This is a genomic window from Delftia sp. DT-2 (assembly GCF_028401915.1).
GTDB classification, from domain to species: Bacteria; Pseudomonadota; Gammaproteobacteria; order Burkholderiales; family Burkholderiaceae_C; genus Comamonas; species Comamonas tsuruhatensis.
Window position 1 is genome coordinate 168060 of the sequence record NZ_JAQOTI010000009.1, and the last position, 54471, is coordinate 222530.

The 54471-nt window shown below is 70.1% G+C and carries 55 protein-coding genes (2 of these 55 running past the window's edge); 20 read left to right on the forward strand and 35 right to left on the reverse strand.

Annotated features, from left to right (window positions below; translation table 11 throughout):
* The 3 genes from PO605_RS17820 to PO605_RS17830 form a co-directional block, all read right to left on the reverse strand.
* Positions 1 to 399 carry the 5' portion of a carboxymuconolactone decarboxylase family protein gene (locus PO605_RS17820; protein WP_047471701.1) on the reverse strand. Its footprint begins 186 nt before the window's first position, so the window shows 399 of its 585 coding nt (coding positions 1-399); it begins with the start codon at positions 397 to 399; its stop codon lies beyond the left edge, outside the window.
* Between the two features lie 130 nt (positions 400 to 529).
* The gene (locus PO605_RS17825; RefSeq protein ID WP_016448374.1) at positions 530 to 1471 is read right to left on the reverse strand and encodes an AraC family transcriptional regulator; all 942 of its coding nucleotides are present in this window, start codon (positions 1469 to 1471) and stop codon (positions 530 to 532) included.
* 142 nt (positions 1472 to 1613) lie between these two features.
* Positions 1614 to 2642 carry a Bug family tripartite tricarboxylate transporter substrate binding protein gene (locus PO605_RS17830; RefSeq protein ID WP_047474471.1) on the reverse strand — a complete coding sequence of 343 codons (1029 nt, stop codon included), beginning with the start codon at positions 2640 to 2642 and terminating at the stop codon, positions 1614 to 1616.
* 203 nt (positions 2643 to 2845) lie between these two features.
* Between PO605_RS17830 and PO605_RS17835 the strand changes: the two genes are divergently transcribed.
* Positions 2846 to 4624: an IlvD/Edd family dehydratase gene (locus tag PO605_RS17835; protein WP_047474473.1), complete on the forward strand. Its 1779-nt coding sequence runs from the start codon at positions 2846 to 2848 to the stop codon at positions 4622 to 4624.
* A gap of 90 nt (positions 4625 to 4714) precedes the next feature.
* Positions 4715 to 5407, forward strand: a complete 693-nt coding sequence (locus tag PO605_RS17840) for a GntR family transcriptional regulator (RefSeq protein WP_017406573.1) — start codon at positions 4715 to 4717, stop codon at positions 5405 to 5407.
* Between the two features lie 31 nt (positions 5408 to 5438).
* Here the strand turns inward: PO605_RS17840 and PO605_RS17845 are convergent, their stop codons facing one another.
* Together PO605_RS17845 and PO605_RS17850 are read right to left on the reverse strand one after the other, a co-directional pair.
* Positions 5439 to 5714, reverse strand: a complete 276-nt coding sequence (locus PO605_RS17845; protein ID WP_016448378.1) for a ribbon-helix-helix domain-containing protein — start codon at positions 5712 to 5714, stop codon at positions 5439 to 5441.
* Positions 5715 to 5780: 66 nt separating this feature from the next.
* Positions 5781 to 6614, reverse strand: coding sequence for an AraC family transcriptional regulator (locus PO605_RS17850; protein ID WP_047474474.1), 834 nt, complete (start codon positions 6612 to 6614; stop codon positions 5781 to 5783).
* 70 nt (positions 6615 to 6684) lie between these two features.
* Here PO605_RS17850 and PO605_RS17855 point away from each other — a divergent pair, with 70 nt between their 5' ends.
* Both PO605_RS17855 and PO605_RS17860 read left to right on the forward strand, forming a co-directional pair.
* Positions 6685 to 7347 carry an MSMEG_1061 family FMN-dependent PPOX-type flavoprotein gene (locus PO605_RS17855; RefSeq protein WP_047474475.1) on the forward strand — a complete coding sequence of 221 codons (663 nt, stop codon included), beginning with the start codon at positions 6685 to 6687 and terminating at the stop codon, positions 7345 to 7347.
* 28 nt (positions 7348 to 7375) lie between these two features.
* The gene (locus PO605_RS17860; RefSeq protein WP_047474476.1) at positions 7376 to 7780 is read left to right on the forward strand and encodes a hypothetical protein; all 405 of its coding nucleotides are present in this window, start codon (positions 7376 to 7378) and stop codon (positions 7778 to 7780) included.
* Positions 7781 to 7832: 52 nt separating this feature from the next.
* Here PO605_RS17860 and PO605_RS17865 read toward each other — a convergent pair whose 3' ends face one another.
* From PO605_RS17865 to cbiE, 8 genes are all read right to left on the reverse strand, one after another.
* Entirely contained in the window at positions 7833 to 8186 is a 354-nt protein-coding gene (locus tag PO605_RS17865; RefSeq protein ID WP_052195878.1) for a hypothetical protein, read from the reverse strand.
* 616 nt (positions 8187 to 8802) lie between these two features.
* Complete coding sequence (locus tag PO605_RS17870) at positions 8803 to 9315, reverse strand: MgtC/SapB family protein (RefSeq protein ID WP_016448386.1); 513 nt, start codon at positions 9313 to 9315, stop codon at positions 8803 to 8805.
* 114 nt (positions 9316 to 9429) lie between these two features.
* Positions 9430 to 10827 carry a chloride channel protein gene (locus PO605_RS17875; protein WP_017406579.1) on the reverse strand — a complete coding sequence of 466 codons (1398 nt, stop codon included), beginning with the start codon at positions 10825 to 10827 and terminating at the stop codon, positions 9430 to 9432.
* A 275-nt stretch (positions 10828 to 11102) separates the two neighbouring features.
* Positions 11103 to 11432 (reverse strand): DHCW motif cupin fold protein, encoded by a 330-nt coding sequence (locus PO605_RS17880; RefSeq protein ID WP_013800515.1) that lies wholly within the window; start codon positions 11430 to 11432, stop codon positions 11103 to 11105.
* A 63-nt stretch (positions 11433 to 11495) separates the two neighbouring features.
* On the reverse strand, positions 11496 to 12293 hold the full coding sequence (gene cobF / locus PO605_RS17885) for a precorrin-6A synthase (deacetylating) (RefSeq protein WP_047474477.1): 798 nt from the start codon (positions 12291 to 12293) through the stop codon (positions 11496 to 11498).
* The gene (gene cobM, locus PO605_RS17890) at positions 12290 to 13168 is read right to left on the reverse strand and encodes a precorrin-4 C(11)-methyltransferase (RefSeq protein WP_047474478.1); all 879 of its coding nucleotides are present in this window, start codon (positions 13166 to 13168) and stop codon (positions 12290 to 12292) included. Before cobM ends, cobF begins: the two co-directional genes overlap by 4 nt.
* The gene (locus PO605_RS17895; protein WP_272206703.1) at positions 13165 to 13662 is read right to left on the reverse strand and encodes a cobalamin biosynthesis protein; all 498 of its coding nucleotides are present in this window, start codon (positions 13660 to 13662) and stop codon (positions 13165 to 13167) included. The genes cobM and PO605_RS17895 overlap by 4 nt, the downstream gene beginning before the upstream one ends.
* Positions 13659 to 14861 carry a precorrin-6y C5,15-methyltransferase (decarboxylating) subunit CbiE gene (cbiE, locus tag PO605_RS17900; protein WP_272206704.1) on the reverse strand — a complete coding sequence of 401 codons (1203 nt, stop codon included), beginning with the start codon at positions 14859 to 14861 and terminating at the stop codon, positions 13659 to 13661. Before cbiE ends, PO605_RS17895 begins: the two co-directional genes overlap by 4 nt.
* Between cbiE and PO605_RS17905 the strand changes: the two genes are divergently transcribed.
* The gene (locus tag PO605_RS17905; RefSeq protein WP_047473763.1) at positions 14860 to 15654 is read left to right on the forward strand and encodes a cobalt-precorrin-6A reductase; all 795 of its coding nucleotides are present in this window, start codon (positions 14860 to 14862) and stop codon (positions 15652 to 15654) included. The two genes, cbiE and PO605_RS17905, sit on opposite strands and share 2 nt — an antisense overlap.
* Here the strand turns inward: PO605_RS17905 and cobJ are convergent.
* The 4 genes from cobJ to cobG are packed head-to-tail and all read right to left on the reverse strand — an operon-like array spanning position 15588 to position 19054.
* Entirely contained in the window at positions 15588 to 16421 is an 834-nt protein-coding gene (gene cobJ / locus PO605_RS17910) for a precorrin-3B C(17)-methyltransferase (protein ID WP_052195858.1), read from the reverse strand. The genes PO605_RS17905 and cobJ overlap by 67 nt on opposite strands.
* Complete coding sequence (gene cobI, locus PO605_RS17915; protein WP_016452704.1) at positions 16415 to 17185, reverse strand: precorrin-2 C(20)-methyltransferase; 771 nt, start codon at positions 17183 to 17185, stop codon at positions 16415 to 16417. The genes cobJ and cobI overlap by 7 nt, the downstream gene beginning before the upstream one ends.
* Positions 17175 to 17804 carry a precorrin-8X methylmutase gene (locus PO605_RS17920; RefSeq protein WP_047473762.1) on the reverse strand — a complete coding sequence of 210 codons (630 nt, stop codon included), beginning with the start codon at positions 17802 to 17804 and terminating at the stop codon, positions 17175 to 17177. Before PO605_RS17920 ends, cobI begins: the two co-directional genes overlap by 11 nt.
* Positions 17804 to 19054 carry a precorrin-3B synthase gene (gene cobG, locus PO605_RS17925; RefSeq protein ID WP_272206705.1) on the reverse strand — a complete coding sequence of 417 codons (1251 nt, stop codon included), beginning with the start codon at positions 19052 to 19054 and terminating at the stop codon, positions 17804 to 17806. Before cobG ends, PO605_RS17920 begins: the two co-directional genes overlap by 1 nt.
* 245 nt (positions 19055 to 19299) lie before the next feature.
* Between cobG and PO605_RS17930 the strand changes: the two genes are divergently transcribed.
* The 3 genes from PO605_RS17930 (at position 19300) to dsbG (ending at position 23291) form a co-directional block, all read left to right on the forward strand.
* On the forward strand, positions 19300 to 21063 hold the full coding sequence (locus PO605_RS17930; protein WP_272206706.1) for a methyl-accepting chemotaxis protein: 1764 nt from the start codon (positions 19300 to 19302) through the stop codon (positions 21061 to 21063).
* Between the two features lie 18 nt (positions 21064 to 21081).
* Positions 21082 to 22215 (forward strand): FecR family protein, encoded by a 1134-nt coding sequence (locus tag PO605_RS17935; protein WP_047472030.1) that lies wholly within the window; start codon positions 21082 to 21084, stop codon positions 22213 to 22215.
* A gap of 473 nt (positions 22216 to 22688) precedes the next feature.
* The gene (dsbG, locus tag PO605_RS17940; RefSeq protein ID WP_047472029.1) at positions 22689 to 23291 is read left to right on the forward strand and encodes a thiol:disulfide interchange protein DsbG; all 603 of its coding nucleotides are present in this window, start codon (positions 22689 to 22691) and stop codon (positions 23289 to 23291) included.
* On the opposite strand, the gene PO605_RS17945 is transcribed toward dsbG, so the two are convergent.
* Genes PO605_RS17945 through PO605_RS17955 form a run of 3 tightly spaced genes read right to left on the reverse strand, consistent with a single transcriptional unit; the run spans position 23237 to position 29147 of the window.
* The gene (locus tag PO605_RS17945; RefSeq protein ID WP_272206707.1) at positions 23237 to 24736 is read right to left on the reverse strand and encodes an efflux transporter outer membrane subunit; all 1500 of its coding nucleotides are present in this window, start codon (positions 24734 to 24736) and stop codon (positions 23237 to 23239) included. The genes dsbG and PO605_RS17945 overlap by 55 nt on opposite strands.
* A gap of 5 nt (positions 24737 to 24741) precedes the next feature.
* A complete protein-coding gene (locus tag PO605_RS17950) occupies positions 24742 to 27891 on the reverse strand; it encodes a multidrug efflux RND transporter permease subunit (protein WP_272206708.1) in 3150 nt (1049 codons plus the stop codon).
* A gap of 26 nt (positions 27892 to 27917) precedes the next feature.
* Positions 27918 to 29147, reverse strand: coding sequence for an efflux RND transporter periplasmic adaptor subunit (locus tag PO605_RS17955; RefSeq protein ID WP_272206709.1), 1230 nt, complete (start codon positions 29145 to 29147; stop codon positions 27918 to 27920).
* 137 nt (positions 29148 to 29284) lie between these two features.
* Here PO605_RS17955 and PO605_RS17960 point away from each other — a divergent pair, with 137 nt between their 5' ends.
* Positions 29285 to 29851 (forward strand): TetR/AcrR family transcriptional regulator, encoded by a 567-nt coding sequence (locus tag PO605_RS17960; protein WP_017407101.1) that lies wholly within the window; start codon positions 29285 to 29287, stop codon positions 29849 to 29851.
* A 144-nt stretch (positions 29852 to 29995) separates the two neighbouring features.
* Positions 29996 to 30910 carry a LysR family transcriptional regulator gene (locus PO605_RS17965; protein ID WP_047475050.1) on the forward strand — a complete coding sequence of 305 codons (915 nt, stop codon included), beginning with the start codon at positions 29996 to 29998 and terminating at the stop codon, positions 30908 to 30910.
* Here PO605_RS17965 and acnD read toward each other — a convergent pair.
* The 3 genes from acnD to PO605_RS17980 are packed head-to-tail and all read right to left on the reverse strand — an operon-like array spanning position 30898 to position 35168.
* Positions 30898 to 33525 (reverse strand): Fe/S-dependent 2-methylisocitrate dehydratase AcnD, encoded by a 2628-nt coding sequence (acnD, locus tag PO605_RS17970; protein WP_272206710.1) that lies wholly within the window; start codon positions 33523 to 33525, stop codon positions 30898 to 30900. The two genes, PO605_RS17965 and acnD, sit on opposite strands and share 13 nt — an antisense overlap.
* Before the next feature lie 60 nt (positions 33526 to 33585).
* Positions 33586 to 34773 carry a bifunctional 2-methylcitrate synthase/citrate synthase gene (gene prpC, locus PO605_RS17975; RefSeq protein ID WP_016448407.1) on the reverse strand — a complete coding sequence of 396 codons (1188 nt, stop codon included), beginning with the start codon at positions 34771 to 34773 and terminating at the stop codon, positions 33586 to 33588.
* A complete protein-coding gene (locus PO605_RS17980) occupies positions 34770 to 35168 on the reverse strand; it encodes an acyl-CoA thioesterase (protein ID WP_047475048.1) in 399 nt (132 codons plus the stop codon). Before PO605_RS17980 ends, prpC begins: the two co-directional genes overlap by 4 nt.
* A 117-nt stretch (positions 35169 to 35285) precedes the next feature.
* Here PO605_RS17980 and PO605_RS17985 point away from each other — a divergent pair, with 117 nt between their 5' ends.
* Positions 35286 to 36698, forward strand: a complete 1413-nt coding sequence (locus tag PO605_RS17985; RefSeq protein WP_016448409.1) for a short-chain fatty acyl-CoA regulator family protein — start codon at positions 35286 to 35288, stop codon at positions 36696 to 36698.
* A 25-nt stretch (positions 36699 to 36723) separates the two neighbouring features.
* Here PO605_RS17985 and PO605_RS17990 read toward each other — a convergent pair whose 3' ends face one another.
* Positions 36724 to 37689 (reverse strand): ferritin-like domain-containing protein, encoded by a 966-nt coding sequence (locus tag PO605_RS17990; protein ID WP_016448410.1) that lies wholly within the window; start codon positions 37687 to 37689, stop codon positions 36724 to 36726.
* Positions 37690 to 38007: 318 nt separating this feature from the next.
* Here PO605_RS17990 and PO605_RS17995 point away from each other — a divergent pair, with 318 nt between their 5' ends.
* From PO605_RS17995 to PO605_RS18030, 8 genes are all read left to right on the forward strand, one after another.
* Positions 38008 to 38331: a hypothetical protein gene (locus tag PO605_RS17995; RefSeq protein WP_016448411.1), complete on the forward strand. Its 324-nt coding sequence runs from the start codon at positions 38008 to 38010 to the stop codon at positions 38329 to 38331.
* A gap of 251 nt (positions 38332 to 38582) precedes the next feature.
* Complete coding sequence (locus PO605_RS18000; protein WP_016452716.1) at positions 38583 to 38816, forward strand: hypothetical protein; 234 nt, start codon at positions 38583 to 38585, stop codon at positions 38814 to 38816.
* A 7-nt stretch (positions 38817 to 38823) separates the two neighbouring features.
* The gene (gene otsB, locus PO605_RS18005; protein WP_047475047.1) at positions 38824 to 39642 is read left to right on the forward strand and encodes a trehalose-phosphatase; all 819 of its coding nucleotides are present in this window, start codon (positions 38824 to 38826) and stop codon (positions 39640 to 39642) included.
* On the forward strand, positions 39639 to 41165 hold the full coding sequence (locus PO605_RS18010; protein ID WP_047475052.1) for an alpha,alpha-trehalose-phosphate synthase (UDP-forming): 1527 nt from the start codon (positions 39639 to 39641) through the stop codon (positions 41163 to 41165). Before otsB ends, PO605_RS18010 begins: the two co-directional genes overlap by 4 nt.
* A 111-nt stretch (positions 41166 to 41276) precedes the next feature.
* On the forward strand, positions 41277 to 42353 hold the full coding sequence (locus PO605_RS18015; RefSeq protein WP_126311054.1) for an acyl-CoA dehydrogenase family protein: 1077 nt from the start codon (positions 41277 to 41279) through the stop codon (positions 42351 to 42353).
* A complete protein-coding gene (locus PO605_RS18020; protein WP_074922447.1) occupies positions 42341 to 43099 on the forward strand; it encodes a PIG-L deacetylase family protein in 759 nt (252 codons plus the stop codon). Before PO605_RS18015 ends, PO605_RS18020 begins: the two co-directional genes overlap by 13 nt.
* The gene (locus tag PO605_RS18025) at positions 43096 to 43704 is read left to right on the forward strand and encodes a class I SAM-dependent methyltransferase (protein ID WP_017407111.1); all 609 of its coding nucleotides are present in this window, start codon (positions 43096 to 43098) and stop codon (positions 43702 to 43704) included. The genes PO605_RS18020 and PO605_RS18025 overlap by 4 nt, the downstream gene beginning before the upstream one ends.
* Complete coding sequence (locus PO605_RS18030) at positions 43701 to 44459, forward strand: glycosyltransferase (RefSeq protein ID WP_272206711.1); 759 nt, start codon at positions 43701 to 43703, stop codon at positions 44457 to 44459. The genes PO605_RS18025 and PO605_RS18030 overlap by 4 nt, the downstream gene beginning before the upstream one ends.
* Here PO605_RS18030 and PO605_RS18035 read toward each other — a convergent pair.
* The 3 genes from PO605_RS18035 to PO605_RS18045 form a co-directional block, all read right to left on the reverse strand.
* Positions 44429 to 44989, reverse strand: coding sequence for a DinB family protein (locus PO605_RS18035; RefSeq protein ID WP_016448419.1), 561 nt, complete (start codon positions 44987 to 44989; stop codon positions 44429 to 44431). The two genes, PO605_RS18030 and PO605_RS18035, sit on opposite strands and share 31 nt — an antisense overlap.
* A gap of 22 nt (positions 44990 to 45011) precedes the next feature.
* A complete protein-coding gene (locus tag PO605_RS18040; protein WP_047468196.1) occupies positions 45012 to 45869 on the reverse strand; it encodes a PhzF family phenazine biosynthesis protein in 858 nt (285 codons plus the stop codon).
* Positions 45870 to 45932: 63 nt separating this feature from the next.
* Positions 45933 to 46337 carry a VOC family protein gene (locus PO605_RS18045; RefSeq protein WP_047468194.1) on the reverse strand — a complete coding sequence of 135 codons (405 nt, stop codon included), beginning with the start codon at positions 46335 to 46337 and terminating at the stop codon, positions 45933 to 45935.
* 69 nt (positions 46338 to 46406) lie between these two features.
* On the opposite strand from PO605_RS18045, the gene PO605_RS18050 reads away from it, so the two are divergent.
* Positions 46407 to 47774 (forward strand): aminotransferase-like domain-containing protein, encoded by a 1368-nt coding sequence (locus PO605_RS18050; protein ID WP_016452725.1) that lies wholly within the window; start codon positions 46407 to 46409, stop codon positions 47772 to 47774.
* On the opposite strand, the gene PO605_RS18055 is transcribed toward PO605_RS18050, so the two are convergent.
* The 8 genes in view from PO605_RS18055 to PO605_RS18090 are tightly spaced (at most 17 nt apart) and all read right to left on the reverse strand, a layout consistent with a single transcriptional unit that may run on beyond the window.
* Positions 47758 to 48198: a nuclear transport factor 2 family protein gene (locus PO605_RS18055; RefSeq protein ID WP_016448423.1), complete on the reverse strand. Its 441-nt coding sequence runs from the start codon at positions 48196 to 48198 to the stop codon at positions 47758 to 47760. The two genes, PO605_RS18050 and PO605_RS18055, sit on opposite strands and share 17 nt — an antisense overlap.
* Before the next feature lie 5 nt (positions 48199 to 48203).
* The gene (locus PO605_RS18060) at positions 48204 to 48995 is read right to left on the reverse strand and encodes an SDR family NAD(P)-dependent oxidoreductase (RefSeq protein WP_016448424.1); all 792 of its coding nucleotides are present in this window, start codon (positions 48993 to 48995) and stop codon (positions 48204 to 48206) included.
* 5 nt (positions 48996 to 49000) lie between these two features.
* A complete protein-coding gene (locus PO605_RS18065) occupies positions 49001 to 49561 on the reverse strand; it encodes a DUF3833 domain-containing protein (RefSeq protein WP_016448425.1) in 561 nt (186 codons plus the stop codon).
* Entirely contained in the window at positions 49558 to 50838 is a 1281-nt protein-coding gene (locus PO605_RS18070; protein ID WP_047468189.1) for an MFS transporter, read from the reverse strand. The genes PO605_RS18065 and PO605_RS18070 overlap by 4 nt, the downstream gene beginning before the upstream one ends.
* 17 nt (positions 50839 to 50855) lie before the next feature.
* Complete coding sequence (locus PO605_RS18075; protein ID WP_016448427.1) at positions 50856 to 51425, reverse strand: chalcone isomerase family protein; 570 nt, start codon at positions 51423 to 51425, stop codon at positions 50856 to 50858.
* Between the two features lie 17 nt (positions 51426 to 51442).
* The gene (locus tag PO605_RS18080) at positions 51443 to 52711 is read right to left on the reverse strand and encodes an SAM-dependent methyltransferase (protein WP_016448428.1); all 1269 of its coding nucleotides are present in this window, start codon (positions 52709 to 52711) and stop codon (positions 51443 to 51445) included.
* Positions 52708 to 53460, reverse strand: a complete 753-nt coding sequence (locus PO605_RS18085) for a DUF1365 domain-containing protein (protein WP_047468187.1) — start codon at positions 53458 to 53460, stop codon at positions 52708 to 52710. The genes PO605_RS18080 and PO605_RS18085 overlap by 4 nt, the downstream gene beginning before the upstream one ends.
* Positions 53457 to 54471, reverse strand: partial view of an NAD(P)/FAD-dependent oxidoreductase gene (locus tag PO605_RS18090; protein WP_272206712.1) — the 3' portion only. It continues 332 nt past the right edge of the window; the window shows 1015 of its 1347 coding nt (coding positions 333-1347); the start codon falls outside the window, past its right edge — the gene reads right to left on this strand; it ends in the stop codon at positions 53457 to 53459. The genes PO605_RS18085 and PO605_RS18090 overlap by 4 nt, the downstream gene beginning before the upstream one ends.

Below are 54471 nucleotides of genomic sequence, written 5' to 3' on the forward strand. Positions count from 1 at the left end.
CTCGTCGGCGACGGCGCCGCGCGTGGCGATCACGGCTTCGGCAAAGCGGCGCACGGCGTCCAGGCGGGGCTGGCCCGTGTCCCGGCCGTCCTGCAGCGCCACCACCTCGGCCTGGGTCAGGCCGGCCTGCTTGAAGGCCAGCTTGGTGTGGCCGGCCACGCAGAAGTCGCAGCCATGGATGCGCGCCGCCGTGATCTGCACCACCTCGCGCTCGGCCAGCGTGAGCTGGGCGCGCGCGTTGATCTGGCCCACGGTCACATAGGTCTCCAGCGCCTGGGGCGAGTTGGCCAGGATGGCGATCAGGTTGGGCAGGAATCCGTTGCCGGCCAGGGCGCGCTCCACGAAGGGGCGGCTGGCTTCAGGGGCGGTTTGCGGGGTGTGCAGGGTCAGGCGTGCCATGGTGCTTTGCAGGAATGAAGGAATGCCTTCATGATCGGCCGCGCCCCCCTTGCCATCAATGCCGCCGCGTCGCGGATTTATGCCCGAACGTGTCAACCCGCAGGCAGATGCCCCGGGCCCGGATGGCGGCTCAGCAGCAGCGTGCCTGCGCGCGCTGCCAGGCGCCGGGCTGCTCGCCCATCACGCGCTTGAAGGCGCGCGAGAAAGCCGCGTAGGACTCGTAGCCCACGGCCTCGGCCACCTGGCCTATCGCCTCGCCCTGGGCCAGCCGGCGCGCGGCCAGCTGCATGCGCAGCAGCAGCAGGAATTGCTGGGGCGGCTGGCCGCAGGCCTCGGCGAACTGCCGAAAGAACGTGGCGCGCGACAGGCACACGCGCGCGGCCATGTCGGCCACGCTCCAGTTGCGGGCCGGCTCGCGCAGCAGCTCGGCCACCAGCGGCGCAAAGCCCGGCCGGCGCAGCAGGCTCCAGATGCCGCGCGCCCGCGCATCGCCATGCGCGAGCTGGCGCAGGCCGTAGAAAAACAGCAGGCCCACCAGCCGGTCCATCACGGCCGAGGGCTCGGTGCCCGTGCGCAGCGCCTCGGCGCGCATCAGGTCGAACAGCATGGAGGCGCCGCTCATCGCATGGTCGTCGCCGCGCAGCACCAGGTGGTCGGGGAAGGCATCGACCAGCAGGCCGCGCATGGGCCCCTCGAAGGTGAAGAAGCCGCAGGCCAGCGCCGTCTCTCCGATGCCGGCATCGCCCGTGGCGGGGCGCATGGCCTGCGGGGCGCAGGCCATGTCCGGGTCGGCATAGGGCGAGATGAAATGCGGCACGTCGCGCGAGAGGAACACGCCATCGCGCGGCTGCAGCTCCACCGAGGGCTGGCCCGGCAGGTGCAGCCAGCAGCGCCCGTCAAGGATCAGGTGAAAGCTGGCCCGCGCGCGCCCCGCCGTGGAGGCCCGCCAGCGCCCGCAGTACTGCCCCACGTGGAACACGCTGGCGCGCCATTGCAGGCCGTTGAGCAGGCCGTCGATGACGCGATCGACCTGCGCTTCGGCCGCGCTGTCGGGGACTGGGTCGGGTAGCACGGTAGTACAGGCAAGGCAGTGAAGGGAATGCGGCCGGCCAGTATCGCCACGATGCAGGCGCGGGGGAACGAATCTTTGGGCATATGCTTGTGCCCTTACCGATATCAGCGCGGCCCCACCCGGCCCCGCCCCGCACCCGGCCTCAGTCCGGCTTGATATCCGACTCCTTGATCACGGCCGACCAGCGGCCCACCTCCTTGGCGATCTGCATGCGCGCCTCGGCAGGCGTGGTGAAGGTGGGCATGGCGCCCTGGGCGACCAGGGCGTCCTTCACTTCCTGCTGCCCCATCACCTCCTTGAGCGCGCCGCTGAGCCGGGCGACGATGGGCGCGGGCGTGCCCGCAGGCGCCAGCAGGCCGAACATCGACGTCACCTCGAAGCCTGACAGCCCGGCCTCGGCCGTGGTGGGAATGTCGGCAATGGAGGGCACGCGCTGCGCCGTGGTCACGGCCAGGCCGCGCAGCCGCCCGCCCTTGATGAAGCCCTGCGTGGCGGGCAGGGTGTCGAACACCACATCCACCTGGCCGCCCATGAGGTCGTTGAGCGCGGGCGTGCTGCCCTTGTAGGGCACGTGCGTCAGCGGCACGCCGGCCTGCCGCTTGAACAGCTCGGCCGCCAGATGCTGGGGCGAGCCATTGCCCGAGGAGCCGTAGTTCAGCCCGCCCGGCTTCGCTTTGGCCAGCGCGATGAACTCCGCCAGATTGGCCGACGTCACCGACGGCCCCACGGTGATCACCAGCGGCACGCGGCCCACCACGGCTATGGGCGCGAAGCTCTTGTCCATGGTGAAGCCCGCCGTGGCAGGCATGAGCACGCTGTTGATGGAATGGCTGGTCAGCGCGCCCAGCAGCAGCGTATAGCCATCGGGCCTTTCCTTGGCCACTGCTGCGGCGCCCAGGTTGCCGGCCGCGCCGGCCCGGTTCTCCACCACCACGGGCTGGCCCAGCGCCAGCGAGAGCCTTTGCCCCACCACGCGGCCGATCACGTCGGTGGCGCCCCCGGGCGTGTACGGAACGACCAGCTTGATGGGCCGGGCCGGATAGGCGCCGTCGGCCAGCGCGGGCGTGGCCAGGCCTGGGCCCAGCGCCAGCAAAGCCAGCAGCGCCGCAGCCAGGGCGGCGCGCCGGTTGGGCGCATGAATGCGACGGATGCGGGATGCAGCAACAACCATGGGTGTCTCCTCCTTTTGTCTTGTGTCGGAAAAACATGCCCGGCACGCACGCCGGACACGGCTGCATGGTTGGCCAGATAGATTATTAATAATATAGGTGATAACGACGATAATAATCCACGGCATCCGCCGCTATCCTGCCCCACGACAAGGCAGCGCCTGCCTTCCGACCCCGCCAAGACCCTCTGCAAAGCACCCCACCCATGACCGACCCCAAGACTCCCGATGGCGCTCCAGGCCATGACATCGCCCCCGCCGATGCGGCCACGGGCATCTCCAAGGGCCTGACCAACTACGGCGACCGCGGCTTTTCGCTGTTCCTGCGCAAGGCCTTCATCAAGGGCGCGGGCTACACGGACTCGGCGCTGCAGCGGCCCGTCATAGGCATCACCAACACGGGCAGCAGCTACAACCCCTGCCACGGCAATGCGCCCCAGCTCATCGAGGCAGTCAAGCGCGGCATCCTCATGGCGGGCGGCCTGCCCATGGACTTCCCCACCATCTCGGTGCACGAAAGCTTCTCGGCGCCGACCAGCATGTACCTGCGCAACCTCATGTCCATGGACACCGAGGAGATGATCCGCGCCCAGCCCATGGACGCCATCGTGCTCATCGGCGGCTGCGACAAGACGGTGCCGGCCCAGTTGATGGGAGCGGCCTCGGCAGGCATTCCGGCCATCCAGCTGATCACCGGGTCGATGCTCACCGGCTCGCACCGCAGCGAGCGCGTGGGCGCCTGCACGGACTGCCGCCGCTACTGGGGCAAATTCCGCGCCGAAGAGATCGACGCCGAAGAGATCGCCGATGTGAACAACCAGCTGGTGGCCAGCGTGGGTACCTGCTCGGTCATGGGCACGGCCAGCACCATGGCCTGCATTGCCGAGGCGCTGGGCATGACCGTGCCCGGCGGCGCCTCGCCCCCCGCCGTCACGGCCGACCGCATCCGCATTGCCGAGCAGACCGGCACCGAGGCCGTGCGCATGGCGCGCGGGGGCCTGACCATCGACAAAATCCTCACGCCCGCCGCCTTCGAGAACGCCATGCGCGTGCTGCTGGCCATCGGCGGCTCCACCAACGGGCTGGTGCACCTGGCCGCCATCGCGGGGCGCATGGGCTATGACATCGACCTCAAGGCCCTGGACCGCATGGGCCGCGACACGCCCGTGCTGCTGGACCTCAAGCCCTCGGGCGACCACTACATGGAGGACTTCCACCACGCGGGCGGCATGGCCACGCTGCTGCGCGAGCTCAAGCCCCTGCTGAACCTGGACGCCCTCACCGTCACCGGCCGCACGCTGGGCGAAGAGATCGACCGCGCGGGCCCCGGCTTTGCGCAGGACGTGGTGCGCCCGCGCTCCAACCCCATCTACCCGCAGGGCGGCATCGCCGTGCTGCAGGGCAACCTGGCGCCGGGCGGCGCCATCATCAAGCAGTCGGCCGCCCATCCCCGGCTCATGGAGCACGAAGGCCGCGCCGTGGTCTTCGAGAACGCGGCCGACCTGGCCCACCGCATCGACAGCGACGACCTGGACGTGACGGCCGACGACATCCTCGTGCTCAAGAACATCGGCCCCAAGGGCGCGCCCGGCATGCCCGAGGCCGGCTACATCCCCATCCCGCGCAAGCTGGCGCGGGCCGGCGTCAAGGACATCGTGCGCATCTCCGACGGGCGCATGAGCGGCACGGCCTTCGGCACCATCGTGCTGCACGTCACGCCCGAGTCGGCCGTGGGCGGCCCGCTGGCCCATGTGCACAACGGCGACCGCATCACGCTGTCGGTGGCGCGGCGCGAGCTCACGCTGCAGGTCAGCGACGAGGAACTGGCCCGCCGCGCCCGGCTCCACCCCGTGACCGAGCCCACGGCCGAACGCGGCTACCGCAAGCTCTTTCTCACCACAGTGAACCAGGCCGACCAGGGCGTGGACTTCGACTTCCTGCGCTGCGCCACCGAACGCGGCACCATTCCCGGCCCGCGCGAATAGTCCATGCCAGGCAGCGCGGCACGCCCGCCATGCCCAGTGAGGGCCATCAGTTCGGACAAAATGGCGTTTTTGTCCCAACCGCCTGTCTTGATGGTCGCTGCCGCCTCACTGCCGATTTCCCTGGATGCCGAACCCGCCCCCGCAGCCGACGCCCTGGGCGCCATGGTGGCCGCACTGGAAGAGGACGTGGTCTTCGGCCGGCTGCACCCGCGCGAGCGCCTGGTCGAAGACGACCTCATGGCCCGCTTCGACGTCAAGCGCCACATCGCCCGCGAGGCCCTGGCCGCGCTGGACCGCATGGGCCTCATCGAGCGCCGCAAGAACGTGGGCGCCCTGGTGCGCTCCTTCTCCACCCAGGAAGTGCAGGAACTGTACGAGCTGCGCGGCATGCTGGAAGTCGAGGCCGCGCGCAAGATCCCCCTGCCCGTTCCCCCAGAAAGCCTGGACCGCCTGACCGCCATCCAGCAGCAGCACGACGCCGCCGTGGCCGAAGGCAACGCGCGCCTGGTGTTCCGCATCAACCTGGCCTTTCACCAGGAACTGTTTGCGCTGGCGGGCAACGACACGCTGCACAAGGCCATCACCGAATACGCGCGCCAGACGCACCCCATCCGCTTCGCCTCCCTGGTCTCGGCCGACTACCGCGAGCGCGCACGCCAGGAACACTGGCAGATGATCGAAGCCCTGCGCGCCCAGGACCGCGACGCCCTGGTCCGCCTGTGCGCCGAGCACCTGCTGCCCTCGCGCGATGCGTATCTGAATGCGCAGTTGCAGCGGTTGTAGGCGAAGTCACCCAGGAGCGACGCGGGCAGCGTCACGCGCCGTTGCCGCCGCTGCGCTCGGCAGCCAGACGCTCCCGCAACTGGCCGAGGGTGACGGCGCTGGAGGGATCAGCCCTCAAGGCGTCATAAGCAGGGCCTACCTCCAGGTGCAGCCAGCTATCCAGGCCGCGATCCTTGTCCATCAGCGCTTTCAACCCCGCGCAGATCACCTCGCTTTCGCTGGCGTACTCACCGGCCCTCACTTTGGCCCTGACCGCATCGGCGATGTCATTGGGCAAGGTGATGCTCATTTGCTGAGTGGTCTGCATGGGAGGCTCCCTGTAGGCAAGTGAGTGATCCTACTTTCATGTGGCAATCCAGTCGCCGACCCCGCCTCAGCTTGCACTCGCCCCCAACCTCCCCCGGTACGCCGCAGGCGTCTCCCCGAACGTGCGCCGGAACAAGCCGATGAAGGCGCTGGCCGTGGCGTAGCCCAGGTCCAGCGCGATGTTCGTCACCGGCGCGCCGGCGGCCAGCATCTCCAGCGAGCGCATCAGCCGCGCGCGCTGGCGCCAGGCGGTGAAGCTGAAGCCCGTCTCCGACACAAAGCGCCGGCTCAGCGTGCGCGAGCTGACCGCGGCCCAGCGCGCCCAGGCCTCCAGGTCGCGGGCATCGGCCGGGTCGGCGATCAGTGCGCGGGCGATGCGCTGCAGGCGCGGGTCTGCGGGCAGGGGCAGGCCCAGGGGCTCCACGGGCAGGGTGCGGATCTCGTCCAGGATCACCGCCATCACATGGGCGCGGGCCTGGTCCGCCGAAGGGCCTGGTTGCACGGGCTGCGTTGTGGGCACGCCTTGCTGCCATCCCCAGCCGGCGGCGCGCAGCACGGCCTCGCGCAGCAGGCCCGAGGTGCGGATGGCGCAGGGCCGCTGCGGCAGGTCGGCGCAGGCCGGCTCCGCCACGTAGACGCTCCAGCCGTGGAAGGGACCATGGGAGCGGCCCGAATGCAGCTGGTGCGGCGGCAGCCACACGGCATGGATGGCGGGCACCACCCAGACCGCGTCTTCCACGCCCACCGACAGCAGCCCGCGCAGCGAGCCGAACAGCTGGCCGCGCGCGTGCCGGTGCGGCTCGGAGGCCAGCTCCTCGTCCTGACTGCCCACGGCTGCGATCAGCACGGGGCCATCGGCACGGTTCACATGGCTGACGAGTTCAAGAATGGCATCGGGCATGGCGTCTTTGAGCTATTTGTTGGCTGATCCAGTCTACAGCCGCCAATGCCTTTGTTCTTACGCTTGTGCCATGCACACAGACAACACCGCCCTTGCAGAGCCGCCAGGCCCGGCCATCGACCTGGACTCGCTCTACGCCGCCCCGGCAGAAAGAATCCAGAAGGCCGTGCGCGACCGCCTGTCCGACTTCCACGAGGCCTATCTGCGCCAGGCCAGCTTCTTTTGCCTGGCCACGGCCGGCGAACGCGGCCTGGACGCCTCGCCGCGCGGCGGGCCGCCCGGCTTTGTGCAGGTGCTGGACGAGCGCACCGTGGCCTTTGCCGACTGGCCCGGCAACAACCGCATCGAATCCCTGCGCAACCTGCAGGCCGATGACCGCCTGGCCATGCTCTTCCTGTTCCCGGGGCTGGACATCTTCCTGCGCATGAACGGGCGCGGCCGCATCTCCACCGACCCTCATCTGCTGCAGGAGCTGAGCGAAGGCCGGGGCACGCCCAAGACCGCCACCGTGGTGCTGGTCGACGAGGTGCTGCTGCACTGCGGCAAGGCCATCCACCGCTCCGGCCTGTGGAACCCGTCAAGCCAGCTGGACCGCACCGCCCTGCCCACCGTGGGCCAGATGATGGCCGCCCTCACGCAGCTGGCCGATGCCACGGCGCCCGCCATGGATGCCGCCCAACAGGAACAGGCCGACGCCCACTACGCCCATGCGGTCAGGCACGACCTGTACTGATGCCCTGCTTTTTCCCAGGAACCATGACATGCTGATCGATACCTCCCGCTTTCCCCTGGTCTACCTGCGCGAACCCGAAGCGCAGGCACCTGCAGACGCAGGCAGCGGCAATGACGCATCGGCCGAAGCCCAGATCGAATCCCTGCTCGACCAGGGCCGGCACTTCGTGCTGCTCACCGACCACCTGCCCGGCGACCACCCCGAGGAAAGCCACGAAGAACGCAAGCAGCGCGCCCTGTTCTTCAAGCGCAACCGCGAACGCATGCGCCAGCTGTGCCGGGGCATGGTCGTTATCACGGGCGACCGCGCCGTGCCAGCCGCCCTGCGCCTGGCCGTGCAAGGCATGGGCAAGGCGCTGGGCATGCGGGTTGCGTTCGTGCAGGGGGAGGATGAGGCGCAGGTCTGCTCGTGGGAGCTGCTGGCCAGCGCCTGAGCAGGCGCCGATGCCCTCGGCGCGCGCACCTGGCCCGGTGCACGCTGCGGCGCTAAGCCGCCGAATCCCGCAGGGCCTGCGCCACGCGCGCCTCATCGGCTGCCTTCTCGGCCTCGCGCAGCCGCCGTTGGGCCAGATTGCGGTACGTGCTGCCTGCCGAGATCGCCTTGCTTCTGGAGCAGTCGCCCGTGAACAGGGCGTTGTGGCGAATCATCTTCAAGGCCTCGGCCACCACGTCCAGCCGCTGGCAGCCCTCCGGCGTCTCCAGCCACTTCAAGGCCATCTGCGCCGTGGCCGAGATCTCGGCGCAGCCCTCATCCACCAGCTTGTGGATCTCGGAGATATCTCGCGTCAGCCGCTCGATCCTGGCGGCCGAGGTCTTGGCCTGTTCCTTGGTCTGCTTCATGGCTGCGCCCTCCGTGCGAAGTGGCGCAAGGAGTGCCCCAGTTGAAGGGGTGACAAGGTATGGAAAAGACCGGCCGAAGTGACTGCGGTCATGAAAAAGCCTGCGATACCAGTGAACTGGGCGCAGACCAAGGGGTGAGAAACGGTGATCATCGTTCCGTGCTCCGGTAAGGGACAGAACTCGCTTTCGGGGAGGCTCAACCGCTGTGTATTGGTGTTCTTACGCACCAGCCCCGGGACAAGGGGCCGACGCAGATGATAGAGGCTTCCGAGGCCAAACTACGCGATCACACCACTCAACTACCTGGGCAACGACCTGTCCAACCCCGCCTGCAACCGGGAAACGCGCCTGAACAGCTTTGCGCTGGGCGACACGGTGTCGCTCATGGGTAGCCGCACGCTGGTGGTGGCCGGCGTACGCCGACAGAGTGGATTTCCAAAGGCATGCGTGCATGGCCAGGCAAAGCCATGCTCGAACGCGACTGCCCATCGGGAATTGGCCAACGCTTCGCAAGCTTCACTGCCTGGGTTCGTGATGTTTGCCATGTTCGCGCAGCACGAACATCGGGAAAAAGCGAACAAAGCCTCAATACCAGCCTGCAGGCCGCAGCCCGCCCTCAGGTCTCGCGCGGCTTGGTGTCCGGCTCCGCGTCATCGTGCGGGGGCGGCGCACTGACCACATGCGGCAGCATCACGAGGATGACGATGGCCAGCAGCGTGGCCAGCAGCGCGATGGCTTCGCGCCCCAGGCCGCAGGCCACGCCGATGGCGGCCGTCATCCAGATGCCGGCGGCCGTGGTCAGGCCCTGTACCTGTTCCTCGGAGTGGCGCTTGATGATGGCGCCCGCGCCCAGGAAGCCCACGCCGGCCACCACGCCCTGGATCACGCGGCTCATGTCGGCAATGTCCATGCCGCCGCGCTCGGGCACCAGCACGAACAGCGCCGCGCCCATGGCCACCAGCATGTGGGTGCGCAGGCCGGCGGCCTTGCCCTTGTGTTCTCGCTCGTAGCCGACGATGCCGCCCAGCAGGGCCGCCAGCAGCAGGCGCACCATGACGCGCGTGACCTCGGCCGCATCGGGCAGGCTGGAAAATTCCTCGACCAGGGTGTTGGCCACTTCCTCCCACATGGCGCGTTCCTTTCCTTGGGTTTGCGTCCGGACTCAGGAAGGGAGCATGGCGTGGCGTGCAGCACACCCAGGCCATCGGCATTCGCCATTGGCTGTCAGCCAAGCGCGCCCGCTTCAGGCGCCTGCGGGCTTGTCCTGGTCCTTCGGGGGAGAGGCCTGCTCGGGCACCGGTGCGGGTGCCGACGCAGGAGCAGGAGCAGGTGCGACCACCATGCTCAGCATGTGCTGGGCCAGCGTCTCGTACAGCGGCCGGGCCAGCATGCGCGAGACCAGGCTGGCCAGCATGGCCGCCGCCATGAGGCTGAGCACCATGGAGTGGCCGTCCACCATCTCCATGACGATGATGAAGGCCGTCAGCGGCGCCTGTGTCACGGCGGCCAGGAAGGCGGCCATGCCCATGGCGATGAGGGCGGGCGCGATGTCTGCGCCCATGAGGCCGGCCACGTTGTGGCCCACGCCCGCGCCAATCGACAGCGACGGCGCGAAGATGCCGCCTGGCACGCCCACCCAGGCCGACAGCCAGGTGGCGATGAACTTCAGGGTGACGTAGAACGAAGGCACGTCGGCCTGGCCCGCCAGCATGTGCTTGACGGCTTCTGAGCCCGCGCCGAAGGTGGCGCCGCCCGTGACCATGCCGATGACGGCGATCACCAGCGCGACCGCCGCCGCGAAGCGGATGGGAAAGCGCGCGCGCAGCTGGTTGAGCCGCTCGGGCGCGCGGGTCAGCGAGGCGGCCAGCAGCTTGGCGAAGAGGCCTCCCAGCACGCCGCAGGCCAGGGTCACGCACAGGCCGGGCAGCAGCGCGTCCCAGGTCAGGTGGGGCACCTGGATGCGGCCGAAATAGCTGAGGTTGCCGAAGGCCGACACGCCCATCAGGCCGGCCAGCACGATGGCCGCGATGATCAGGCCGCTGGAGCGCGACTCCAGCTTGCGCGACAGCTCCTCGATGGCGAAGACCACGCCGGCCAGCGGCGCGTTGAAGGCCGCCGCAATGCCGGCCGCGCCGCCGGCCACCAGCAGCGCATGGTGGCTGATGCCCGAATGCGGGCCGAACCAGCGCCGCGCATGGTGCATGACACCGGCGGCCACCTGCACCGACGGCCCCTCGCGCCCGATGGACAGCCCCGCCGCAAAGCCTGCGCTGGCCAGCGCCATCTTGGCGAAGGACAGCCACAGCGACACGAAGCGCCCGCGCTGCGTGGAGTCCAGCGCCGGGTCCAGCGTGGCGATCACCTGCGGAATGCCCGATCCCGCCGCACCCGGCGCCCAGCGCCGCGTGAGCCACACGGCGCCCGCCGTGACGGCAGGCATCCACAGCAGAACCGCCCAGCCGCCCTGCCAGTGGTAGATGCTCTCGAAGAATTCGAAGCCCGCGTCCGCCATCAGCGTGAAGGCCACCACGCACAGCCCGGCGGCGGCGGCATAGGCCAGCACGATGGTGCGGTCCAGCCAGCGCCTGCCGTCCCGGAATTCCTGGTTCAGGTTGTGGAGGAAGTCGGGTTCTTGCTGCATCGCGTGAAGAGGCTGGGCGAAAGCTCTTCATTGTGCACAAGCCCGGCCACAGGGGCTGTCGCCATCGGCAATGCCTACTTCGCCGCTGAGTTGATGGCCGATGACTGTGTACCTGGAGAGCCGTCCGTCAGGCATTCCACCCCCCGGGCATGGGCACCCTGGCAACCCGTGCCGTACGCCACTCAATGACGGCACGTTTGCGCAGCTCTCGCCCGCGCCGGCGCGAACCTGTCGCAGACCTGCAGCGCGCTGCCGTGCCGATCGTGCCTGCAGGTTCAGTCCACCACGAAGAGCCTGGCGCCCTTGGGCGAGCGCGAGCGGTGCGGCTCGGCGTTGTCCGCCACCTGGTAGCTCATGCCGGGCGTCAGCGTGAAGCGGCGGCCGTCCGCCAGTTCGGTCTCCAGCTCCCCTTCCAGGCACAGCAGCACATGGCCCTTGGTGCACCAGTGGTCGGAGACATAGCCGGGCGTGTACTCCACCGTGCGCACGCGGATGTTGCCGAAGTTCTGCGTGCGCCAGAACGCCTGGCCGGCCTCGGCCGAATGCTCGGTGGGCGCCACGGCGGCCCAGTCGGTGGTGTTGAAGGGGATGTTGTCCATCTGCATGGCGGGATTCCTTGATGAAGGGGGTGTGCAGTGTGGGGGCCGGCGTCGGCAGCAGCCTCGGCCTCAGTCCCCGCGCCGCAGCAGGTAGATATCCATGATCCAGCCATGCCGCTCGCGCGCTGCGGCGCGGGCCTGCACGATGCGCGGTGCCGCCTCGGCCAGCGGGCCGCTGTCCAGCATCTGGCGGTCCATGCCCAGGTAGGCAGCCCACCAGATGTGCAGGCCGTGGGAGGGCAGCTCGGTGAAGCTGCACTGCCCGTCCAGCATCACCACGGCCGTGTCCACGCCGGGCGGCCAGCCCTGCTCGCGCAGCTGGCGGCCCGTGGTCACCACGAAGGGCTGGCCTATGCCGTTGAGCGCAATCGCATGCGCGGCGCACAGCACCTGCATGGAGCTGATGCCCGCCACCACGCGCACGCTGTGCGGCGCCGGCTGCATGCGCGCGGCAATGCGCAGGGTGCTGTCGTACAGCGCCGGGTCGCCCCAGACCAGCAGGGCGACCTGCAAGGGCTGGCCGGGGCTGCGCGGCTGCAGCCCCTCGTCCAGGGACCGGGTGATGGCCGCCTGCCAGCAGCGCGTGATGGCCGCATGCCATTCATCGACCTGGGCCAGGTAGTCGTCGCCCACGCTGCGGCGCACGGGCATGTCGAAGCCTTCGATGCGCGGGCCGGGCGCAGTGAGCACGGCATCGCACAGGTCGCGGCGCAGGGCGGCGAGTTCGGCCTTGTCCTCGCCCTTGTGCGGCAGCAGGATCAGGTCGGCGGCCTGCATGGCGGCCTGGGCTTCGCGCGTGAGGTGGTCGGGGTTGCCCGTGCCGATGCCGATCAGGCTCAGCGCCACGGGCGGCAGGGCTGCGCTCATGGGGCGGGGTTCCCGAGGGGCACGTCGATCACGGTGTCGCTCACGGTGTCCCTCAAGGTATCCCTCGCAGTATCCAGCGTGGCATTCGCATGCACATCGGTGGCGGGAAAGCGCGGCTCGGTGCCCAGCGGGCGGTAGCGGCGGTCGTAGTCGGCCGCGTAGAGGCGGCTTTCGCCGAAGTCCTCGGCCTGCAGGCTGCGGCCCACCAGGATCAGGGCCGTGCGCTCCATGTGGGTGGCCACGGCATCGGTCAGGCCGCCCACCGTGGTGCGCACCACGGTTTCGTCAGGCCAGCTGGCGCGCCAGACGATGGCCACGGGGCAGTCGGCGCCGTAGTGCGGCAGCAGCTCGGACTGCACCTTGGCGGCCACATGGATGGACAGATGGATGGCCAGCACGGCGCCCGTGGCCGCAAAGGCGGCCAGGTTCTCGCCCTCGGGCATGGCCGTGGCGCGGCCAGAGGTGCGCGTCAGCACCACGGACTGGCACAGGCCGGGCAGGGTCAGCTCCGCGCCCAGCGTGGCAGCGGCGGCCGCGAACGAGGGCACGCCGGGCGTGACGGTGTAGGCAATGCCGGCCTCGCGCAGGCGGCGCAGCTGCTCGCCCATGGCCGACCACACGGACAGGTCGCCCGAGTGCAGGCGCGCCACGTCTTCGCCACGCGCCTCGGCGGCCTGGATCTCGGCCACGATGTCGTCCAGGCTCATGGATGCGGTGTTGACGATGCGCGCGCCCGGCGGGCAGTGCGCCAGCAGCTCGCGCGGTATCAGCGAGCCTGCGTACAGGCAGACCGGGCAGGCCGCCATGAGGTCGCGCCCGCGCACGGTGATCAGGTCGGCGGCGCCGGGGCCGGCGCCGATGAAATGCACGGTCATGCCGTTGCTCCTTGGTTCTTGGCCTGGCTGGCGTGGGCCAGGCAACAGTTCAGAGGTCCGCCCTGGCCCACGGCCAGGGCCAGGGTGGCGCTGCCATCGTCCGCCACCAGGCGGGTCACGCTCAGGGCGGAGTGCGGGCCTGCTGCGGCCAGCGCCGCCGCCTCGGCCACGCTGCCCGTGCCATAGCGCGCCAGCATGCGCGGCGACTGCGTGACCACGGGCTGCCCAGGCAGTTGCCCTGGCGGCACGCGCACCAGAACGGCCATGGGCACGACAGCCGCCATCCAGGCGGCCAGCGCCGGGTGGCCGGCCTTGGTGTCCAGCACGGCCACGGCGCAGATGGGCTGGGGCGCGCAGGCGCCTGCGTCTGCGCTTTCCGGCAGCTGCGCCTGCGCCCGCTGCCACAGCGCCTGCAGCGCATGGGGCAGTGCGTCGGTGTGCAGGCCCAGGCCCAGCACGCCGCAGCGGTGGGGGATGGCTTCGTCCGGGTTCACCGCTGCCAGCTCCACTGCACCAGCGGCCGCGCAGCCTTCCAGCTGCGCATGCGGCCCAACGGCTCGGCGCTGGAAATCTCCAGCCGCAGCAGCTGGCCGCCGTGCTCGGCCTGCAGTTGCACCAGCAAGGCCTCGGTCTCCAGCGTCACGGCATTGACCACCAGGCGGCAGCCCGCGGGCATGAGGGCCTGCAGGCATTCGAACAGGGCCGCGTCAAAGCCCCCGCCCACGAACACGGCCTGGGGCCGGGCCAGCGCCTGCAGCCCGGCCAGCGCCTCTGGCGCCACGCCCTGCACCACGCGCAGCCGCGCCTGCAGTCCGAAGCGCCGGGCGTTGAGGCGGATGTTGTCCGCACGCGCCGCATGCTGCTCCAGGCTGATGGCCGAGCCACCGGCCAGGCACCACTCCACGGCCACCGAGCCCGAGCCGCCGCCCACATCCCACAGGCATTCGCCGTGGCGCGGCGCAAGAGCCGCCAGGGTCAGCGCGCGGGCCGGGGCCTTGGTGATCTGGCCGTCGTTGGCGTACCAGTGATTGGGCCGGCCCGGCACCAGCGGCAGGGCCGCACCGCCCTGGGCGAGCACGGCCACGGCCACGGGCGCGCAGGCAGGGTCGGCGGCCAGGGCCTGGGCGGCTTCGGCGGCGCGCCATGCGCGGCGGCGCTCGCGCGGGCCGCCCACGGATTCCATGACCTCCAGGCGGCTGTCGCCCCAGCCTTCCTGCACCAGCCAGTCCGCCAGTGCGGCCACGGCGGCGCCATCGCGCAGCAGCACCAGCGACTGGCGGCCTGGCGACAGGTGCGGCAGCAGCTGCTCCACGTGGCCGGCGTGCAGGCCCAGGCAGACCGTGTCTTCCAGCTTCCAGCCCAGACGGGACGCCAGCAGCGAAAATGTCGAGGGTTGGGCGTGGCAGCGCCACTCCTGCGGCGCCAGATGCGCCGCCAGGCTGCCGCCCGCCCCGAACCAGAACGGATCGCCCGACGCCAGCACCACCGTGGGCCGGCCACGGCAGGCCAGCACGGGCGCCACGTCAAAGGGCACGGGCCAGGGACGGCCCCGCTCGCCGGCATCGGCCAGCGCCAGGTGGCGCGGCCCGCCAAAAACGGTCTCGGCCGCGTCCAGCGCGCGCAGTGCGGCGGGTGCGAGGCCGTCCAGGCCGTCTTCGTTCAGGCCCACCAATGTCAACCAGGGATCAGTCATGCCCCATGTTCTCCTGCTGGGCGGCACCAGCGGCGCCAGCCAGCTGGCCCAGGCCCTGCACCGCGCCGGCATTGCCGCCGTGTTCTCGTATGCGGGCGTCACGCAGTCGCCCGTGGCCCAGCCCCTGCCCACGCGCGTGGGCGGGTTTGGCGGCGCCCAGGGCCTGGCGCAATTCCTGCGCGGGCAGGCCATCAGCCATGTGGTCGATGCCACCCATCCGTTTGCCGCACAGATGAGCCGCAATGCCTGCGAGGCCTGCGCCGCCACCGGCACGCCGCTGCTGGCGCTGGAGCGCGAGCCCTGGCAGGCCAGTGCCGGCGACGCCTGGATCGACGTGCCCGACATGCAAGCCGCCGCTGCCGCCCTGCCCCAGGCAGCCGCCCGGGTGTTTCTGGCCGTGGGCCGCAAGCAGCTTGCGGCCTTTGCGGGCCAGCCGCAGCACCACTACCTGCTGCGCCTGGTCGATGCGCCCGAGCCCGGCAGCCTGCCCCTGCCCCACACCACGGTGGTGCTGGGGCGCGGTCCTTTCAGCGCGGAAGACGATGAAGCCTTGCTGCGCACGCACGGCATCGAATGGCTGGTGGCCAAGAACGCAGGCGGCGAGGCCACGCGCGGCAAGCTCGATGCCGCGCGTGCCCTGGGCCTGCCCGTGGTGATGGTGCAGCGCCCGGCGCTGCCGCAGCGCCAGCGCACCGGGTCGGTGGCTGCGGTGCTGCACTGGATTGCTCATGGCGTGCTGCCGACAGCACCGCCCGCGCCGCCAGCACCGTCCGCGCCGCCATCCATGCCGTAGTGGCGTGGCGTATAGACCCAGCGGCCCACGCGGCGCGTGGCGCTGTTGCCCACCAGGACCACGGTGCGCATGTCGGCCATCTCGGGCGTGGCCTCGGCCAGCGTGCATACGTGCAAGTGTTCCTCGGGCGTGGACACGGCGCGCGCGAACACCAGCAGGCGCTGCGGCTCGCAGCGGGTGCGCAGCAGCTGCAGCAGGCGCACAAAGCCTTCGGGCCGGCTCTTGGAGCGCGGGTTGTAGAAGGCCATGGCGAAGTCGGCCTCGGCCGCCAGTTCCACGCGCCGCGCGATCACCGGCCAGGGCTTGAGGTTGTCCGAGAGATTGATGCAGCAAAAGTCATGGCCCAGCGGCGCGCCGGCCCGCGCGGCGGCGGCCAGCATGGCGGTGATGCCGGGCAGCACCTGGATATCGAGCGCCTGCCAGGCGGCGGCCTGCACCGCATCGGCGGATTCCATGGCCTCGAACACGGCCGACGCCATGGCGAACACGCCCGGGTCGCCCGAGGACACCACGACCACCTGCCGCCCCTGCGCGGCCAGCGCCAGCGCCTGACGCGCGCGCTCCAGCTCCACGCGGTTGTCCGAGGCATGCCAGGCCACGGCCTGGCCCTGACCCGCCTGCGCCAGCAGGGCCTGCGCGCGGGACACATAGGGCAGGTAGCCGACCACATCGTCGGCCGCGTGCAAGGCGGCTGCGGCTTCGGGCGTGATCTGGTCCAGGGCGCCCGGACCCAGCCCCACCACCGTCAGGCGGCCGGCGCTCACCATGCGGCCTCCGGCCGGCGGCCCTGGCCGTGCACGAGCACGATGGCGAAATAGGGGCAGGCGTCGTCGGACACATCGCCCAGGCGCGCGACCTGCTCGCTGTCCGTGGTGCCGTTCTGCACCAGCCAGGCGGCCTCCAGCCGGCCCGTGCGCTGCAGGGCGCGGCGGATGCGCGGCAGGTTGCGGCCGACCTTCATGACCACCAGGGCCTCGGCCGTCTGCATGCGGCGCACCAGCTCGTCTTCCGACAGGGTGCCGGTCATCACGCTGAGCACGTCGTCGCCCCAGGTGATGGGCTCGCCCGTGGCGTGCCAGCAGCCCACCATGCCGGGGATGCCGGGCACCACGTCCAGCGGCACCTGGCCGCGTTCGCGCAGCCGGGTATACAGATGCATGAAGGAGCCGTAGAGGAAGGGGTCGCCCTCGCACAGCACCACCACCTGCCCGGTCTGCGCCAGCGCTTCCAGGCGCAGGCACCAGTCGTCGTAGAAGCGCGCCAGCAGGTCCACATAGGCGGGGCTGTCCACGGGCAGCTCGGTGGTCACGGGGTATTCCATGGCGTGCTCGGCAGCCCCTTGGGCCAGCAGGCCGTCCACCAGCTGGCGGGCCTTGCCGGGCCGGCCCTTCTTGCGGAAGAACGCCACCTGGCGGGCGCCGCGCACCAGGCGGTCGGCCTTGACGCTCATGAGTTCGGGGTCGCCCGGGCCCAGGCCCACGCAGACAATGCCGGGCCCACCCTGGCTGGGACGCGGCTGCCTACTCGACATGGCTGGCCAGTGCGTTGATGGCGGCCACGGTGATGGCCGAGCCGCCCAGCCGGCCATGCACGGCCATGCAGGGCACGGGCAGGTCCTGCATCAGCGCCTGCTTGGATTCCATGGCGCCCACAAAGCCCACGGGGCAGCCGATGATGGCGGCCGGCCGGGGGCAGGCCGGGTCCTGCAGCATGTTGAGCAGGTGGAACAAGGCCGTGGGCGCGTTGCCGATGGCCACCACGGCCCCGGCCAGGTGCGGGCGCCACAGCTCCAGCGCGGCGGCGCTGCGCGTGTTGCCCATGTCACGGGCCAGTGCGGGCACGCGCTCGTCCTGCAGCGTGCAGATGATGGGGTTGGCGGCGGGCAGGCGCGAGCGCGTGATGCCCTCGCTGACCATGCGCACGTCGCACAGCACGGGCGCGCCGTGTTGCAGGGCCTGCGCGGCGGCCTCGGCCATGCCGGGCGAGAAGGCCACGTGCGGGGCCAGCTCCACCAGGCCGGCGGCGTGGATCATGCGCACCACCACGCGTTCCTCGACAGGCGTGAAGCGTTCCAGCGCCGCCTCGCGGCGGATGGTGGCAAAGGACTGCCGGTAGATCTCGGCGCCATCGGTTTCGTAGCGGTGCAGCATTATTCTTTTGAAAACAGCAATCCCGGATTGTCTCGCACCGAGGCCAGGGTCCGCTGCTCCTGCGCCCTATCCCCGGCACGGCCGTGGCGCACTACGGAATAGACAGGGCCTTCGCCCTCGTCTTCACCTTCGGCCCGCAGCACCACCGTGGCCGGCGCCTGCCGCGCGCAGCCCTTGGCGCATCCGGTCACATGCAGGTGCGCGCCGTGGGGCACCTGCGGCGCCAGCTCCAGCGCCAATGTCTGCGTGGGACCCAGGGCCTGGGTGCAGCCCGGCGCGCCGGTACAGGCGGATACGCGCAGGCGCGGGTCATGGGCGTGGGTGATCCAGTCAGCGGCGTTGTTCAGCCCTGCAGCCGCCCACCAGCGGGGCATGGCGGCACCAGATTCCGCGTTTTCGTCTTCCACCAGCAGCATGCGCCAGGGCGTCACACGCAAAAAGGCCTGCTCAGGCAAGGCGCGCACCAGCCGCGCCAGCGCCACGGCCGGCAAGCGGCCCAGCGGCGCGCCCAGCAGCCAGCCCACGCCGGGCACGGCACCGGGCGCCGGTCCTTCGTCGTGGGCCGGGGTTTCTGTCTCCACCCAGTCCAGTCCGGGGGGCGGCTGCAGTTGCGCCGCCACCGCGGCCATGCGCCCGGGCCGCAAGCCCTGGGCGCGGCGAAGGACGGCCTGACCGGCAAACCAGCGCGCCAACGCCAAGCCTGCGGCCACGGCCTGGCCTGCATCGGCCACGGCCAGCACGTGGTTGCGTCCGTCAGGCTGCACCAGCCAGCCGGTGGAGGTGCGCTGCAGGCGGATATCGGCGGACACGCCGGCCAGCCGGCCCGGCGCGCCTTCCACCGACCAGCCGAACTTGGCGGGCAGGCCGGCCAGGTCGTCGGCCGCATCCAGCGCCTGCTGCAGGGCCTGGCCCAGCGCATGGACAGCCTCCTGCGGCCGGCACAGCGGGTCGATCACCAGGTTGCGGCGGCGCTCGCGGCCCGCGTCGGCGTCCAGCAGGCCCACGGCCGCCAGGGCGCGCAGCACGGCGGCGTGCCGACCGGGTGCAATGCCGCGCAGCTGCACATTGGCGCGGCTGGACAGCTCCAGCACGCCAGTGCCATGCACCCAGGCCAGGCGCGCCAGGCGCCGCGCCTGGGCCACCGTCAACCGCCCCAGCGGCGGACGCACGCGCACCACCAGCCCATCGCCGGAGGCCATGGGCTGCCAGGCACCGGGGCACCAGCCTTGTATGTGGGGAGGGGTATGCATGGGATGGGGACCGACTGTAGCGCCGACGCAGCCTGTCCCGCAGGGGCAGCACCCGCAGGCGGTCAAGAAATGCGGGCTTTGTTGATCCAGCCTGCATGGGAAGCGCAGCGGTGACGCTGAACCGATGCCTCGTCTGAATTTGTCACTTCTCATGGAAATTTAACAATTTTCAAAGGGCCTTTATCAAATTAATCACTTATTCTTTGATAAAAACTGATACTTGCACCATCTACCTGGAAAGCGCCATGAATCTCCGCACCTGGACCGTCAAGACCAAGCTCTACGCCGCCTTCACCGCCCTGGCTCTGCTGGTCGCGCTGGTTTCCGTATCCGCTCTGCAGGCGCTGGACGATGCCAACCGCAACCTGACCCGGTTCGTCGATGGCGTGAACGCCCGTGCCCAACTGGCCGAACAGGTGCGCGCAGCCGTGGACAGCCGTGCCATCGCGGCGCGCAACCTGGTGCTGGTGAACACGCCAGCCGACCTGGAGCTGGAAAAAGCGGCCGTGTACGCCGCCCATGCCGAGGTCAAGACCCGGCTGGACCAGCTCAAGGCCCTGGTGGCCACGCCCGGGGTGGGCGAGGAGGCACGCGCCCTGGTCGCCCGCATCGACCAGATAGAGCAGCGCTACGGCCCGGTGGCGCTGGACATCGTCGCGCTGGCGCTGCGCCAGCAACGGGACGAGGCCATTGCCAAGATGAACAGCGAGTGCCGGCCGCTGCTGGCCCAGCTGATCGCGGCCACCGACGAGTACAGCCGGCTCACGCGCCAGCACGCCCAGGACATGGTGGCGCAGGCCACGCAGTCCCATGTGCAGCAACGCAACATGCAGATCGGCATGAGCGCGGTCGCCTTCGTGCTGGCCCTGCTCATGGGCCGGCTGATCGCACGCGGCCTGACACGCGCGCTGGGCGCCGAGCCTGCCCAGCTCGGTGAAGTCGCCCGCCAGATCGCCGACGGCAACCTCGACCCCGGACTGCTGCGCAGCGAAGCGCCCGCCGGCAGCGTGCAGGCCTCGCTCAACGCCATGCACCAGAGCCTGGCCAGCGTGGTCAGCGATGTGCGCGACAACGCCGACAGCGTGGCCATGGCCAGCGAGGAAATCGCCAAGGGCAACGCCGACCTGAGCCGGCGCACCGAGCAACAGGCCAGCGCGCTGCAGGAAACCGCAGCCTCCATGGACGAGCTGTCCTCCACCGTGCAGCAGAACGCGGACAACGCACGCCAGGTCAACCAGCTCGCGCGCGGCGCCAGCCAGGTGGCGGTCAAGGGCGGCGCCGTGGTGCAGGAGGTCGTGGGCGCCATGCAGGACATCCATGCCAGCTCGCGCCAGATCGGCGACATCGTGGGCGTGATCGACTCCATCGCCTTCCAGACCAACATCCTGGCCCTGAACGCCGCCGTCGAGGCCGCACGCGCCGGTGAACAGGGCAAAGGCTTTGCCGTGGTGGCCGCCGAAGTGCGCACCCTGGCCCAGCGCAGCGCGCAGGCCGCCCGCGAGATCAAGCAGCTCATCACTGACAGCGCCACGCGCGTCAGCCAGGGCGCGGAGCTGGCCGACCAGGCCGGCGCCACCATGGCCGAGGTGCTGCAATCCATACAGCGCGTGACCGACCTCATGGGCGAGATCAGCAATGCCAGCGACGAGCAAAGCGCCGGTGTGGCCCAGGTCGGGCAGGCCATGAGCCAGATGGACCAGGTCACGCAGCAAAACGCCGCCCTGGTGGAGGAAAGCGCGGCGGCGGCCTCCAGCCTCAAGTCCCAGGCCCAGCGCCTGGTGCAGGCCGTGGCCATCTTCCGCCTGGGCGACCAGGGTGGCGCGGCGCAGCAGCCGCGTTTGCAGGCGCCGCTGCCGGCGTCCGTGCCCACGCGCGCGGCTACGGCATCCGCGCTGGCGCCGGCCAGGCCGGCACCGGCACGACCCGCAGCTGGCGCGCGCCCTGCAAGCCCTGCACGCCTGGCTGCGGCCAAGCCGTCCGCCGAATCGCAGGACTGGACCAGCTTCTGAAACCGGCAAGCCGCACGCATGCGCCGCCACCGCTCCTGCACCGCGCCCCTGGACAAGGCTGCGCAGGTGCGCGAACTGGAAGAGTTCTTCCGCGGGCAAAACCCCATCGACCTCGCTGCGGCCGACTGGCACACGCGCATGGAGCAAGGCCTGACCGCCGAGGAAGAAGCCGAATTCACCGAATGGCTGGCGGCCAGCACGGCGCACGAGGCCGCCTTGCGCCACCTGGGCCAGAGCCTGGCGGCCGCGCGGTCCATTCCCCCCGAACAGGTGGCGCGCCTGCGCGCGGAGCAGGCACGCCGGCGCTCGCAGTCAGCGCCTCACGCACGCCCGGAACCGGCCACGCAGCGCCCGTCCTCCGAAGAGCGCCAAGGCTGGAACTGGTCCCGCCTGCTGCCGCGACCTGCCCTGGCGGCCCTGTGCTGCACGGTGGCCCTTGCCCTGGTCCTGGCCGTGGGCGTGGGCTGGCACCAGTGGCAGCAGCAGCCCACCTTCACCAGCAGCCACCTGACCCCACGCGGCCAGGCCAGGACCATCACCTTGCCGGATGGCACCGCACTGTCCCTGGATGCCGATACCCAGGCGCAGGTAACTCTGTACCGCGACCGGCGCGAGGTGCGCATCACGCAAGGGCAGATCCTGTTCGCCGTGGCACCCGACAGCGCCAGGCCCTTTCATGTGCTGGCCGGCCCGGCGCGCGTCACCGTGGGCGGCACGCGGTTTTCCGTGCGCTATCGCGCCACGGGCATGGAGGCGGGCAGCGCCCAGGTGGCCGTGCAGGAAGGCCATGTGCGCGTGGCCGGTGCGCAAGGCGCGGCAACGCCTGCCGACCTGGTCGCTGGCCAGGCCCTGAGCGTGTCGCCCGCAGGCGTGCTCGGTCCGGTGTCGGCTGTGGCGCCCGGCAGCATTGCGCTGTGGCGCAAGGGACTGATCCGCTTCGAGAACACGCCCCTGGCCGACGCCCTGGCCGAGCTGGAGCGCTACGGACAGACCGGCCTGGTGGTGCACGACCCGGCCGTGGCGGCTCTGCGCATTGGCGGCACCTACCAGGCCAGCCGCCCCGCCGAGTTCGCACGCATGCTGGCCCAGATCCTGCCCGTCACTCTGGTGGCCGGGCCCGATGGCCAGACCGAGATTGCCGCTGCGCCCTGAGCACGGAGGCGGGACCGGCCCCCGCTTTCAAAAAAATTCGGCCGCAGGGGTGCAGTTCTGAAAAGCTGGAGCGTCTTCATAGGTAGTGGGTTTCATTTCCATCCATGACTGCCATGCAAGACCGCTACCGCTTCCAAGACTGCCTGCCGCGCCGGGCGCAAGCCCTCCCCCACCCTGCCCCGCTCGCCCTGGCTGTCTGCAATGACGACTGCCCAGCACCGATGCGCAGCATCTGCAAGGGTGTCAATGACAATCGGCGGCGTGCGAAGCCCATGGGCTGCAACGCAGCGACAGCGGCGCGTGGTCGGTCGGCCGTCGTGTGCGAGATTGCCGCAAGCGATTTCCTGGACCGATGGAACGCGTCGGATGCACTCCGACTCACACCGTCCGCCGCTGTTGCCGCAGCACCAGGCGTTGCACGCTTGCCGCGCAGCGCCGCACCCTCATTCATCCAACCGTTCCAAGGAGTTCCCATGCATCTTCAACGCACCGTCCTTTTTGCAGGCATGGCTGCCAGCCTCTTTCTGGCAGCAGGACGGGCAAGCGCCGCAGAAGGTCCTGCCACGGCCCAGGCGCCCCAGGCCAAGGCCCAGGCCGCCAAGCCGGCGGGCGACACCGTGCAGGCGCAGCTGGAGGCCTCCAACTGGGTGCCCGACGGCAAGGCCGATGCGCCGCGCGTGATCTATACCTTCACCGACCCCAACTGCAAGTACTGCCACAAGTTCTGGGAGGCCGCACGCCCCTGGGTGGACGCAGGCAAGGTGCAGCTGCGTCACATCCTGGTGGGCGTGATCCGGGACGACAGCCCGGCCAAGGCCGCCGCCATCCTGCAGGCCCCGGACCGCGCGGCCGCACTGATGGAGCACGAGAAGAAGTCCGCCCAGGGCGGCATAGCGCCCGCCTTCAGCGTCAGCCCCGACGTGCGCAAGGCGCTGGAGGCCCACCGCAAGCTGATGATGTCCCTGGGCTTCCGTGGCACGCCGGGCATCGTGGTGATCGACAGCCAGGGCGGCACCAAGAGCTATGGCGGCATGCCGCGCGATGCGGCCTTGCCGGAGGTGTTCGGGGCGCTGTGAGGCGGCGGCGCCGTCCAGCTGCCGCCCAGCACGCGGAACAGCTGGGCCAGCGCCAACTGCCGCTGGGTCACGGTATCGATGTAGGCACTTTCATTGGCGAAGGCGTTGCGCTGTGCGTCCAGGTAGCGCAGATGGTCGTCCACCCCCGCCTGGTAACGGGCCTGCGCCAGCCGCAGGCTTTCGCGGCTGCTGTCGCGCAGCGCCAGGCGCGCGGCTTCCTCGCGGCGCAGCGTGTCGGTGGCGGCCAGGGCGTCGGCCACTTCGCGGAAGGCGGTCTGGATGGCCTGCTCGTAGGCTGCCACGGCCATGTCCTTGCGCAGCACGGCCAGGTCGAGGTTGGCGCGGTTGCGCCCCCCGTCGAAGAGGGGCAGCGTGACCTGGGGAGTGAACGACCAGGCGCGCTGGCCCGAGCGGAACAGGTCGGACAGATCGGCGCTGGACGATCCCAGGAAGCCGGTGAGCGAGATGCGCGGGAAGAAGGCCGCGCGCGCCGCACCAATGTCCGCGCTGCGGGCGCGCAGCCGGTGCTCGGCCGCCTGGATGTCGGGCCGGTGGATGAGCAGTTCGGAAGGCGTGCCGGCCGACAGGTCCTGCAGCAGCAGGGGTACGTCGGACGACTTTGCCGGCTGTGCAGACCCTGCGGACTGTGCGGACAGGTACGGCCCCAGATCCTCCACGCCCGTCAGCAGCAGCAGGGCGTTGCCGGCCTGGCGCAGCTCGCGTTCGCTGCGCTCCACGTCGGCGCGGGCCTGGGCGGCCAGGCCCAGGGCGTCCTGGTGGTCCAGGGCCGTGGCCGTGCCCGCCTGGCGCCGCTGCGCGGTCAGGCGCAGCGAGGATTCACGGCTTTGCAGCGTGCGCTGCGCCAGTTGCAGCCGGCGCAGGGCCCCGTCGCGGGACAGGTAGGCCTGCACCACTTCGGCACCCAGGCTGATGCGGGCGGCGCGCGCGGCCTCTTCGGTGGCCAGGTACTCGCCCAGGGCGGCTTCGGACAGGTTGCGCACACGGCCGAACAGGTCCAGTTCGAAGGCGGCCAGCCCCAGGCCGGCCTGCCAGCTGCCCTGCACCTGCGGCTGGCCCGTGGCATTCATGTCGCCCGGCAGGCGCTGGCGCGTGCCGCCGCCCTGCAGGCCCACGCCCGGCAGGCGGTCGGCGCGCTGCACCTGGTACAGGGCGCGTGCCGCCTCCACGTTGAGCAGGGTCTGGCGCAGGTCGCGGTTGTGGGCCTGGGCCAGGTCCACCAGCTGGCGCAGCTGGCGGTCGGCGATGAAGCTGTTCCAGTCCAGCGTGGCCGCCGACGAGGACAGCACGGGCGCGGCATCCTGCTGCGGCCATTGCGTGGGAATGGGCGCCTGCGGACGCTGGTGGACCGGGGCGAGGGAGCAGCCCGCCAGCACCAGGCTGGCGGCCAGCGCACACAGGGCGCGTGGGAAGAAGTGCATGGACATGGCGCTTACTCGATGGGGGTTGCCGGGGCCTGCAGGGCAGGCGGGGTGCCGGCCGGCGCCTTGCGCCGGAACAGGGACAGCACCCAGACGAAGAAGACGGGAACGAAGACCACCCCCAGCAGCGTGGCCGACAGCATGCCGCCGATCACGCCAAAGCCGATGGCGGCCTGGCTGGAGGCGCCCGCGCCCGAGGCCAGCGCCAGCGGCACCACGCCCAGGATGAAGGCCAGCGAGGTCATGACGATGGGCCGAAAGCGCAGCCGCGCCGCCTGCAGCGCGGCCTGCGCCAGGCTGTGCCCCTGGGCATGCAGGTCCCTGGCGAACTCCACGATCAGGATGGCGTTCTTGGCCGCCAGGCCGATGATGGTGATCAGGCCCACCTTGAAGTACACGTCGTTGGACAGGCCCACGGCCGAGGTGGCCAGCACCGATCCCAGCGCGCCGATGGGCACGATCAGCATCACGGCGGCGGGAATGCTCCAGCTCTCGTACAGGGCCACCAGCAGCAGGAACACCACCACGATGGCCAGCGCGAACAGCTTGGGCGCCTGGGCACCGGCGGCTTTCTCCTGGAAGGACAGGGCCGTCCACTCGTAGCCTATGCCGCGCGGCATCTCGGCCATGATGCGTTCCAGCTCGGCCATGGCCTCGCCCGTGGTGTGGCCAGGCCTGGCGTCGCCCGAGATGCGGAAGGCCGGATAGCCGTTGTAGCGCGAGATCTGCACCGGCCCGCTTTCCCAGCGCACCGTGGCAAAGGCCGACAGCGGCACCTGCTGCCCGCCGGCGTTGGGCACGTGCAGGCGCAGGATGTCCTCGGGCCGCGCGCGGGCCTGGGCATCGGCCTGCACCACCACGCGCTGCAGGCGGCCCGCGTTGGGGAACTCGTTGATCACGGCCGAGCCGTAGGCGGTGGACAGGGCCGTGTTGATGGCGCTGAAATCCACGCCCTGGGCCTGCGCCTTGCGCCGGTCGATGTCCAGCCGCAGCTGGGGCGCATCCTCCAGGTTTTCCATCATGGCGTAGGCAATGATGGGCGAGGCATTGGCCTTGGCCAGCAGTTGGTCGCGCGCGGCGATCAGCGCCTCGCGGCCCAGGCTGGCGCGGTCCTGCAGGCGCAGCGCAAAGCCGCCGGAGTTGCCCAGGCCGTCGATGGGCGGCGGGTCCACGGCCATGACGGTGCCGTCGGACAGGCTGGCAAAGCGCTGGTTGAAGGCCTGCACCTCGTCCCACGATGCCTGCCCGGCGCCGCGCACCGACCAGTCCTTGAGCGTGACGAAGGCCAGGGCCGCGTTCTGCCCCATGCCCGAGAAGCTGTAGCCCATCAGGAACTCGGCCTGGGCCGTGGCGGGGCGGCTCTGAACATAGTCCTCCATGTCCTTGACCATGGCCTTGGTGCGCTCCGTGGTGGCGCCCGGCGGCAGCTGCACGCCGACGATGTAGTAGCCCATGTCCTCGTAGGGCACGAAGGATTCGGGCATGCGCGTGTACGCCACGCCCAGCCCGGCCACGATGGCGGCATACACCAGCATGCAGCGCCCGGCGCGGCGCACCAGCCGCTGGTTGAGCAGGTCGAAGCGCTCGGTCAGCGCCGCGAAGCGGCGGTTGAACCAGCCGAAGAAGCCCTTGCGCTCGGCGTGATGGCCCTTGGCAACGGGCCTGAGCAGCGTGGCGCACAGCGCGGGCGTGAAGGTCAGCGCCAGCAGGCCCGAGAACAGGATGGACACGGCCAGCGACAGCGAGAACTGCCGGTAGATCACACCCACCGATCCGCTCATGAAGGCCAGCGGCAGGAACACGGCCACCAGCACCAGGGTGATGCCGACGATGGCGCCCGAGACCTGGTGCATGGCCTTGACCGTGGCCGCCAGCGGCGACAGACCCTCCTCGGCCATGAGGCGCTCCACGTTCTCCACCACCACGATGGCGTCGTCCACCAGGATGCCGATGGCCAGCACCATGCCGAACATGGTCATCATGTTCACCGAGAAGCCCAGCGCATACATCACGCCCAGGGTGCCGGCCAGGCATACCGGCACGACGATGGTGGGGATCAGCGTGTAGCGCAGGTTCTGCAGGAACAGCCACATCACCAGGAACACCAGCGCCACGGCCTCCACCAGGGTCTGGATGACCTTGCCGATGGCCACTTCCACGAAGCGCGAGGTGTCATAGGGCACGGCGTACTGGATGCCGGCGGGGAAGTTCTGCGACAGCTCGGCCAGGCGCGCCTTGACGGCCTTGGCGGTCTGCATGGCGTTGGCCCCGGGCGCCAGCTGCACGGCGGCGGCCACGCCCTGGCGGCCGTCCTCGCGCGAGGAAAAGCTGTAGTCCAGCTGGCCGACCTCCAGCCGCGCCACATCGGCCAGGCGCACGGCCGAGCCATCGGCCCTGGCACGCAGCACGATCTGGCCGAACTCCTCGGGCGAGGCCAGCGTGCCCTTGACGGCAATGGTGGCGCTCAGCTCCTGGCCGGGCCCTGCGGGCGAGGCGCCAAAGCTGCCGGCCGGCACCTGCGCGTTCTGGGCGGCGATGGCCGCGTTCACGTCCGCCACCGACAGGCCGTAGCCCAGCAGCTTGTTCGGATCGACCCAGACGCGCATGGCCACATCGGCCGCGAAGAACTGCACCTTGCCCACGCCGGGCACGCGGCGGATCTCGTTGCTGATGTTGCGCACGGCGTAGTCGGACAGGGCCACCTCGCTGTTGCTGCCGCTGCCGTCCTTGTAGGTCAGCGAGTAGATCATCAGGAAGTTGGCGCTGGCCTGCTCGACCTGCAGGCCCATCTGCATCACGGACGCGGGCAGGCGCGCCTCGGCCTTCTTGATGCGGTTTTGCACCTCCACCTGCGCCAGCGCGGGCTCGGTGCCCGGGGCGAAGGTGGCCGTGATCTCGGCCATGCCCGTGGAGCCGCTGGAGGAGTCGAAGTACAGCAGCCCCTTGGTGCCGTTCAGCTCCTCCTCGATGACGCTGGTCACCGACTCCATCACCGTGGTGGCGGAGGCCCCCGGATAGTTGGCGGTGATCGAGATCTGCGGCGGCGCCACGTTGGGAAACTGGGAGACGGGCAGTGCCGGTATGGCCAGCAGCCCGGCGAGCATGATGAAGATGGCCACCACCCAGGCGAAGTTGGGGCGGTTGATGAAGAACTTGGACATGGTCTATTCCTTGGGCACGCGCCGGCTCAGTCGCTGGACGTGGCGGAGCTGCCGGAGGCGCTGAAGGTGCCGGACAGCCCCGCCGTAGGGGAGGCCGCGGCATCGGAAAGGGCCGTGACCTGAACCCGCGCCCCGGGCTGCAGGCCTGCCATGCGGCCCACCACCACGCGCTCGCCGCCCTTCAGGCCTGCGCTGATCTGCCACTGCGCGCCATGCATGGCCGCGGTCTGCACGGGGCGCATCTGCAGCGTGTCCTGGCCGTCCACCACCAGCACGTGGGCCTGCCCGTCGGTGCTGCGCCGCACGGCCCGCTGCGGCACCAGGATGGCGGCAGGGTCCACGCCCTGGCCCACGGTCACGCGCACATACATGCCGGGCAGCAGCATGCCGTCGCGGTTGTCGAAGCGCCCGCGCAGCGACATCTGGCCGGTGCCGCGGTCCACCGTCACATCCGAGAACAGCAGTTGCCCCGTGCGCTGCAGGCCCGTGCCGTCCACCTTCAGGGAGACCGGCGTGCCGTCCTTGCCCGCCGTCTGTGCCAGGCGGCCCTCGGCCAGGGCCGCGCGCAGGCGCTGGGCTTCGGCCACGGGCTGCTGGAAGTCGGCATAGACCGGGTCGAGCTGCTGGACCAGCGCCATGGGCGTGGCCTCGCCCTGGCCCACCAGGGCGCCCTCGGTGACCAGCGCACGGCCGATGCGGCCCGCGATAGGCGCCCTGACCGTGGCGTATTCCAGGTTCAGGGCGGCCGCCTGCACCTCGGCCTGGGCGGACTGCCGCGCGGCCTGGGCCGCCTGCAGGCGGGCCTGCATGGCCTCGAAGTCCTGGCGGCTGACCGCCTCCTGCGCCACCAGCGGCGCGTTGCGGCCGACCACGGCACGCGCATCGAGCAGGGCCGCCTCGGCGCTGGCCAGCTGGCCCTGGGCGCGGGACAGGGCGGCGCGCAGGGGCGCCGGGTCGATCTGGAACAGCACCTGGCCGGCCCGGACGTCGGCGCCTTCCTCGAAATGGCGGCGCAGCACGATGCCGGCCACCCGCGCACGCACCTCGGCCACGCGCACGGGCTCGATACGGCCCGGCAGCTCGCTGGACAGGGCCAGCGGCGCGGGCTGCACGGTGACGGCCTGCACCACGGGCAGCGCATCACCCGCTGCGGCCGGAGCCTCGTTGCGGCCGCAGCCCGCTGCCAGGACGGCCAGGGCGGCCAGCACCAGGGCCGCCAGCGGCAGGCCACGTCGCTTGTTCAGACGCATGCTCATGTTCACAACCTGATTGAGTTCGATACAAAGGCCGCGATGGTACACATCCGAATCAAATGAGTCAACATCGATTCATTTGATGCTTTAAAACATCAACAGATAAAATCCATGCACTTTCCAAGGAGGCATGACAAGCGATGACGAGCACCAAGCAAGAGGACGAAGGCAAGCTGCTGGGCGCACTGGCACTGGCGCTGCTGGACGATCCCAAGGCCAATCTGCAGGAGCTGGCACGCGCCATCGGCATCAGCAAGGCCACGCTCTACCGCTTCTGCCCCACGCGCGACCAGCTCATCGACCGGCTCATAGGGCATGCGGCCGACACCCTGTCGCGCGCCATGCACGCGGCCGAGCTGGAGCGCCACGCGCCGCTGGAGGCGCTGCGCCGCCTCACCGCCCACTGCCAGGACCACCAGACGCTGCTGCTGTTCCTGATGTATTTCTGGCGCTCCGACATCTCGGTGGTCGGCCAGATAGAGAGCGAATGGGTGGCGGCCATGGATGCCTTTTTCCTGCGCGGCCAGCAGGCCGGCGTGTTCCGCATCGACATCACGGCTGCGGCCATGACCGAGCTGTGGCTGTCCATGGTCGTGGGGCTGCTGGATGCGGAGCGGCGCGGCCGTGTTGCGCGGGCCAGCGTGGCGGCCGTGATGGAGCAGGCCTTCCTGCACGGCGCCCTGCAGCCCGGCGCACCGGCTGCGTAGCGCGCCGGGCGCCGATGGGGAAAACCGAGGTGATGAATGATGGTCATGCACTGCTTTCAATCGATGAAGGCAGCCATGGAATGGATTCACATCAATGAACTAGAATTTTTTTAGCTCACAAATCCATGAATTTTTCTCACCAAAATGCTCGAACGCACCCACCTCGCCATCGTCCGTGAAGTCGAAAAACAGGGCTCGCTGACGGCGGCGGCCGGCGTGCTGTGCGTGACGCAGTCGGCGCTGAGCCACAGCATGAAGAAGCTGGAGCAGCAGCTGGGCACGGACATCTGGCTGCGCGAAGGCCGCAGCCTGCGCCTGACGCAGGCCGGCCAGTACCTGCTGGCCGTGGCCCAGCGCGTGCTGCCCCAGCTGGACCTGGCCGAGGAGCGGCTGCGCCAGTTCGCCCAGGGCGAGCGCGGCGCGCTGCGCATCGGCATGGAGTGCCATCCCTGCTACCAGTGGCTGCTCAAGATCGTCGCGCCCTATCTGGCGAGCTGGCCCGATGTGGATGTGGATGTGAAGCAGAAATTCCAGTTCGGCGGCATCGGCGCGCTGTTCGGCTACGAGATCGACCTGCTGGTCACGCCCGATCCGCTGTTCAAGGCGGGCCTGGAGTTCGTGCCCGTGTTCGACTACGAGCAGGTGCTGGTGGTCTCCAGCGCGCATGCGCTGGCAGGGGCCGATTTCGTGGAGGCCGCCCAGCTCGCGCCCGAGGTGCTGATCACCTATCCCGTTCCCATGGACCGGCTGGACATCTACAACCAGTTCCTCATGCCGGCAGGCATCACGCCGCGCCGCCAGAAGGCCATAGAGACCACGGACATCATGATGCAGATGGTGGCCAGCGGCCGGGGCGTGGCGGCCCTGCCGCGCTGGCTGGTGCAGGAGTACGCGGGCAAGCTGGACGTGGTGCCCGTGCGCCTGGGCGCCCAGGGCATTGCCAAGCAGATCTTCCTGGGCGCGCGCGTGGCGGACCTGCAGACCGACTATCTGCAGGCCTTCATCGAGCTGGCGCGCCAGCCGCTGGCCGCTGGCACGCTCCCTGCTCAGGCTGCCTGAGCCTGCGCCAGGAAGTCCTGCGCAAACCGCTGCAGCACGCCGCCCGCCTCGTAGACCGATACCTCCTCGGCCGTGTCCAGCCGGCAGGTCACGGGCACGCGCAGCGTCTGGCCGTTTCTGCGCTCGACCACCAGCGTGAGTTGGGTGCCCGGCGTGCGCTCGCCTTCCACGCCATAGACCTCCGTGCCGTCCAGGGCCAGGGTCTTGCGGTCGGTGCCCGGCAGGAACTGCATCGGCAGCACGCCCATGCCGATGAGGTTGGTGCGGTGGATGCGCTCGAAGCCTTCGGCCACCACCGCCTCGACTCCGGCCAGCCGCACTCCCTTGGCCGCCCAGTCGCGCGAGCTGCCCTGGCCGTAGTCGGCGCCCGCGATGATGATCAGCGGCTGGCGGCGGTTCAGGTAGGTTTCCATGGCCTCCCACATGCGCACCACGCGGCCTTCGGGCTCGATGCGCGCCAGCGAGCCCTTGTGCTGCACGCCGTCGATGACGGCCATTTCGTTGACCAGCTGCGGGTTGGCGAAGGTGGCCCGCATGGCCGTCAGGTGATCGCCGCGGTGGGTGGCGTAGGAGTTGAAGTCTTCCTCGGGCAGGCCCATGCGCGCCAGGTATTCGCCCGCCGCGCTGTCGGCCAGGATGGCGTTGGAGGGCGACAGGTGGTCGGTAGTGATGTTGTCGGGCAGCAGGGCCAGCGGCCGCATGTTGCGCAGCGTGCGCGGGAAGGCCGCCAGCGCGCCCACGCCTTCGGTATCCCAGTAGGGCGGGCGGCGGATGTAGGTGGACTGGGGGCGCCAGTCGTACTGTGGCCGGGCCCGGTCTCCATCGTCCTTGCGGATGGCGAACATGGGTTCGTAGACGGCGCGGAATTGCTCGGGGCGCACGGCCTGGGCAACGATGGCGTCGATCTCCTCGTCGGCGGGCCACAGGTCCTTGAGGCGGATCTCGCGGCCTTCCACCACGCCCAGCACGTCCTGCTCGATGTCGAAGCGGATGGTGCCCGCCAGCGCATAGGCCACGACCAGCGGCGGCGAGGCCAGGAAGGCCTGTTTGGCATACGGATGGATGCGCCCGTCGAAGTTGCGGTTGCCCGAGAGCACGGCCGTGGCGTAGAGGTCGCGCTCGACGATTTCCTGCTGGATCCTGGGGTCCAGCGCGCCGCTCATGCCGTTGCAGGTGGTGCAGGCAAAGGCGACGATGCCAAAGCCCAGCTGCTGCAGCTCGGTGAGCAGCCCGGCCTCCTTCAGGTACAGCTCCACGGCCTTGGAGCCCGGCGCCAGCGAGGACTTGACCCAGGGCTTGCGCGTGAGACCCAGGCGATTGGCATTGCGCGCCAGCAGCGCCGCGGCGATGACATTGCGCGGGTTGCTGGTGTTGGTGCAGCTGGTGATGGCCGCGATGATGACGGCCCCATCGGGCATCAGGCCCTGGCGCTCCTGGGCGCGGGCGGCCTGCAGTTTTGCCGCATCGGCAATGCCGCGCTCGGCCAGGGCCGAGGTGGGCAGGCGCCGGTGCGGATTCGAGGGGCCGGCCATGTTGCGCACCACGGAGGACAGGTCGAACTGCAGCACGCGGTCGTACTGGGCATCGGCCAGGCTGTCGCTCCAGAAACCTGCGGTGCGCGCATAGGCCTCGACCAAGCGCACCTGGGCCTCGTCGCGGCCGGTCAGGCGCAGGTAGGCCAGGGTCTGGTCGTCAATGGAGAACATGGCCGCCGTGGCGCCGTATTCGGGGCACATGTTGGAGATGGTGGCGCGGTCGCCGATGCTCAGACTGTCGGCGCCCTCGCCAAAGAATTCCACATAGGCGCCGACGACTTTTTGCTGGCGCAGGAATTCGGTCAGGGTCAGCACGATGTCGGTGGCGGTGATGCCGTCCTGGCGCCGGCCCGTGAGGCGCACGCCCACGATCTCGGGCATGCGCATCCAGGAGGCGCGGCCCAGCATGACGTTCTCGGCCTCAAGGCCGCCCACGCCCACGGCGATCACGCCCAGGGCATCGACATGGGGCGTGTGCGAGTCGGTGCCGACACAGGTGTCCGGGAAGGCCAGGCCATCCTGCACTGTCACCACGGGGGACATCTTCTCCAGATTGATCTGGTGCATGATCCCGTTCCCTGCAGGGATCACATCCACGTTGGCAAAGGCTTTTTTTGTCCACTCGATGAAGTGGAAGCGGTCCTCGTTGCGGCGGTCCTCGATGGCGCGGTTCTTCACGAAGGCATCGGGATCGAAGCCGCCGCACTCCACGGCCAGCGAGTGGTCCACGATGAGCTGCACGGGCACGACGGGGTTGACCTGGGCCGGGTCGCCGCCTTCGGCCGCGATGGCGTCGCGCAGGCCGGCCAGGTCCACCAGGGCGGTCTGGCCCAGGATGTCATGGCAGACCACGCGCACGGGGTACCAGGGAAAGTCGATGTCACGCCGGCGCTCGATGAGCTGCAGCAGGTAGCCGTGCAGCTGCGCGGGATCGGCGCGGCGCACGAGGTTCTCGGCATGGACGCGGGCGGTGTAGGGCAGGCGTGCCCAGGCGCCGGGCGAAAGCGCATCGACGGCGGCGCGGGCATCGATGTAGTGCACCGTGGTGCCGGGCAGGGGTTTCTTGTGGGTGTGGTTCATGGGGCGGATGCAATGCGGGCAGGCCTGCAGCCCGCCCGCCAGGTTCAGGACAGCGGCGGCTCAGGCGCGCGCATCGAGGGGCACGAACTTCTGGTCATCCGGCCCCGTGTAGTTGGCGCTGGGGCGGATGATCTTGTTGTCCTGGCGCTGCTCGATCACGTGCGCGGCCCAGCCGCTGGTGCGCGCGATCACGAACAGCGGCGTGAACATGGCCGTGGGCACGCCCATCATGTGGTAGCTGACGGCGCTGAACCAGTCCAGGTTGGGGAACATCTTCTTGACCTCCCACATCACCGATTCCAGCCGGTCGGCAATGTCGTACATGCGGGTGGTTCCGGCCTCGTCGGACAGGCGCTTGGCCACGCCCTTGATGACCACGTTGCGCGGGTCGCTGACGGTGTAGACCGGGTGGCCGAAGCCGATCACCACTTCCTTGGCATCGACGCGGCGGCGGATGTCGGCCTCGGCCTCGTCGGGCGTGTCGTAGCGCTTCTGGATCTCGAAGGCCACCTCGTTGGCGCCGCCATGCTTGGGCCCGCGCAGCGCGCCGATGGCGCCCGCGATGGAGGAATACATATCGCTGCCCGTGCCCGCGATCACGCGCGCCGTGAAGGTGGAGGCGTTGAACTCATGCTCTGCATAGAGGTTGAGCGAGGTGTGCATGGCGCGCACCCAGCCTTCGGACGGCCGGTGGCCGTGCAGCAGGTGCAGGAAGTGGCCGCCGATGGAGTCGTCGTCGGTCTCCACCTCGATGCGCCGGCCCGAATTGCTCCAGTGGTACCAGTACAGCAGCATGGAGCCCAGGCTGGCCATGAGCCGGTCGGCAATGTCGCGGGCACCCGCCAGGTTGTGGTCGTCCTTTTCGGGCAGCACGCAGCCCAGGGCCGAGACGCCGGTGCGCATCACGTCCATCGGATGGGCGCCGGCAGGCAGCTGCTCCAACGCCTGCCTGACGCTGGCCGGCAGGCCGCGCAGCGCCTGCAATTTGGTCTTGTAGGCCTGCAGTTCGGGGCGCGTGGGCAGCTTGCCGTGCACCAGCAGATGGGCGATTTCCTCGAACTCGCAGACCTCGGCAATGTCCAGGATGTCGTAGCCGCGATAGTGCAGGTCGTTGCCCGAGCGGCCCACGGTGCACAGCGCGGTGTTGCCGGCGGTCACGCCCGACAGCGCGACGGATTTCTTGGGCTTGAATGCGGACGCAGATGGTGCTGTTGACGCAGATGGCGCGTCGATGGTCGTGGTACTCATGGAAGGGTCTCCTGGTTCAGATAGGAATGGGCAATGGCCGCAGGAAGGCCGTTGTGGTCGACAGCCACCATCTCGAACAGGCCCTTGAGCACGTCCTCGCAGGCAATGCCCGGAGCATGGGCCGACGCGGTGACGCAGACCGTCATGGAGCTGCGCCCCACGCGGCTGACCCAGCCGCGCAGGACGATCTCGTGGCCCACGGGCACGGGTGCCAGGAAGTCCACGCCGGTGACGGCGGCCATCACGACCTCGCGCTGTGCCAGGCTGCGCGCAGCGAGAAAGGCCGCCTTGGCCATGAGCTGCAGGCCCTGGCCCGCGAACAGCGTGCCGTGGTGGTTGGCCAGCGCGGGCAATACCAGTTCATGCAACTCGGCGGTTCCGGTGGGTGTTGTCATGTTTCGCAATTTACGCAAAATAGCGCCCCTGCCATAGTGCTGAAAAGGCGAATTCTTGCGAAACGAAGTCCGCGAATTTGCAAATTCTGCGAATAACAGCCACCCGAGGAAACAGCCATGAAGAAGACGTTCATGGGCGTCAAGCTGCGCAAACTGCGCGCGGAGCACGGCCTGTCCCAGATCGCCCTGGCCCACGCGCTGGGCCTGTCGCCCAGCTACCTGAACCAGCTGGAGCAGAACCAGCGGCCGCTGACGGTGTCGGTGCTGCTCAAGCTCAACCGCGCGCTGGGCGTCGATATCCAGCAGTTCTCGGAGGACGAGGAAGCGCGCCTGGTCGCCGGCCTGCGCGAGGCCCTTGCCGAGGCGCCCGAATCCATTGCCCTGCCCGAGCTGCAGGAAGTCGCCGCGCAGATGCCCGCCCTGGGACGTGCGGTGATGGCGCTGCATCGCCGCCATCTGGAGGCCCTGGAACGCATCGAGAGCATGTCGCTCAGGCTGGGCGATGACCGCTCGGACATGCCGGTGGCGCGCACCATGCCGTTCGAGGCCGTGCGCGATTTCTTCTTTGCGCACCAGAACTACTTCGATGAAGTCGACCGCGCGGCCCAGGCCCTGGCTGGCGAGGCGCGTGCGGACCCGGGCCATCTGGCGGACTGGCTGGTCCGGCGGCTGCAGCAGCGCCACGGCGTGCAGGTGCATCGCCTGGAAGACTCCCGGCAAAGCCAGCGCCGGTTCGACCCGGCCACGCGCTCGCTGTGGCTGTCCTCGGCGCTGGAGCCTGCGCAACAGGCCTTCCAGCTGGGCACGCAGCTGGCCTTGCTGGAGATGGGCGACACGCTGGACCGGCTGATCGCCACCGCCGCCTTCCAGGGCGACCCGGCCTCAAGCAAGCTCGCCCGCGTGGGCCTTGCCAACTACTTTGCGGGCGCGCTGCTGCTGCCCTACGACCTGTTCCTGGAATCGGCCGAGCAGCTGCGCTATGACATCGACCTGCTGGGCCAGCGCTTTGGCGTGGGCTTTGAAACCGTCTGCCACCGGCTGAGCACGCTGCAGCGGCCCGGCGCGCCCGGCGTGCCCTTCTTCTTTGTGCGCGTGGACCGCGCGGGCAATATCTCCAAGCGCCAGTCGGCCACGCATTTCCACTTCAGCCGCACCGGCGGCACCTGCCCGCTGTGGACGGTGTACGAGGCCTTCGGCCAGCCCGACCAGGTGCTGCGCCAGCTCGCCAGCATGCCCGACGGGCGGCGCTACCTGTGGATTGCACGCTCGGTCTCGCATGGCCAGCGCGGCTATGGTTCACCACGCAAGACCTTCTCCATCGGCCTGGGCTGCGACATACGCCATGCCGCGCGCCTGGTCTATGCCAAGGGGCTGGACCTGGGCGATCCGGAATCGGCCACGCCCATCGGCATGGGCTGCAAGGTCTGCGAGCGCGACCAGTGCACGCAGCGCGCCTTTCCCTATGTGGGAAAGGCGCTGCATGTGGATGAGAACGCCAGCCGCTTTGCGCCGTACGGCGTAGGCGGCTAGCAACCCCCAGGCATCCTGTGCCGGGTCAGGAGGCCGCGCGCATGCGGTCGCGCAGATCGCGCACTTCGTCGTGGTTGCGCTGCGCGCCCTGGGCCTGGCGCTCCACCATCACGCGGATGGCCGGAGGCAGCGGCTGCTTGAGCGCCTTGCGGTACTGGGCCACGGCGGAATCCTCGCCGCGCTCGCACTCCTCCAGCACGGCCTTGTCGTCCTGCGAGGTCAGCGCCGTCTTCACCGACACCCAGCCCCGGTGCAGCGCGCCGGCCACCGTGCCGCCCGATGCGGGCTCGCGGCCCAGCTTGCGGATCTCGGCCTCCAGCTCCAGCGCGGCGGCGCCGCACTCGGCGCTGTGGCGCAGGAACAGGGTCTTGAGGTCCGGCGAGTCGGCGTTCTCGGCCGAGGTGCGAAAGCCGTACTCGCCATCGCGGCAGGATTCGAGCAGGTCGTTGAGCACGTCGGCTACATCGTCGTTGTCGATGTCGCCGGTGTAGGCCGGTGCCACGATGGTCCCCGTGTCATCACGGACATCGCGAACGCCTGCGCGCTCCCAGGCCGCGCGCGCTGCGGGCCGGGCCTGGTCCCAGTCCAGATGGCTGGCGCCACGGCGCGTGGTCCATTCGCGCTCCCATTCGGCGTCGAAGGCATCGAAGTCGGCATCGCGGCGCGCGGCGGCCGCGTTCCAGCCCAGCTCGTAGGCGGGGCGGTACTCCTCGTAGCTGCGGCCGGCCACGTAGTAGGGCTCGTTCTGGTAGGCGTCGCGCCAGTAGGCGTCCTCGACCGTGGGATTGACGGCTTCGGCCGCGCCCTTGCCGGCCAGCCCGCCGACCACGGCACCGGCCACACCGCCCACGGCAGCACCGATGGGGCCGCCCATTGCGCCGAATGCAGCGCCGGTCACGGCACCGCCTGCAGCGCCTATGCCGGTGCCCACGGGATGTGCGCCGGGCGCGTCGGACAGCGGGTCACGGTTTGCGGGATTCGATTGCGTCATGGAATGTGCTCCTTGGCAGTTGAAAGTGATGTCTATCGTGATCGCCGTGGCGCGCCGCCGGCGTGCGCGCTTGCGGCCATGTGCCGTAGGAACGCGGCGACCGGGCCTTGCGGACATCGCGCCAGTGGCCTGTGGCCATTTTTCGCACCCCGGCACAGGGCAATCACAGGGCAATCGGCGTGCCTGAGAACGGCGTTCATGCGCGAGGCATCTTTTCGTTCCTGCGCTTTCGGCGTGGTCCCACGGCGGCTGCGAAAGGGCCAAGAGACCATGGCCCAAGCGCCGCCTGCGCAGGCCCGCGAATGAAAGGAAGACGCCATGAAAGACAAGACCCCATCCGCATCCAAGTCCTCTGCACCCACACAGGCGAAGCCGTCGGGCGATGGCCAGACCAAGCTGCCCGGACAGGTCGGCAAGGCGCCCCATGCGCCCGGTGAATCCGATGCATCCGACGCATCCGAACAGGGCCTGCGCCTTCCGCACGAGCGCGACCAGAGCCTGGACGCTACCAGCGATGCGCCCGATCCGGTGATGCGCCAGGCCCATGACGACCTCGCCTCCGGCCAGGTCGATACCGACATGCGCCAGACGCCGGGCCTGGATGCCGAACGGCGCAAGAAGATGGTGCGCAAGCAGCCTTGATGGCACCTGACGCTTGCACCTGAAGCGCAACGAGCTGCTGGCAGCCAGCAAGATCGCCAGCAACCGCATGACCGGCATCGAAGGGCTCTGGACGGGGAGCAGCTGCAGCAAGGGGCGGCCTTCCACGTCAATCTGGCCGCCCGCGCGCACGAAAGCGGAGCCTGCAAGGAATGCCACTCCATCGACGAAGACGACCCGGCACGGCCCGGCAACTGAGGTGCCCGCGCTTCACTTCATACAGGAGCAACCCCATGCCCGACATTCCCGACTGGCTCCAGTGGCCTGCCTTTCTGGCCTCCATCGCCGGCGCCTGGTGTGTGGGCTCGCGTTCTGCGCAAAGGCGCAACCTGGGCTTCTGGATCCTGATGCTCAGCAATGCGCTGTGGGCGCTGTGGGGCTGGTCCACGGCGGCCTGGGCGCTGGTGAGCCTGCAGTTCTGCCTGGCCATCACCAACATCCGCGGCTCCATCAAGGCCGAGCGGTGAGCAGGCCATGGCAGCAGACGCTTTCCTGATGTCGATCCACGAAACCGGCAACCCATACCCTGGCGCTCCCATGGAAACACCCCCATTCCCCACCTGCAGATCCGCCCTGTTCCTCGACTTCGACGGCACGCTCGTGCCGCTGGCCGAGACCCCGGACGCCATTGCGCCAGACCCCGTCCTGATCCCCATGCTGGCCAGGCTGCAGGGTCTGTTGGGCGGTGCGCTGGCCATCGTCACGGGTCGGCAGGTCGAGATGCTGGACCACTTTCTGGCGCCGCTGCATCTGCCCGCCGCCTGCGAGCACGGCCTGCAGCGGCGGGATGCCGCAGGCCGCCTGCACATGCAGGCATCGGCCATGCCAGAGACCGTGCTGCAGATGTGCAATGCCTTGGCGGCCGACCATCCCCGCCTGCTGGTGGAGCGCAAGCGCTCCTCGGTCGCACTGCACTACCGGCGTGCGCCAGAGCTGGCGGCGCTGTGCCTGGACATGTTGGGCCTCGCCCTGCAGCACCAGCCCGGTCTGGAGCTGCTGCACGGTAAATGCGTGCTGGAGGTCAGGCCTGCGGGCGTGGACAAGGGCCGCGCCATTGCGGCCTTTCTGCGCGAAGAGCCGTTCGCCGGCCGCACCCCCGTGTTTGCCGGTGACGATGTCACGGACGAGAGCGGCTTTGCCGTGGTGCAGGCACACGGCGGCATGGCGATCAAGGTGGGCGAAGGCGCAAGCAGGGCCCGCCACCGGCTGGGCAGCCCGCAGGCCGTGCATGCCTGGCTGAAGTCCGCATGCATGCACCCGGCTGCGCAGACCTGCGCGGAGGTGCTGCCATGAGCCGGCTGGTGGTGATCTCCAACCGCGTGGCCGATCCGCGCAGGGCCGCGGCCGGGGGCCTTGCCGTGGCCATGGGCGATGCGCTGCGGCAGACGGGCGGCCTGTGGTTCGGCTGGAGCGGGACCGTCACCGACGACGGTGCCCAGGCCGCGCCGGCCGGCCATGTGCACCGCACCCAGGCAGGCAACGTCACGCTGGCCACGGTGGACCTGGACCGTGCGGACCATGACAGCTACTACGCGGGCTACAGCAACGGCGTGCTGTGGCCCGTCTTTCACGGACGGCTGGACCTGGCGAGCTTCGACACGGGCCATGCGGCCGGCTACCGCCGCGTGAACCAGCTGCTTGCGCGCAGGCTGCTGCACCTGCTGGCGCAGGACGACATCCTCTGGGTGCATGACTACCACCTGATCCCGCTGGCGGCCGAGCTGCGCGCCCTGGGCTGCCGCCAGCGCATCGGCTTTTTCCTGCACATCCCATTGCCCCCGCCGACCCTGCTGGCGGCCATTCCCGAGCATGCATGGCTGATGCGCTGCCTGTTTGCCTACGACCTTGTGGGCCTGCAGACCCGCCAGGACGTGCAGCATTTCGAGCGCTATGTCTGCGACGAGGCCGGGGGCCAGTCGCTGGGCGATGGCGCCTTGCGTGCCCATGGGCAGCGCCTGGTGTGCCGCGCCTTCCCCATCGGCATCGATGTGGAGGGCTTCGCGGCGCTGGCCCTGTCCGGCGCATCGCAGGACATGCATGCGCGCATGAAGCACGAGTACGCACAGCGTCGCCTGCTGCTGGGCATAGACCGGCTGGACTACTCCAAGGGCCTGCCGCAGCGCCTGCGTGCCTTTCGGGAGCTGCTGGCCCGCCATCCCGAGCAGCGCCGGCGCGCCACGCTGATCCAGATCGGCTCGCCCACGCGCGAGGGCCTGGACGCGTATGCCGACATACGGCGGGAGCTTGAATCGCTGTGCGGCGCCGTCAACGGCGACTACGGCGAGCTGGACTGGATGCCCGTGCGCTACATCCACCAGACCCTGCCGCGCGATGGCATTCCGGGCCTGTGCCGCGCGGCGGCCGTGGGCCTGGTCACGCCGCTGCGCGACGGCATGAACCTCGTGGCCAAGGAATATGTGGCGGCCCAGGACCCGGCCGACCCGGGCGTGCTGGTGCTGTCGCGGTTTGCCGGCGCGGCCGAGCAGCTGCAGGAGGCGCTGCTGGTCAATCCCTACGACGTGCACGGCACGGCCGCCGTGGTGCAGCAGGCCCTGCAGATGCCCCTGCAGGAAAGGCGCCAGCGGCACCAGCGGCTGCTGCAGCGCATCGCCGAGCAGGACGTGCACTGGTGGCGCAAGGCCTTTCTGTCTGCCTTGAAAGAGGCCAGGCCGCTGGAGCACAGGGAAAGGGAAGCCTTCGGCATCCCCGTTCCCTCGATCAGGCAGGAGCAGGCACCGCTGCGCCTGGAGCTGGCCGCCTGCCCTGCCGACGGCGTGGAACGGGACGCCTGCCGGTCGGTGGTCTCCGACAGGTAATGCCTTCCTGCTCCTGCGGCGCCGCGTTCATCCTCCCGGCACCATGGCATCGCCCGGCCCCACCCCCATTTCCCGGGCTGCGCACGACACACAAAAGGAAGGCAAGCGGCGATGGCCCAGCACGACAACGAGCACGCCCATGCGTGGACATGCAGCGACACGCTGGCGCAGGCCTTGCGCGGCCACACGGACCTGTCGCCAGCGGACCAGTTGGCCCTGCTGGTGGCGCAGGGCGCCGACCGCCTGCCGCTGCCGGGCCATGGCCACACGCTGCAGCGCTGGCGCGCACTGGCCGAGGTGGCCGCCCACAGCCTGAGCCTGGCCAAGCTCTATGAAGGCCATACCGATGCCCTGGCCATCCTCTCCGAGCTGCAGGCAGACCTGGCCACCGAAGGCCTGCGCTGGGCCGTCTGGTGCGCCGAGCCGCCGGGCGAGCGCGTGCAGGCCACGCCCACGGCCCCCCATGCTGCGGCACATGCCGGCATGGCCGTGCAGCTGTCCGGCCACAAGCCCTGGTGTTCGGGCGCGCGCGCGGTGGACCGTGCCCTGGTCAGCGGCTGGCTGGCCGACGGCCGGCGCTGCCTGATCGCCGTCACCATGGACCAGCCCGGCATCCGCAGGGACGACAGCCACTGGCAGGCCGTGGGCATGGCCGCCAGCGCCAGCGCCGACGTGCACTTCGACGGCGCCACCGGCGTGCTGGTCGGGGCCCCGGGCCAGTACCTGAGCCGCCCCGGCTTTCACCATGGCGGCGCGGGCGTTGCTGCCTGCTGGCATGGCGCGGCAGCGCGCATCGCCAGCCATCTGCAGCAGGCCGTCGGTCAAGGCGAGGACCCGCACCGCCAGGCCCACCTGGGCGCGCTGGATGTGGCCCTGGCCGGCGCGGCCGGCCTGCTGCGCGACGCTGCGGCCCGCATCGATGCCACGCCCTCGGACCCCTGCCTGCTGGCCGTGAGCCGCGCCCGCCTGGCCGTGGAAGCCGCCGCCGAAGAGGTGCTGCGGCGCGTGCCGCGCGCCATCGGACCGGGCCCGCTGTGCAAGAACAGGGGCCTGGCACAGCTGATGGCCGACCTGCCCGTCTTCATCCGCCAAAGCCATGCCGAGCGCGACCAGGCCGCGCTGGGCCGCCTGCTGGCCGACAAGGCACAGGCCTCGCAGGCACCGGGAGGCGCGGCATGGATGCTGTGAAGCCGCGCCTCATCGAGGGCCGGGGCACGCCGGAATCGCGCTGGCAGGCCTGGTTTGCGCAGCGCCGGCCAGCGCAGGTATCCATGGACGACCTGCTGGACGGCCGGCGCCGCGCCGTCATCGTCGCGCCACACCCCGATGACGAGATCCTGGGCTGCGCCGGCCTGCTGCGCCGCTGTGCCGAGCGGGGCATGCCCTGCCTCATCGTCTCCGTGACCGATGGCGGAGCCAGCCACCCCGACTCGACGCTGTGGCCGCCGCAGCGGCTGGTGCGCGAGCGCGTGCAGGAGAGCACCCAGGCCCTGGCCCTGCTTGCGCCGCAGGCGCAGGTGCTGCGGCTGGGCCTGCCCGACGGCCATATCGCCGAGCATGCAGCGCAATTGCTGCAGCGGCTGGAGCCGTTGCTGCAGCCCTCGGATGCGCTGTTGTGCACCTGGCGCGAAGACGGGCACCCGGACCACGAGGCCACGGGCCAGGCCTGCGCCACGGCGGCCCGGCACGCGGGCTGCCGGCTCTTCGAGCTGCCGATCTGGGCCTGGCACTGGGCCGAGCCCGGCGACGCGCGCGTGCCCTGGCACCGCGCCGCCGCCATTGCGCTGGCGCCGCAGGAGCTGGCGCTCAAGCGCCAGGCCCTGTCGTGCTTTCGCAGCCAGCTGCTGCCCGACCCGTCCACGGGCCGCGACGCCATCCTGCCGTCCTGGGCCACGCAGCGCCTGCTGCGTCCGTTTGAAGTGGTGTTTCTATGAACGGCGCCCGGCAGCACTTCGAGCAGATGTACCAGGCCGACCCCGACCCCTGGCAGGTCGCATCGCGCTGGTACGAGCGGCGCAAGCGCGACCTGCTGCTGGCCGCCCTGCCGCGCGAGCGCTATGCCCACGGCTTCGAGCCCGGCTGCGGCAATGGCGAGGCCACGCAGCGCCTGCTGCAGCGCTGCGACCGGCTGTGCGCCGTCGATTTCTCGGACAGGGCCGTGGATCTGTGCCGCCAGCGGATTGCACCGCAGGACCGCGCCCGCCTGGACCTGCAGGCCCTGCCCCTGCCCTGGCAATGGCCACAGGTGCCCCAGGTGCCGCAGCAAGGCTTCGATCTCATCGTGGTCTCGGAGCTTGCCTACTACTTCGACGACGCGGCACTGGCGCATTTCAACCGCCAGTGCCTGGCCTCGCTGCAGGGCGGCGGCCACTGGCTCATGTGCCACTGGCGGCATGGGGCGCACGATCACCTGCAGAGCACCCGCGCCCTGCATGACAGCGTGTCGGCCCATGCGCAGCTGCACTTGCTGCTGAGCCACAGCGAACCGGATTTCCAGCTGGACATCTGGCAGAAAACCCCTGAAAGGACGGACAGATGATCGGCGTGTGCATCCCAGCCCATGACGAGGAAGACCTCATAGGCCGCTGCCTGGACAGCGTGTTTTGCGCGGCCGCCCATGCCGACCTGCAAGGCGAGACCGTGGCCGTCGTGGTGGTGCTGGACAGCTGCCAGGACGCCACCGAATCGGCCGTGCGCCGCTGGCCCGCCATCCCGTTGTCCATTGCCGCGCGCAACGTGGGCAAGGCGCGGGCCCTGGGGTCGGAGTACCTGCTGCTGCTGGGCGCCCGCTGGCTGGCCTTCACGGACGCCGACACCACCGTCTCGCCGAGCTGGCTGGCCGACCAGCTGGCGCTTCAGTCCGACGTGGTCTGCGGCACGGTGCAGGTGGCCGACTGGTCGGCCCACGGCGTCCAGGCGGACACGGCGCGGCGGCACTTCGAGACCACCTACACGGACCGCGACGGCCACTGCCACGTGCATGGTGCCAACCTGGGCATCTCGGCCTGGCACTACCGCCAGGCCGGCGGGTTCGACGCACGCACCTGCGGCGAGGACCAGGACCTGGTGGACCGCCTGGCGGCCGGCGGCGCCCGCATCGCCTGGTCGGCCCGGCCCCGGGTGATGACCAGCGGCCGCGCCTACTCGCGCGTGGCCGACGGCTTTGCCGGTGCGCTGCGCCAGGGATGGGCCCTGCCCGGCGACGCGCCGCCTGCGCTGCCCGTGCTCCAGGGCGCCCTGGCGCAGCAGGCCCTGGCCCTGCCTCAACCGCAGGCCGGCTCGTCCACGCGGTAGCAGTCCCTGAGGAACACCGGCAGGTCGTTGGCCGGCGGCACGAAGGGCACCTGGTACATCATGTCGCTGACAAAGCCACGGTGGTAGCTGCCATGGTTCACCACATGCAGCACGATCTGCTCGCGCGTCATGGCGCCCTGCCCGCCGCCCACGAACTCGAAGTGCACGACCTTCGCCAGTTCCTCGTCCGGGCATGCGTCGACGAACTCCACATACCAGCGGTCCATTGCCTGCACGGATTCCCACAGCGCCTGCAGCGTGGGCGTGTGGTCGGTGTTGCGCATGGTGTAGCCATGCTTGCGGCCCTGCAGGTGGTGCCTGAAGATGTCCTCCACCACAAGGACGTGGTTCAGCGTGCGCACCATGTTGCCGAAGCTCGTGGGGCGCTGCTTCAAGGCCTCGCCTTCGGGCAGCTCCATCACGCTCTTGAAGGTCAGGCCGTTGGCCCAGGCCTTGTAGCGCACCAGCATTTTCAGGTTGGCCCTGGCCGATGAGACGGGAGCGCGCGGGCTCTCCTGGATCGCTGTCATTCGTGGGTTCCTTCGGTGTGGATCAAAGGCCGCGCAGTGCGCCTTCGACATGGGTGCGCGCCGTGCCGCCCACCCAGACCTGGCCCGTGCCGTCACGGGTCAGGAAGATGCGGCCGTCACGGCCCAGGCAGCGGCCCTGGGCGGCAACGTAGTCGCTGTCCATCACCCCCGTCGCAAACAGCCACTGCGCCAGCGAGGCGTTGAGGCTGCCGGTGACGGGGTCTTCGACGATGGCGCCCTGGTGATCGGAGAAGAAGGCGCGCACCTCGCAGGCGGCAGGGCTGGCACCGCCGACACCCCTGGCATAGGGCCCCACCACGCCCACGTCCATGCGCGTGGGCCACTGCCGGGCCGGGTCCAGCGCCAGCACCTGCTCGGCCGAGGCCAGGCGGATGCCCAGCCAGCCGGGGCCGTTGTCTATCCACGAGGCGGCCTGCACCTCTTCGGCGGTGATGCCCAGCATGCGCAGCGCGGCATCCAGCTCGTCGGCGGTGGGCGCGCCAAAGCGCAGCATGGGCGGCGCGGCGAATGCCAGCCGCCCATGCTCCTGCCGTATCTGCACCAGGCCCGCCCCGCACTCCTGGACGATGTGGCCTGCGTTCCTGGGCGCACCGCGCTGGGACAGCCAGGCATGGCAGCTGCCCAGCGTGGGATGGCCGGCAAAAGGCATCTCCCGGTCCAGCGTGAAAATCCTCACGCGGTAGTCGGCCTGCGCCTGCGTGGGCGGCAGCAGGAACGCGGTTTCGGAGAGGTTGAACCAGCGTGTCAGCTGCTGCATCTGTGTGGTGGTCAGCGCCTGCCCACCGGTGATCACGGCCAGCGGATTGCCGGACAGCGGGCCGCTGGCGAAAACGTCGACCATATGAACGGCAATGCTCATGAAGACAGTCCTTGTTGCATGGGAAGGAAAAGAAGGGGAAACGGACGGCGGTCCCGATCTGCGCTACGGCCGCACATCGGCGCGATGCACCACATGGACCTTGTTGCCGTCGGGGTCGCGCAGGTAGGCACCGTAGTAGCCATCGCCGTAATGAGGTCGCTGGCCGGGCGGGCCTTCGTCGCTTCCGCCACGCGCCAGGCCGGCGGCATGGGCCGCATCCACCGCCTCGGGCGACGGCGCCAGAAAGGCCGCCATGCTGCCGTTGCCCGCCGTGGCCGGCTCGCCGTTGAAGGGGCTGTAGACATAAAAGCGCGGCAAGGAAGCCTGCGGCGCCACCCAGCACAGCGCGGCCGGCCCGCCATCGGGCTGGACGGCGCGGCGCTGCAGTCCCAGCGGGGAAAGCACCGCGTCATAGAAGCGGCCGGCCCGCTCGAGATCACGGGCGCCGACGGTGATGTGGCTGAACATGGGGTGAACGTTACACTATCGATAAATGAAATAGTGTCACGGCACACTCTTTTTTTCCTTGCCCCGACCATGCTCCTGCCCTCCCCCTGGACACCCCGTCTTGCGCGCATTGAAGCCAGTGCCGCCGAGCGGCTGGCGCGCGCCCTGGCCGACGACATCGTCGAAGGCCGGCTGGCCGGCGGCGACCGCCTTCCCGCCCACAGAGACCTGGCCGACAGGCTGCAGATCGGCCTGGGCTCGGTGACCAGGGCCTATGCGCTGCTGGAGCGCCGGGGGCTGACGCGCAGCGTCAAGGGCCGGGGCACCTTCGTGGCCGCCCGGCGGACGCAGGGCGGCGAGGCCATCGACCTGTCCTCCAACGCGCCGCCGGCCGCCATCAGCGAACGCCTGCTGGCGCGCACGCTGACCGCGATTGCGCGCCGCATCGATGCCGATCACTTCAATTCCTACGCGCCGCCGGGCGGACATGCGGAGCATCGCCGCGTGCTCGCGCGCTGGCTGCAGACGCTGGGCCTGAACGTGGAACCCGGCCACATGGTGCTGACCAGCAGCGCGCGCCAGGCGCTGTCCCTGGCCCTGGACCTGGTCTGCCAGCCCCGGGGCCGGCTGCTGACCGAGCGCATCACCTACCCCGGCGCCATTGCCCTGGCCCGGCGCAAGGGCTGCGCCCTGCAGGGCCTGGCCATGGACGCGCAGGGCCTGCTGCCGCAGGCGCTGGCCGAGGCGCTGCACGGCATTCCCGCCGCCGAAGGCAAGGTGCTCTACCTCACCCCCACGCTGCACAACCCGACCACGGCCACCATGGGCGCGGAGCGCAGGCGGGCGATCGTGGATATCTGCCGGAACGCAGGCGCCTGGATCATCGAGGACGGCGTGTATGCCGCCTGCTCGCCAGATCACGCGCGCCTTGCGCACCTGGCGACCCTGGCGCCCGAGATCACCCTGCATGTGAACGGGCTGTCCAAGTCGCTGGGCCCGGGGCTGCAGGTGGGCACGCTGGTGCTGCCGCCAGCGCTGTGCGGCGCCGCGCTGGCGACGCTGCAGGAGCTGTCCATGGCGCCTTCGGCCCTGTCATGCGCCGTGGTCGATGAATGGCTGTCCCAGGGAGTGGTCGCCTCCCTGCAGGCCGACCTGCGCCATGAGGCACAGCGGCGCGTGCGGCTGGCCGCATCGCACCTTGCCCCACACCTGGGCGACAGCCGCCTGGTACTGCACCCCGAGGCCTACAACGCCTGGCTGCCCATGGAGCGCGAGGCCGCCGACCGCCTGGTGTCGGCCGCAGCGGCGCTGGGCGTGACGCTGACCGATCCGGGCTCGCTGATGGTGGAGCCGCACGACCGTGCCAGCGGGCTGCGCATCTGCCTGGGCGCCCCAGGCCTGGACGACCTGGACGGCGCCCTGGCGCAATTGGCCAGGCTGCTTACTGCGGAGCCCTGAGCTTGTTCTGCAGCGCCCTGGCCACGGCACCCAGCACGGGCACCTTGGCAAAGATTTCCTCCACCGGGTCCCAGAAATCGCGGTGCACTGCCACCAGTCCCTGCGCATCGAACTCCAGGTAGCTGGTGCCGCAGATGTGCATGGGCTGGCCCGATGCCCTGACAAAGCCCAGCTCCCACAGCAAAAAGCCGCTGTCCCCCTGCACCGCGCCCTGGCTGACGGCGAAGCGGGGCCGGTCCAGTTGCTCGAACATGTGGGCGAACACGCGCTGTATCGCTGCGTGGCCGCGCACATCGTTGAACGGGTCCTTGAACCGGGCCTGTTCCGCATAGAGGGCCAGCAGCGCCGGCAGGTTGTCGCGGCGCAGCGCCTCATAGGCCTGGGCCAGCCGGTCCAGTCGGGGATCGCCGAGGGCAGTGCTCATCGGTTTCAGGCTCCTGTGATGCGGCGAACCGCCGAGAAATACCAGGCATCGGGCAGGCAGCGCAGCAGCCGCACCCAGCGCGTGAAGCGGCGCGGAAAATTCATCTCGAAGCGCCCCTGTGCCCAGCCCTGCAGCATGTGCCGGGCGGCCTCGTCGGCACCGATCAGGGCCGGCATGCTGAAGCTGTTTTGCGCCGTCAGCGGCGTATCGACAAAGCCGGGGTTGATGATGGACACGCCCAGGCCCGGGCCGTGCAGGTCCAGGTAGAGGTTTTCTGCCAGGTTGTTGAGCGCCGCCTTGGTAGGACCGTAGGCCAGGGACATGGGCAGCCCGCGATAGCCTGCCACCGAGCCGACCAGGGCCAGATGCCCCTGGCCGGCCTCCAGCAGCATGGGCAGCACGGCATCGAGCAGGTGCAGCGCGCCGCCATAGTTCACGGCCAGGTGGCGCTGCATCTCGGCTAGGTCGAACTCGGTGGCGCGCTGGGGCCGGTAGTGGCCGGCGCAGTACACCACCAGGTCGGGCGCCCTGCCCACATGGGCCCGCACGGCACGGGCTGCCTGTGCCACGGCCTGGGCATCGGTCACGTCCAGCGGCAGGGCCAGGCAGCCTTCGCGGCCGCGCACGAAATCCTGCAGCGCACCGCCATGCCGCGCAGAGACAATCACGCGCGCGCCCTGGCCGTGCAGCGCTTCGGCCGTGGCGCGCCCTATGCCCGAGGAGGCGCCCAGAAGCCATGCCGAGCGGCCCTTCCAGTCGCGCAGCGGCGGGTTCAGCCGGCGGGATAACAGTGGCATGGCCATCACTCCTTGATGATGGCCAGCGTCACGTCGCCCAGGTGCAGGCCGAGCTTGCTCATGGCCGTGCGGTTGAGCAGGGTGCGCCCGTCCATCAGGTACATCCAGTCGTCCATGCTGACGTTCCAGACCCTTCCGTCCACGGGCAGGGCCAGCACGTAGCTCCAGCGGATGGCATTGCCCGCGCTCTGGCCCTGGGCCTCGCCCACCACGTCGTCGGCCCGGCCGCTGTAGCGGCCCTCGCCCAGGTGGCGGATATGCCAGATGCGCTGCTGCGTGCTGCCGTCGCTGTAGACGAAGTGCTCATCGAGCGTGCCCTCGTCGCCATTCCAGCGGCCCGTCATGCGCACGGTGAATCGCTTGACCACCTTGCCCGAGCGGTCCGTGAACATGCCGTGGGCCGTCAGCGGCCCGTTGAAGTACTGGCGCAGGTCCAGCGTCGGCTGCTCCTTGGCGTAGTCCTGCACGGAAGGACCGGCGCAGCCCGCCAGAGACAGCGCCAATGCCGCCCCCAGGCAGGCGCGCCGCAGTGGTGAAAACGAAGCGCAGTGGGTGATGTGGCTCATGTGTGCCTCCAGGAAGAATGCAGTCGCTCGGCGCGCCAAAGCAGCCCGGCCGCCGCCAGTTTGAGCAGGCAGGGCAGCCCGCCATAGGCCCAGGCCAGGGCCTGCAGGCCGGCCGGATCGGTGCTGCCGCTGCGGTAGCCCGCAACGGACAGCAGGGGCAGGGCCAGGCCCGCGGCCAGGGCCAGGTTGAGCTTGGTGGCGCAGGTCCACCACCCCAGGTAGCGGCCCTCGCCCTGGCCGCCCTGGCCGGACTCGTGGATCACGCCCGTGAGCAGTGCGCCCGGCAGGGCCAGATCCGCGCCCAGGGCCAGCCCGCTGGCCAGGCAGATCACGGCGAAGGCCAGGCCGTCACCCGTGCCCAGCCAGGGCGTGAAGCCGAAGGCCAGCACGCTGGCCAGCATGCCCGCGCGCCAGCTGGGCGCCAGGCCCCAGCGCGAGACGGCCTTCACCCACAGCGGCAGGCCCAGGGCCGCCGCGCCAAAAAAACACAGCAGCAGCAGGGGCTGCATCCCGGGCACCTGCAATCTGTCGGCCACGAAGAAGGGCAGCAAGGTGGCCGGAATGGCCGCGGCCACGCCGTTGACCATGAAGACGGCCAGCAGCCGGCGAAAGCCGGCATCCGCCCATGGTGAGATCCGAGAGGTGTCCGCCGTGGCCTGCTGCGGCAGCGCCACCGGAGCCTTGAGCCGGTACAGCCCCACCAGCCCCAGCGCCAGCCCCAGCGCCAGCACGGCGCTGGTGGTGTCGAACCCCAGCCAGGCCGGCAACACGCTGGCCAGCAGCACACCGCCCAGCGTAGCGCCCTCGCGCCAGGCCGTGACGCGGGCCCGCCAGGCGGGCTGCCCGCCCCAGCGCGTGCCCCAGGCCTGGTGGACGATGGTGACGAAGCTGTAGGCCAGCGTGCACACCAGCAGGCTGCAGGCCAGCCAGCCCAGCATGGCGGCCTGGGCACCGCGCGGCGGATGCCACAGCGCCCAGAAGCCCAGGACCATCAGCAGGCTGGCCAGTGCAGCCGCCCACCACGCTGGCCGCATGCCCCGGCGCAGCAGCCGGTCGGCCTGGCGGCCGATGGCGGGGTCCACCAGGGCATCGAAGGCACGCGTGGCCAGCAGCACCGCGCCCAGCCCCGCCAGCGGCGCACCGGCCACGCTGGCGTAGTGGTAGGGCAGGTTCACATACAGCGGCAGGGACACGAACGCCAGCGGCGCGGCCAGGCCGCCATAGGCCAGCCCTGTGCGCCAGGGCAGCAAGGGGGCGGCGGCAGGGTGCGAGGCCATGGCGTGGTCCCGGGCGCTCAGGATTGGCCCAGCAGCGAGCTGCGCATGGCAGGTGCCGAGGTCTGGGGCGCGAGCCAGATGCCGAAGAACAGGCGCGCATAGTCGGCATCGCGCAGCTGTGCAGTCTGGCGGCCGTTGTGGAAGAAGCGCACCTCGCCCTGGCCGTCGTTCAGGCCCAGCAGCCGGTCCTGGGCCGCCACATCGGGAAATGCCTGCTTCATCAGCGCCAGCCATTGGCGGGACTGCTCCTCGGTGAAGCCGTCGACCCTGCGCATTTCGGCGATGGAGCGCTCGGCGATGGCCGCGCCTTCGAGCTTGCGGTCATAGACCAGCTCCAGCGCGAACGGGTGGCGGGCGTAGTCTTCGGGCACAAAGCCCGGTGCGGCCCACAGCCGTGCCTCGTACACGCGCAGGCCGAAAAAGCGCAGCACGCCCGTGCCCACCAGGCGCGCGGCCGGCAGGGCGCTGCGCAGTTCGGCCGGAAGGTCGGCAGTCGGAGTCTTGGCGTGGAGTTCGTTGGGCATGGCGATCAGTGAAGGGACAAGGGCGCAGGCGGCGCCCCAGGCCAGCGCCTGGCGGCGCGGCATGTGACGTGGTGGCGATTTCATGGCAGGGGCCTGCGCAGCGTGAACTGGACGACATCGGTGTTGCCGGTGTCGAAGGCCGCCTCGCAGTAGGCGAGATAGAAGGTCCAGATGCGCACGAAGCGTTCGTCAAAGCCCTGGGCCCGCACGGCGTCGAGGTGGTGATCGAAGGCCTGGCGCCAGCGCCGCAGCGTCTCCGCATAGTCGCGGCCGAAGGCCATGCGGCGCTCCACCACCAGGCCGGCGCGCCGTGCCTCCTGCTCGAAGGCAGGAATGCTGGGCAGCAGCCCGCCCGGAAAGATGTACTGCTGGATGAAGTCGGTGGAGCGCAGATAGCGCGCGAACAGGTCCTCGCGCAGCGTGATGGTCTGTATGCAGGCCAGGCCCCCGGGCTTGAGGCAGTCGCGCAGCGTCTGGAAGTAGCCGCGCCAGTATTCGCGGCCCACGGCCTCGAACATCTCGATGGAGACGATGGCGTCGAAGGGCTCGCCCGCATGCCGTGCCGGCAGGTCGCGGTAGTCCTGGTAGCGCAGCTCCACGGCGTCGGCCAGGCCGGCCTGCCGCATGCGCTGCTGTCCCCAGGCCAGTTGCTCGCGCGACAGCGTCACGCCCGTGACCCGGGCGCCGAACTCCTGCGCCGCCGCCTCGGCCAGCCCGCCCCAGCCGCAGCCGATCTCCAGCAGGCGCTGGCCGGGCTGCAGCCGCACCTCGTCCAGCGTGCGCCTGAGCTTGGCCTGCTGGGCGTCCTGCAGGTCGGCGTGGCGCAGCGATTCACCCGTGCGCCCCTGGAACCAGGCGGCGCTGTAGCTCATGCCGGGGTCCAGCCACAGGCGGTAGAAATCGTTGCCCAGGTCGTAGTGGGCATGGATGTTCCTGGCGCTGCCGGCCCGCGTATTGCGCTGCAGCAGGTGGCGCAGGCGGTAGCCCAGCCGGCCCCACCAGCTGCCGTACACCAGGCTTTGCACATGGTCGCGGTTGGCCATGCACAGGCGCAGCAGGGCGGCCAGATCGGGGCTGTCCCATTCGCCGGCGATATAGCCTTCGGCCAGGCCGATGTCGCCCGATTTCAGGGTGCGCTCCAGCGCCCGCCAGTCGTGCAGCACGCAATGCGCGTCGGCAGCCCCCGACGGCGGACGGGGCAGGTGCAGCAGGCGGCCATCGGGCTGCTCCAGGTCCAGCTGCCCGTGGGGCAGGCGTTCGAGCAGGTTCAGCACACGGCGTGCCCGCGCAGGCGTGCGGCGCGGCGCTGCGGCGGTGGGGCTCAGCAGGGGGGCGGCGGTAGTGTTCATCTTGTGACGAAGCGCTTGGGCGCGGAGGGTTTGCCATGGAAAGGCACGCGCTTGGCCCAAAGGCGCAGCGCGTGCCAGTGGATGCGGGCGACCACGCCCAGCGTCATCAAAGGGGTGCCGAAGAAGGCGCGGCGCACGGCGGCGGCATCCAGCACCTGCAGCACGCCGCCCACGCTGGTCTGCAGCAGCGGGCCGTCCTCGTCATGCAGGTCCACGCGTGCCAGGGTGCGGTCTTCGCTGCGTTCGAAGCGGAAGCGGTACTCGCCGCGCACCTCGCAGAACGGCGAGACGTGGAATTGCTTGCGCGCCACCTGCTCGCGGCCCCAGGCCAGGTCCGGCCCCGCCAGCAGATAGGCATGGCGCTCGCCAAAGGTGTTGTTGACCTCGGCCAGCACGGCGGCCAGCGACCCGTCGGCGCGGTGCGCATACCAAAAGCTCACGGGCTTGAACACGTAGCCCAGCACGCGCGGAAAGGTGTGCAGCCAGACTTCGCCATCGGCGTCGGCTATGCCTTCGCTGTGCAGCAGCTGCTCGAACCAGGCCAGTGCGTCGCAGCCGCCCTCGCCGTGGTCGCTGTCATGGAAGCTCAGCCAGCCACGGCGGTTGCGCCTGAGCGCGGCGTCCGGCTGCGTGCGCAGGCTGCGCATGGGCAGCATGAGGAAATAGCCCGGGTAGCGGAAGGCATGCTCCACCGGCCGCAGGCGGCGGTGCCAGACATGGCCGAAGCCGATGAGCGGCCGGGCCGTCATGCAACCCCCTCGAAGGCCGCGCTGGCGGGCAGGACGGGCAAGGTCGGCAGGGCATGCAGCAGGCCGTCGGCCGCGACCAGGCCCGAGCGCAGGCCGTCCTCGTGGAAGCCGTAGCCGCACCATGCGCCGCAGAACCAGGTCCTGCGCTGGCCTTGCAGGGCATCCACCCGGCCCTGGGCCTCGATGGCGGCCAGGTCGAACACCGGGTGGCTGTACTCGATGCGCGCGTGGACCTGGCTGTCATCGATGGGGCGCACCGGGTTCAGCGACACCATCACGGGCTGCTGCCACGGCAGGGGCTGCAGGCGGTTGAGCAGGTAGTGCAGGCAGACGCCGGCCCGGTCTTTTCCGGGATCGGCGGCGCGTTCGTAGTTCCAGGCGGCCCAGGCCGCCGGGCGGCGCGGCAGCACGCCGGCATCGGTGTGCAGCACGGCCTGGTTGGGCTGGTAGCGGATGGCGCCCAGCACGCTGCGCTCGAGCGGCGTGGCATCGGAGCCCAGCAGTCGCAGGGCCTGGTCGCTGTGGCAGGCCAGCACCACGGCGTCGAACCGCTCCGTGCCGTGCGCCATCTGCAGCAGCACGCCGTGCGCGGCGCGGCGCAGGCCCAGCACGGGCGCGTTCAGCCGGACCTCGTGGCGGCCGTCCTTTTGCAGCGCGGCCACCATGCGCCGCACATACTGGCGCGAACCACCGCGCACGGTGCGCCACAGCGGCCGGTCCGTGACCTGGATCAGGCCGTGGTTGTGGCAAAAGCGGATCAGCGTGGCCACGGGAAAGCGCAGCATCTGGTCGGTGGGGCAGGACCAGATGCAGCCCATCATGGGCAGCAGATAGTCCTGGCGAAAGGCCGGCCCGAAGCCGTGGTCGTCCAGGAAATCTTCGATGCAGCTGCGCAGCCGCGCTTCATCGCCTTCCTCGGCGATGCGCGTGGTCAGGCGGTTGAAGCGCAGGATCTCGGCCAGCATCTTCAGGAAACGGGGCCGCAGCAGATTGCTGCGCTGGGCGAACACA

Excerpts from the sequence above, each read along its gene's own strand:
- PO605_RS17830 (WP_047474471.1), bottom strand. The coding sequence starts at position 2,642 with ATGGTTGTTGCTGCATCCCGCATCCGTCGCATTCATGCGCCCAACCGG.
- PO605_RS17835 (WP_047474473.1), top strand. The coding sequence starts at position 2,846 with ATGACCGACCCCAAGACTCCCGATGGCGCTCCAGGCCATGACATCGCC.
- PO605_RS17840 (WP_017406573.1), top strand. The coding sequence starts at position 4,715 with ATGGTCGCTGCCGCCTCACTGCCGATTTCCCTGGATGCCGAACCCGCC.
- PO605_RS17845 (WP_016448378.1), bottom strand. The coding sequence starts at position 5,714 with ATGCAGACCACTCAGCAAATGAGCATCACCTTGCCCAATGACATCGCC.
- PO605_RS17850 (WP_047474474.1), bottom strand. The coding sequence starts at position 6,614 with ATGCCCGATGCCATTCTTGAACTCGTCAGCCATGTGAACCGTGCCGAT.
- PO605_RS17855 (WP_047474475.1), top strand. The coding sequence starts at position 6,685 with ATGCACACAGACAACACCGCCCTTGCAGAGCCGCCAGGCCCGGCCATC.
- PO605_RS17860 (WP_047474476.1), top strand. The coding sequence starts at position 7,376 with ATGCTGATCGATACCTCCCGCTTTCCCCTGGTCTACCTGCGCGAACCC.
- PO605_RS17865 (WP_052195878.1), bottom strand. The coding sequence starts at position 8,186 with ATGAAGCAGACCAAGGAACAGGCCAAGACCTCGGCCGCCAGGATCGAG.
- PO605_RS17870 (WP_016448386.1), bottom strand. The coding sequence starts at position 9,315 with ATGTGGGAGGAAGTGGCCAACACCCTGGTCGAGGAATTTTCCAGCCTG.
- PO605_RS17875 (WP_017406579.1), bottom strand. The coding sequence starts at position 10,827 with ATGCAGCAAGAACCCGACTTCCTCCACAACCTGAACCAGGAATTCCGG.
- PO605_RS17880 (WP_013800515.1), bottom strand. The coding sequence starts at position 11,432 with ATGCAGATGGACAACATCCCCTTCAACACCACCGACTGGGCCGCCGTG.
- cobF (WP_047474477.1), bottom strand. The coding sequence starts at position 12,293 with ATGAGCGCAGCCCTGCCGCCCGTGGCGCTGAGCCTGATCGGCATCGGC.
- cobM (WP_047474478.1), bottom strand. The coding sequence starts at position 13,168 with ATGACCGTGCATTTCATCGGCGCCGGCCCCGGCGCCGCCGACCTGATC.
- PO605_RS17905 (WP_047473763.1), top strand. The coding sequence starts at position 14,860 with ATGCCCCATGTTCTCCTGCTGGGCGGCACCAGCGGCGCCAGCCAGCTG.
- cbiE (WP_272206704.1), bottom strand. The coding sequence starts at position 14,861 with ATGACTGATCCCTGGTTGACATTGGTGGGCCTGAACGAAGACGGCCTG.
- cobJ (WP_052195858.1), bottom strand. The coding sequence starts at position 16,421 with ATGGTGAGCGCCGGCCGCCTGACGGTGGTGGGGCTGGGTCCGGGCGCC.
- cobI (WP_016452704.1), bottom strand. The coding sequence starts at position 17,185 with ATGTCGAGTAGGCAGCCGCGTCCCAGCCAGGGTGGGCCCGGCATTGTC.
- PO605_RS17920 (WP_047473762.1), bottom strand. The coding sequence starts at position 17,804 with ATGCTGCACCGCTACGAAACCGATGGCGCCGAGATCTACCGGCAGTCC.
- cobG (WP_272206705.1), bottom strand. The coding sequence starts at position 19,054 with ATGCATACCCCTCCCCACATACAAGGCTGGTGCCCCGGTGCCTGGCAG.
- PO605_RS17930 (WP_272206706.1), top strand. The coding sequence starts at position 19,300 with ATGAATCTCCGCACCTGGACCGTCAAGACCAAGCTCTACGCCGCCTTC.
- PO605_RS17935 (WP_047472030.1), top strand. The coding sequence starts at position 21,082 with ATGCGCCGCCACCGCTCCTGCACCGCGCCCCTGGACAAGGCTGCGCAG.
- dsbG (WP_047472029.1), top strand. The coding sequence starts at position 22,689 with ATGCATCTTCAACGCACCGTCCTTTTTGCAGGCATGGCTGCCAGCCTC.
- PO605_RS17945 (WP_272206707.1), bottom strand. The coding sequence starts at position 24,736 with ATGTCCATGCACTTCTTCCCACGCGCCCTGTGTGCGCTGGCCGCCAGC.
- PO605_RS17950 (WP_272206708.1), bottom strand. The coding sequence starts at position 27,891 with ATGTCCAAGTTCTTCATCAACCGCCCCAACTTCGCCTGGGTGGTGGCC.
- PO605_RS17955 (WP_272206709.1), bottom strand. The coding sequence starts at position 29,147 with ATGAGCATGCGTCTGAACAAGCGACGTGGCCTGCCGCTGGCGGCCCTG.
- PO605_RS17960 (WP_017407101.1), top strand. The coding sequence starts at position 29,285 with ATGACGAGCACCAAGCAAGAGGACGAAGGCAAGCTGCTGGGCGCACTG.
- PO605_RS17965 (WP_047475050.1), top strand. The coding sequence starts at position 29,996 with ATGCTCGAACGCACCCACCTCGCCATCGTCCGTGAAGTCGAAAAACAG.
- acnD (WP_272206710.1), bottom strand. The coding sequence starts at position 33,525 with ATGAACCACACCCACAAGAAACCCCTGCCCGGCACCACGGTGCACTAC.
- prpC (WP_016448407.1), bottom strand. The coding sequence starts at position 34,773 with ATGAGTACCACGACCATCGACGCGCCATCTGCGTCAACAGCACCATCT.
- PO605_RS17980 (WP_047475048.1), bottom strand. The coding sequence starts at position 35,168 with ATGACAACACCCACCGGAACCGCCGAGTTGCATGAACTGGTATTGCCC.
- PO605_RS17985 (WP_016448409.1), top strand. The coding sequence starts at position 35,286 with ATGAAGAAGACGTTCATGGGCGTCAAGCTGCGCAAACTGCGCGCGGAG.
- PO605_RS17990 (WP_016448410.1), bottom strand. The coding sequence starts at position 37,689 with ATGACGCAATCGAATCCCGCAAACCGTGACCCGCTGTCCGACGCGCCC.
- PO605_RS17995 (WP_016448411.1), top strand. The coding sequence starts at position 38,008 with ATGAAAGACAAGACCCCATCCGCATCCAAGTCCTCTGCACCCACACAG.
- PO605_RS18000 (WP_016452716.1), top strand. The coding sequence starts at position 38,583 with ATGCCCGACATTCCCGACTGGCTCCAGTGGCCTGCCTTTCTGGCCTCC.
- otsB (WP_047475047.1), top strand. The coding sequence starts at position 38,824 with ATGGCAGCAGACGCTTTCCTGATGTCGATCCACGAAACCGGCAACCCA.
- PO605_RS18010 (WP_047475052.1), top strand. The coding sequence starts at position 39,639 with ATGAGCCGGCTGGTGGTGATCTCCAACCGCGTGGCCGATCCGCGCAGG.
- PO605_RS18015 (WP_126311054.1), top strand. The coding sequence starts at position 41,277 with ATGGCCCAGCACGACAACGAGCACGCCCATGCGTGGACATGCAGCGAC.
- PO605_RS18020 (WP_074922447.1), top strand. The coding sequence starts at position 42,341 with ATGGATGCTGTGAAGCCGCGCCTCATCGAGGGCCGGGGCACGCCGGAA.
- PO605_RS18025 (WP_017407111.1), top strand. The coding sequence starts at position 43,096 with ATGAACGGCGCCCGGCAGCACTTCGAGCAGATGTACCAGGCCGACCCC.
- PO605_RS18030 (WP_272206711.1), top strand. The coding sequence starts at position 43,701 with ATGATCGGCGTGTGCATCCCAGCCCATGACGAGGAAGACCTCATAGGC.
- PO605_RS18035 (WP_016448419.1), bottom strand. The coding sequence starts at position 44,989 with ATGACAGCGATCCAGGAGAGCCCGCGCGCTCCCGTCTCATCGGCCAGG.
- PO605_RS18040 (WP_047468196.1), bottom strand. The coding sequence starts at position 45,869 with ATGAGCATTGCCGTTCATATGGTCGACGTTTTCGCCAGCGGCCCGCTG.
- PO605_RS18045 (WP_047468194.1), bottom strand. The coding sequence starts at position 46,337 with ATGTTCAGCCACATCACCGTCGGCGCCCGTGATCTCGAGCGGGCCGGC.
- PO605_RS18050 (WP_016452725.1), top strand. The coding sequence starts at position 46,407 with ATGCTCCTGCCCTCCCCCTGGACACCCCGTCTTGCGCGCATTGAAGCC.
- PO605_RS18055 (WP_016448423.1), bottom strand. The coding sequence starts at position 48,198 with ATGAGCACTGCCCTCGGCGATCCCCGACTGGACCGGCTGGCCCAGGCC.
- PO605_RS18060 (WP_016448424.1), bottom strand. The coding sequence starts at position 48,995 with ATGCCACTGTTATCCCGCCGGCTGAACCCGCCGCTGCGCGACTGGAAG.
- PO605_RS18065 (WP_016448425.1), bottom strand. The coding sequence starts at position 49,561 with ATGAGCCACATCACCCACTGCGCTTCGTTTTCACCACTGCGGCGCGCC.
- PO605_RS18070 (WP_047468189.1), bottom strand. The coding sequence starts at position 50,838 with ATGGCCTCGCACCCTGCCGCCGCCCCCTTGCTGCCCTGGCGCACAGGG.
- PO605_RS18075 (WP_016448427.1), bottom strand. The coding sequence starts at position 51,425 with ATGCCGCGCCGCCAGGCGCTGGCCTGGGGCGCCGCCTGCGCCCTTGTC.
- PO605_RS18080 (WP_016448428.1), bottom strand. The coding sequence starts at position 52,711 with ATGAACACTACCGCCGCCCCCCTGCTGAGCCCCACCGCCGCAGCGCCG.
- PO605_RS18085 (WP_047468187.1), bottom strand. The coding sequence starts at position 53,460 with ATGACGGCCCGGCCGCTCATCGGCTTCGGCCATGTCTGGCACCGCCGC.